Source organism: Enterococcus sp. AZ062, from assembly GCF_051715065.1.
Lineage (GTDB): Bacteria > Bacillota > Bacilli > Lactobacillales > Enterococcaceae > Enterococcus_B > Enterococcus_B mundtii.
Map to the genome: position 1 here is coordinate 173,015 of NZ_JBIOTB010000001.1, position 57,671 is coordinate 230,685.

Sequence of the window (57,671 nt, forward strand, 5' to 3'; positions counted from 1 at the left end):
GATGGCTTCAATGAACAGCTAGACACCTATCGTTCTGCGATGAGAAATGGCAAACAGTGGTTAGCAGAATTAGAAGCGCGCGAACGCCAAAGTACAGGGATCAAAAATTTGAAAGTTGGGTTTAATCGAGTGTTTGGTTATTATATTGAAATCACGAAAGCGAATTTGATGAATGCTGAACTGGAAAAATATGAACGTAAACAAACGTTAGCCAATGCAGAACGATTTATCACACCTGAATTAAAAGAATTAGAAACACAGATTCTAGAAGCGGAAGAAAAATCAGTAGATCTAGAATACCAACTCTTTTTAGCTGTTAGAGAAGAAGTGAAAAAAGCAATCCAGCCATTGCAAACCTTAGCAAAATCATTGAGTACTGTAGATGTCTTACAAAGTTTTGCGACGATCAGTGAACGTTATCAGTACGTTCGTCCAGAATTGACTAACCAAAAGACACTAGTCATCGAAGAAGGACGTCATCCGGTGGTAGAAAAAGTGTTGGGGCATCAAGAATATATTCCGAATAGTGTGATCATGTCGGAAGAAGAGATGATCTTATTGATTACTGGACCAAATATGTCTGGTAAAAGTACGTATATGCGTCAGTTGGCATTGACGGTCTTGATGGCTCAGATGGGCTGTTTTGTTCCTGCACAAAAAGCAGTGTTGCCGATTTTTGATCGAATCTTCACTCGGATCGGTGCGAGTGACGATTTGATTGCGGGACAAAGTACCTTTATGGTGGAAATGATGGAAGCCAATCAAGCATTGCGTCATGCGACACCAAATAGTTTGATATTATTTGATGAACTCGGTCGAGGAACAGCAACTTACGATGGAATGGCATTAGCACAAGCCATCATCGAGTACATTCATCAACACGTCAAAGCCAAGACGTTGTTTTCTACGCACTACCATGAGTTGACGGTGCTTGATACAGAATTGCCGCAATTGAAAAATGTTCATGTTGGCGCAGTCGAAAAAGATGGCGATGTGGTATTTTTACACAAGATGATGGACGGTCCGGCAGATAAAAGCTACGGGATACATGTAGCTAAAATCGCGGGTCTACCAGATGAATTATTGTCACGTGCCTCTGCGATCTTAGCCTTTTTAGAATCAGGAGAAACGACACACCATGTCTCTGCACTTGAAGCATCTGTCACGAAAAAAAGCGACTATCCTAAGTCACAAACCAACCAACCAAGCCATCAGGTCAATGAAGAGAGTCAACAACTATCTTTATTTGGTGAAGTAACGGAAGCTGAAACGCAAATCATTGCTGCATTGAAACAGTTGAACCTACTAGAAATGACGCCAATGGATGCGTTGAATAAATTGTACGAACTGCAAAAACAATTATAGGAAGAAGGTGCTGATCGATGGCGAAGATCCAAGAATTATCCGAACGCTTGGCCAATCAAATCGCCGCAGGAGAAGTCGTTGAACGACCTGCTTCTGTGGTGAAAGAACTTGTTGAAAATGCCATTGATGCCCATAGCTCTCAAATCGATATTCTCGTAGAAGAAGCCGGTTTACGAAAAATCCAAATCATCGATAACGGTGAAGGAATCTTAGCAGAAGACGTTGAAAATGCGTTCAAACGTCACGCAACGAGCAAAATCCATAACCGTGATGACTTGTTCCGCATTCGGACATTAGGGTTCCGAGGGGAAGCTCTTCCTAGTATTGCTTCTGTCTCTGAATTGACGATCGAGACAGCCAATCAAGATGAAACACAAGGGACCTATCTTGAATTAAAAGGTGGGGAAGTGTTGACACATCGTCCTGCTCCATTGAGACAAGGAACGAAAATCACAGTGAGCAATTTGTTTTTCAACACGCCTGCACGGTTAAAATACGTCAAGACATTACAAACGGAATTGGCGAATATAGGCGATATCGTCAATCGACTAGCGTTGAGCCATCCCAACATCGCCTTTCGCTTAGTCCATGATGGCAACAAGATGTTAGCAACAGCTGGTAACGGAGATTTGAAACAAACGATTGCCGGAATCTATGGTTTGGCGACAGCGAAAAAAATGTTGAAGGTTGAAGCAAAAGATCTAGATTTTGAAGTTTCTGGTTACATTTCTTTACCAGAAGTCACTCGTGCGAGTCGTAATTATCTTTCAACGATCATCAACGGTCGTTTTATCAAGAACTTTTCCTTGAACAAAGCAATCGTGGCAGGTTATGGTTCTAAACTGATGGTTGGTCGTTTTCCAATTGCTGTTTTAGAGGTCAAAATGGACCCGTTGCTTGTCGATGTGAATGTCCATCCAACGAAGCAAGAAGTTCGTCTATCGAAGGAAAAAGAATTGACTGAATTGATTGCACAAGCGATTCAACAAGCACTAAGTCAAGAAAATCTGATTCCTAGTGCAGCAGACAATTTACGTTTCAAGAAAAAAATCGCCGATCAACCTAAAACGGAACAAATCGAAATCGATCTTTCTTATGCGTTTGAGGAACCACCAAAGAAACCCCAAAGTTTAAATTTTGATCGCCAGACAGGTACATTTTACGTGGAAGAAAATCCACAAAAATCAGCCTATCCTGTTGATAAGTCTGTGGAAAATGTTGAAAACTCTTCTGTTTTTTCAGAAGATACACTGAATTATCCAGAAAAAGAGGAAAAAACGGTGGATAACTCTGGTGAAAGTGTTGATAACTTTGTAGAAAAACCAGTGGATAACTTTCAGCAAAATCATTTATCCACTGTTGATAACTACTCAGTACAAGAAGAACGAACAGCATCAGTAGAAGAGAAAAGCATAGAGGAAGAACCAAGCTTTGAGCAAGAAGAAAGCAAGTTGCATCCCGAGTTTGACATGAGTCAAGATAGCCGAATTTTGGAGAAAGCAATCAGTAAAGTCGAGCAGGAAGTACCAACACAACGTTTCCCACATCTTGAATATTTTGGCCAAATGCATGGGACCTATCTATTTGCCCAAAGCAATGAAGGCTTATACATCATTGATCAACATGCTGCGCAAGAGCGGATAAAATATGAATATTTCCGTGAAAAAATCGGCGATGTTTCAGATGATTTGCAAGAATTACTCGTTCCTTTTGTTTTAGACTATCCTAATAGTGATGCAATCAAGCTAAAAGAAAAGAAAGAACTATTAGAAGAGGCAGGCATTTATCTGGAAGAATTTGGTCAGAATAGTTTTATCGTAAGAGCGCATCCGACATGGTATCCAAGTGGGGAAGAAGAATCGATCATTCAAGGGATGATCGACATGTTATTGACAACTGGTGAAGTGAGTGTGAAGAAATTCAGAGAAGCCACAGCAATCATGATGAGCTGTAAACGCTCGATCAAAGCGAATCACTACTTGAACGAAGCACAAGCGAGGGTCTTATTAAAAGACTTAGCAAAATGTGAGAATCCGTTCAACTGTCCTCATGGTCGTCCGGTATTGATCCACTTTACGAATTCAGACATGGAACGAATGTTTAAACGAATCCAAGATCCGCATTGATCCGCGAGATTCGGAAAGGAAGTTTTTGATGAAAATAGTATTGGCTTCACAGTCGCCTAGAAGAAAAGAATTGCTCGGAAGATTAGTGCCAGCATTTTCGATCCAACCGGCAGATATCGATGAAACGCCTAAGCCAAATGAGGACCCGCTTGCATACGTCCAACGCATGGCAGTAGAAAAAGCGGAGGCTGTGCAAAAAGAAAGCGAAGAAACGTTAGTTATTGCTAGTGATACTACCGTAGTTCTAGGAAACGAAATCCTTGGCAAACCAGAGGATGATGATGAGGCAAAACGGATGTTACGCAAATTCAGTGGTACGACACACGACGTCTACACAGCCGTCGTAATAACTGATGGGACTCAAAAAGAGTGCATCCTTTCCCATGCATCAGTCACTTTTTATGAATTGACCGATGAAGAGATTGAGCGCTATCTAGCAACTGGCGATCACCGTGATAAAGCTGGGGCGTACGGCATTCAAAGTTACGCAGGGGCTTTCGTAGAGTCGATTTCTGGCGATTACTATAGTATTGTCGGCTTTCCGATCGGCGCAGTCAATCAGGCGTTGAAAAAATGGCCAGATCTTTTGTCCTAAAATCGCGGACATCTGTATCTAGGTGAATAAAATCAAAAACACATGATCCGAGTAGCAAGAAACGGATCATGTGTTTTTTCTAATTATATTAGTTCATGACCTGGATTCAAGCGTATCGGCTAGAAGCTATAAAAAAACATGGTAAACTTAATTTATCTGAAGGGAGTGGACGAGGTGATTACAACGGATAAGTTTTATCATGGTGAAACGAAAAAAGCGCCGTTCTTTGAAGGTTGGTATTTTAAGCATCAAATCGGCGATGAAGTCTACGCATTTATTCCGGGGTACTCCATTGGAGAACAAGGCGAAAAGTGCCCGTTTATCCAAGTGATCAATCATGAGTCCTCGGAAGTCTTTCATTTTGATCGTGAAGTCTTCATGGCAAGCGAAGATCGTTTGTTTGTGAAAATCGGTGAAAATACATTTAGCGAGGAAGGAATCACACTAGCTTTACGTAGCCCCTCGTTGACGATCGAAGGAACGATTTCTTACGGAGAGTTTACTCCGTTAAAAAGGAGTCGCTATGCCCCGAGTATCATGGGACCTTTCTCTTATTTATCTTTTATGGAATGCTACCACGGAATTTTAAGCATGAAGCATTCGTTAGAAGGAACGTTGAGTTGGAACGGCCAACTCATTGATTTTACGAATGGAGTAGGGTATTTAGAAAAGGATTGGGGAAGTTCATTTCCCGCAACCTATTTATGGGTCCAATGCAACCAGTTTACTGATTCAGATGCTCGTTTTTTCTTTTCCGCAGCTGAGATCCCGTTTTTAGGTTTCCGTTTTTTAGGAATCATTTCGGTTTTACAAGTCGGTGAAGAAGAATATCGCTTATCCACCTATGATGGAGCCAAAATTTCGGAGATTTTCCGTGAAGAGGAGCATCTGATCATTCGAATACAGCAAAAAAATATTGAACTAGAAATGCAAGTGCTAGCAAAAGAAGGGCATGCGTTGATGGCGCCACAACAAGGTCAAATGAGTCGGATCATCCGTGAAAAAGCGAGTACAGAGATGACCTTGATTGTCCGAGAAAACAAGCAAGAGATCTTTCATCAAAAGGGGAAGGCTGCTGGTTTTGAAGAAGTGGGCAATCTCCATGGGCACGAGTATTAAGAATCTTGATCATATAAAAGTTCTGTCGCACCTTCAAAAATAAGCCTGAACCTCCAGAAATTAGAACAATTTCCGGAGGTTCAGGCTTATTTTTCGGAGCGATGTGATTTGATCACATTCGACTTATTCGACAATTGATTTATATTCACTGTAACCAGCAGCATCCATTTCTTCATAAGGGATAAACTTCAATGCAGCAGAGTTGATGCAATAGCGTAAGCCACCTTTATCTGCGGGTCCATCATTAAAAACATGTCCAAGATGGGAGTCGGCTTCATTACTTCTTACTTCGACTCGGTGCATCCCATGAGAAAAATCCGCTTTTTCTTTGACGTCTTTTCTGCTGATGGGTTGGCTGAAAGCTGGCCAGCCACAGCCTGCATCATATTTCTCTGCAGAACTGAAAAGCGGTTCGCCGCTAACGATATCGACATAGATCCCTTTTTCATAAAAGTCGTCGTATTCTCCAGTAAATGGACGTTCTGTCGCATTTTCTTGTGTCACTGCATAAGAAATCGGAGATAATGTTTCTTTTAAGTCCTCTTTGTTTGTGTCGGTTGGTTTACTCATTGATACTGCCCCCTTTGTCTCCTAATCATACTGCCATCTGAAATAGAAGCAAACAATCTGCTTTAAGTAGGGAGGATAGCCTAGCGATTTAGCGGAAATTTAACGAACAGGTTTTACTTGCTACCTAATTACGTCGAGCTACTGGGGTTTCTTACAACCTTGATAAACGGTGTTCAAGAAGCAACACTTCGGTCACAAGCCAAAAAAATCAAAAATGAAACAGCCATTTTTGATTTTTCTGTCTTCTGCCTTAGTGCTAACCGCTTCTTTCACAACCTAGATAAACGGTGTTCGAAAGCCAACTCCTTCAATAATAAGTCAAAAATCGAAAAAATATGAAGAGCTATTTTCTCAATTTTCGTCTTACTATTCGGAGCTGAACGGCTTTCTCACAACCTTCTTCTTCGTGCAAATTCCACGAACCGGAATTTGTCGAGGCGGTGGATTGATTCGGTGTATTCGAAGCATTCGGTATTCTCTAAATAGACGAGTCCGCGAACAATTACGACGTAAGGATCGTCGTGGAGGTCCATTGATTCTGAAATACTATCATCGATCGGTTCGACGGTGATTTCTTTTTGGGCATAGGCAATGGAGAGATCTAGCTCATTTTCAAAGTATTCATAAATCGAATTCGCTGCTTGTTCCTTGGTCAAAGTAGGAATGGTTTCTTTTAACAAATAGTCTCGATCTAAAATGACGACTTCGCCATTGATTTTCCGTTGGCGGACTAAATGCCAGACAGGTGTATTGACTGGCCAGCCAGTTACTTTGTGTAATTCGTTGTCGACTACTGTTTCTTGAAGTGTTTGCACGATCGTTTCACTAGGGATATGTTGGTTTTCTTGAAGCTCTTTATAGCTTGTCAATCCAGCAATAGGAAAATCAAAGCGGTTACGGTCTAAAACGATCGATCCTTTTCCTTGTTTCTTTTGGATATATCCTTCTGTTGTCAATAGATTAAGTGCTTTACGAATTGTTTCCCGTGAAACACCATAGATTTTGATCAATTGATTTTCACTAGGTAGTAAAGTATGAGGAGGATACTCTTTGTCTAAGATTTTCTTTTCTAAGTCTAAAAAAATTTCATTGAATTTGTTCATCGTTCCTCTCCTTTGGGCAATCGTTCGTTCTTCGCTTATAAACTATACTACAGCTATATGTAGATTTCAAACTGGACTTGGATAGAAGATAGATGTTTCTACGACAAGGATAATAACGATTACAAATTATTTATCTTTTTGGCATAAAACGCTTGCAATATGCTAAGAAAAACATTATAGTGTGAGTACAAAGTAACTTGTATAAACAAGTCAAATGAAAGGGGTTTATGTTATGGGGAAATATCAAGCAGATGCCGAGAAGCTGTTAAAAGGAGTCGGCGGGAAAGAAAATATCTCTGCGGTTAGCCATTGTGCGACACGAATGCGCTTTGTTTTAAATGATCCTGCAAAAGCAAATGAAGCTGAGATCGAAGAGATTGACAGTGTGAAAGGAATGTTTACCAATGCTGGTCAATTCCAAGTAATCATCGGGAACGATGTCTCAACATTTTATAACGACTTTGTTGCGGTATCAGGAGTTGAAGGCGTTTCAAAAGAACAAAGTAAAGCTGCTGCGAAACAGAATCTTAATCCATTGCAACGAGCAATTGCAGTTCTAGCTGAAATCTTCACACCATTGATTCCAGCAATCATTGTTGGGGGATTGATTTTAGGGTTCCGTAACGTGTTGGAAGGCATTCAGTTCGAGAGTTTAGGTGGAACGATTGCAGAAAGTTCGACATTCTGGAATGGAGTTAATTCATTCTTATGGCTACCTGGGGAAGCGATTTTCCATTTCCTACCTGTAGGGATCACTTGGAGTATTGCAAAGAAAATGGGAACGACACAGATTTTAGGAATTGTTTTAGGGATTACTTTGGTTTCACCGCAATTATTAAATGCCTATAGTGTCGCCTCAACTGCCGCTGCAGATATCCCATTTTGGGACTTTGGCTTTGCACAAGTACAAATGATTGGTTACCAAGCGCAAGTCATTCCAGCGATGCTTGCCGGGTTCTTACTTGCTTATTTAGAGATTTTCTTCCGTAAGTATATCCCACAATCGATCTCAATGATTTTTGTCCCACTGTTCTCACTATTACCAACAGTTATCGCTGCTAATGTAGTGTTAGGTCCAGTCGGTTGGGCAATTGGTAACTGGATTTCATCAATCGTGAATACTGGATTGACTTCATCAATCAGTTGGTTATTCAGTGCGTTATTTGGTTTCTTGTATGCCCCACTGGTTATTACGGGATTACATCATATGACAAATGCAATCGATATGCAGTTGATTGCTGACTTTGGTTCAACCAATTTATGGCCAATGATCGCATTGTCAAATATTGCGCAAGGATCTGCCGTACTTGCAATCATCTTCTTGCATCGCGGCAATAAAAAAGAAGAACAAGTTTCTATTCCAGCGATGATTTCTTGTTATCTAGGAGTAACGGAACCAGCTATGTTTGGGATCAACTTGAAATATGTGTATCCATTTGTAGCTGCAATGATCGGTTCTGGTGTGGCAGGGATGTTTGCGAACTTGATGGATGTTCGAGCAAATGCGATTGGTGTAGGTGGCTTGCCAGGAATCTTAGCGATCCAAGCACAAACGTGGTTACCATTCACGATTGCAATGATCATCGCAATCATCGTACCATTTGGTTTAACTGTAGTGTTTAGACGTAAAGGGATCTTGAACAAATTAGATCCAGTCAATCCAGAAGAAGTAAGTGTTTTACAAACTGCGGAAGGCGTATCTATTCCTACACAAAACTTTGAAGCCGCAGGAACAACTGCTGTAGCCACTGCCAATGAAGAGTTATTCGCCGTTGCAGACGGACAAATTAAAGCAATTACAGAAGTGAATGATCCAGTTTTCTCACAAAAAATGATGGGTGAAGGCTATGCGATCATTCCTGACAATCAAAAAATCTATTCGCCAGTAAATGGTAAAGTAACTAGTGTATTTGAAACAAAACATGCAATCGGTATTCTGAGTGAAGCCGGTGTGGAAGTTCTTGTTCATATGGGACTTGATACTGTTGAATTAAAAGGTGCACCGTTCAATGTTCTTGTGAAAGAGGGCGATCAGGTCTCGCCAACTACGCAACTCGCAGAGATGGATCTCAGTGCCGTTGAACAAGCAGGTAAACAAACAGATGTCTTAGTTGTTCTAACGAATACGGACAAAGTGGCTGATTTCTCATTAAGTAAATCAGGCCAAGTACAACATGAAGAAATGATTGGTCAAGCCTCTATCAATCGCTAATACACAGAGAAAATATGCTACGAGTTTGGGTCTTTATCAAAGACCTAAGCTCGTAGTTCTGTTTTTGGGAACACTTTTTTTAAATCGCAAAGTATGCTACAATGGATAGAAATATGGGAACGTATGTGTGCGAAAGAAAGAGGAAATTTCAATGTATGAATATCTAAGAGGCATGGTGACTTTTATCAGTCCGTATTATATCGTTGTAGAAACGCAAGGGGTGGGCTATCAAATTGCGTTAGGTAACCCTTATCGCTATAGTAGTAAGTTAGATAAAGAAGTAAAAATCTATGTTCATCAAGTCATTCGTGAAGATGCCCATTTACTATATGGGTTTGATTCACTCGAAGAGAAACAATTGTTTTTACGATTAGTCAGTGTTTCAGGGATCGGACCGAAAAGTGCATTAGCGATCATGGCGAGTGATGATCATTCCGGCTTGATCCAAGCGGTGGAAACTGGCGATGTCACTTACTTGACGAAGTTCCCAGGTGTAGGTAAAAAAACAGCACAACAAATGATCTTGGATCTAAAAGGCAAGTTTGGCGAGTTGAGTATCGATACGCCATTTTCTTTATTTGATGAAGCAACGGTGCAAGATGCAAGTGCCTTGTCAGAGGCAATGGAAGCTTTAGCCGCTCTCGGCTACAGTGAGCGTGAAATCAAACGAGTAGAGAAACAACTAAAAGAAATCGACAATCAGACAACGGATGAGTATCTAAGGCAAGCATTGAAATTGATGATGAAAAAGTAAGGAGGATTCTTGATGACAGATGAATATCTTCTCTCACCAGAACCCGGTGAGAATGAATTGAGTTTAGAAAAATCTTTACGCCCTCAATTGCTTGCGCAATATATCGGTCAACATAAAGTAAAACAAGAATTGAGTATCTACATCGAAGCGGCACGTAATCGTGAAGAACCGCTAGATCACGTCTTGTTATACGGTCCTCCAGGTTTGGGGAAAACAACGATGGCTATGGTCATTGCAAATGAGATGCAAGTTAATATCCGTACGACAAGTGGACCAGCCATCGAGCGACCAGGAGATCTGGTAGCAATTTTGAATGAACTAGAAGCAGGGGATGTCTTGTTTATTGATGAGATCCATCGCTTACCTCGCGTGGCAGAAGAAATGCTTTATTCGGCGATGGAAGATTTCTATGTAGATATCATGGTAGGGCAAGGGCCGACCGCTCACCCCGTTCATTTTCCGTTACCACCTTTCACGTTGATCGGTGCAACGACTCGAGCAGGGATGCTGTCTGCACCTTTACGTGACCGTTTTGGAATCATTGCGCACATGGAATACTATGAAGAAGAAGATTTAAGAGAAATCGTTTTACGATCTGCCGATATTTTTCAAACGGAGATCATCACCGATGGGGCTTTAGAAATCGCACGACGTTCTCGTGGTACTCCGCGGATCGCCAATCGTCTATTGAAACGAGTGCGTGACTTTGCCCAAGTACAAGGAGATGGCAAGATCGATCAGTTGATTGCTGACCGCGCATTGACACTCTTACAGGTCGATCAAGCGGGATTGGATTATGTCGATCAGAAATTGCTACGTACGATGATCGAACTGTATGGTGGGGGCCCAGTAGGTCTAAGCACATTATCCGTTAATATTGGAGAAGAGCGAGAAACAGTCGAAGATATGTATGAACCTTTTTTGATCCAAAAAGGCTTTTTGAAACGGACTCCTCGTGGTCGGATCGCTACCGCCTATGCGTATGAACACTTTGGCTATGACTACCAAGTGTGAACACTCTTTTCTATTGAAAGAGCAAATAGTAGAATATTGATTGAAGAGATGGGAGGGATTATTGTGGGAGAGGCGTCACATACGAAACAAATGATCAAAAAAGTCTTGGTGTCGCTTTGCGAAACACAGCCTTTTCGTAAAATCAGTGTGCAACAGATCGCACAAGAAGCAGGCATCAACCGACAAACATTTTATTATCATTTCACCGATAAGTATGATTTATTGCGTTGGGTGTACTATGAAGATTCGTTACATTACCTAAAAACAGAATCACTTTCTCTCGACAATTGGGAAGAGCAAGCCTTGCTGATGTTAAAAGCCATTGCCGAAAATAAACAGTTCTATTCAAGTACCGTTAGTTCAGAACAGGAGATTCTGCAAAAGCAATTTTCTGCGTTGATCCAACCCTCATTTATTAAAATCTTTGAGCAAATGGATGAAGAAAAACAACTAACTTCCAAAGATAAATTATTTTATGCTCGTTTTTTCTCTTATGGCTGTAGTGGAGTCTTAGTCAATTGGATCACACAAGGTTATACAGAAACACCCTTAGAAGTTGCAATGCAGTTCTTTCGTTTAGCCAAAGATACTGAATTGTATTCGTATCGGTTGTACGCATTGGAAGAAGAACAGGAAATAAAAGACGAATGATCTTTTTTCATTGATTCCAAAATAGGAATACAAAAGGAGAGAATGCTATGACGAAAGTATTATTTGTTTGTTTAGGAAACATTTGTCGTTCACCTATGGCAGAAGGGTTATTAAAAAAGAAAGTAGCAGAACAGGATTTGATGGATTCCTTCGTCATTGATTCAGCTGCAACAAGTACCTATGAGGTAGGTAGTGCTCCTCATCCAGGGACACAAGCGATCTTGGCAAAAGAACATGTTGATACGCGAGAAATGATTGCTCGCCAAATACGTCAAGAAGACTTCCAAAAATTTGATTGGATCATCGGTATGGATCAGTCAAATGTGGCTGACTTAAAGCAAATTGCGCCGATTGAAGCGCAAGAGAAAATCCAACTATTTTTGAGTCCAGTCATTGGCAAAAAAGTACAAAATGTACCTGATCCATATTACACGAATAACTTTGAAGAAACCTATCGATTGATCAATGAAGGCTTAGAAAAATGGCTTGAATTATGGATGAAAAACGACTTAAAATAACGCATGTATTGTTTGGTGGTTTTAGGTAAAAGTTGGTATAAAATAAACTATATTCTTGTTTTTTTAAGAAAAATTGGATAAAATAGGAGTAATTAAGTAACATATTCTTGGCTAGGGGAGGGGTACATTCAATGGATGAAGAAACAGTATCACCAATGAAGAAACTGACAAAGTTAGTGACTAATACTTCGTTTCAACTTTTTGATTCATTTGTGAATGACACAGAAGAAAAAGCTGAGAATGTACGGTTACAAGGGGAGTTCATTCTTGAACTCCAAAAAGCTGCAGCTCAGAATAGTTTAGTGATTCTACAAGTGCGCGAGAATCCACTAAGCAATAAGTACGAAACCTTTTCCGGTTGGGTGGCAACGAAAACAGTTGAACATGACCGAGTGATGATTCGCTTGCAAAATCAAGAGCAACAAATCCGAATCGTCCCAATTGAACAAATCGAAAAAATCACTAGTCTTTCACCTACGGGAGACCAAGAGCGATTATCTAAATAAGAATAAAAGCTATGAAAAAGTAGATTGCTTTTTCATAGCTTTTTTATATGTTTTTCTTACTAGAGAGAGAGGATCTAAAGATTCTCAAAGAACTTGATGTGTGGTATATGTATAAATAAAAAAAGGACCTGCTAGCCGGGGAGCTAGCAGGAAAGGAGTTAAAAATGAAAAAGTGTTGTTAGGGTTGTTTGTTGGTATACTTATATATTAAAGGTGAGTTGTGAATATTTTGTGACGAAAGTTTACCAAAGTTGTTAATTTTTTTATACAAAAAGTTAAACATCTCTTTTTTTTGTTAGCTAACGATCAAGTCAGGTTTTTTTTCATTTTTGAAGAAACTCCAGAGTAATCCGATGATAAAGCCAATCAATGCTGGTGTGATCCAGCCCATTCCTAATGAGAAGAATGGGAGATAGGAATCTGCAAATGTTAAAATGCCTTTGACGAAACTTGTTTGCTTAATTGAATCAGGACAAGCATTCAGTCCATCTACGATGGAAGCGAGTAATGTGAAATAAGTGGTCATTCGATAAACAGAAGTACGTTGTTTAAACAATGGGCCAAACAAGACAAGTAAGATCAAGGTCATTGCCAATGGATAAATAAACATCAAGACCGGTAAAGAGATCTGAATAATATTCGTCAAGCCCACGTTTGCAACTAAACATGCCAATAAACTTGTTCCTGTCACAAAGAATAGATAGCTTCTTTTAGGAAACAATTCAGTGAATGTTTCTGCGAATGCAGTAATCAGTCCGATACCTGTTTTTAAACAAGCAAGAATCACGATAAAGGCTAATAGGATACTCCCGTAAGTTCCTAAATAGTGATCAGCGATTTGAGCCAAGGCGATACCACCATTCGCACTCATAGGAAATGTTCCTAGACTCATTGTTCCTGCATAAGAAAGTAGGGTATAGATGATCCCCATCAACACGATGCTGATCGCGCCTGATTTGATCGTATCTCTTGCAATATCAGAAGGCTTTGTGACACCCATGCCACGAATCGTCGTGACGATAATGATCCCAAAAGCTAAGGCAGCTAACGCATCCAACGTGTTGTATCCTTGTGTAAAACCAGTGAAGAATGCTTGGTTTTGGTAGTGAGGTTGTACAGGCGCATCCGCCACTGAGCCAAGTGGGTTGATAAAAGCAAGTAATAGTAAGATACCTAGTAATACTAAAAATGCGGGATTCAAAAATTTACCAACATAATCCAAGATTTTAGTTGGACGTTTGGATAACCACCAAGCAGCTAAAAAGAATAAGAAACTAAAAATAGCTAAAAATAATGTTTGATTTTCTGCTGGAATAAAAGGTGCTAAGCCAATTTCAAAAGAAGTAGTTGCCAAACGTGGTAAGGCAAAAAATGGACCAATGACTAAATAAAGTAAGACAGTAAAAATAAGCGCATAAGTTTTATTGATCCGTTGTGCTAATTCGTAGACACCAGAGGTTTTGGAAACACCGATCGCAATGACACCTAAGAATGGTAAACCGATCCCTGTAACTAAAAAGCCAAGATTTGCCCAGAAGATATCTGCACCAGCTTCTTGCCCCATATGGACAGGAAATATAAGATTACCAGCTCCAAAAAATAGGCCAAATAGCATGGAACCGATGAATAGATTTTCTTTGAATGATAATTTTTTTGACATAGAAAACTCCTTTACTTTTTTGTATTTTGTTAAAAGTAACAAATTATGTGATGAATTGCAACAATTTTCTGAAAATTATCGAATTCTCTAGAATGATGCTACACATTGACGAAACGACTGCTAACCCTGTGAGAGGAATAAGTAGCGTGTTTTCTCTGCCTCGAAAAAATGTTAGTCAAAAGATCACTCCATTACCTAAATCTTCTTAATTGAAGTGGTTTCTCACAACCACATGTTACGTGAGGTTGTGCAAAAGTTCAACCGATAAAGCAATCGGAACAAAAACAATAAATAAAAAGAAGAACCGCAACTTTTTGAGTAGGGTGACCTTGCTCAATCAAGTTGCGGTAGTTTGAATACTAAGGGTGATTTGATACTTTATTAGTTATTCAAAATGCGTGACAAGAACTCTTTCGTACGTGTTTCTTTTGGATGAACGAAGATATCTTCAGGACTTCCTTCTTCCGCGATCACACCTTTATCCATGAAGATCACTCGGTCAGATACCTCTTTCGCAAATTCCATTTCATGGGTTACGATGATCATTGTCAGTCCAGTATGGGCTAGATCTTTGATCGTATTCAATACTTCACCGACCATTTCAGGATCAAGGGCAGAAGTTGGCTCATCGAAGAGCATCACATCAGGGTCCATTGATAGAGCACGAGCGATAGCGACCCGTTGTTTTTGACCACCAGATAGTTGAGAAGGGCGAGCTTCGATGTATTGTCTCATACCGACTTTTTCTAAGTTTTCGATTGCTACTTTACGGGCATGCTCTTTCTCTCGTTTTAAGACAGTGGTTTGTCCAGAAATACAATTTTCTAAAACATTCATATTATTGAAAAGATTGAAGGATTGGAAAACCATACCGACATTTGTCCGATATTTTGGTAAATTATATTTTGGTGCTAAGACGTTTTCGTTGTTGTAAATGATCTCGCCGCCCGATGGTTTTTCTAGTAAATTGATACAACGTAAGAATGTTGATTTACCTGAACCAGAGGAACCGATGATGGTCACGACTTCCCCTTTATTGACGGTCATGCTAATATCTTTCAGGACTTCATTGTCGCCGAATTTTTTACTTAAATGATTGATTTCGATGATATTCTCACTCATAGGACTGCCTCCTTATTCCTGTAGGTTCGCGTTGTTGACTTCTTCAATTTTTGTATACGCAGTAGGTCCGTCGATTTTCTTCTCAATCACACGTAGGATTCTTGTGATCGTGAAGGTCATGATCAAGTAGATGATCCCAACGATCGTGAATGTTTGGAAGAATTGGAAGTTTGCACCAGATGCGGAGTTTCCTTGGAAGAATAAATCTGCTACACCAATGACACTTAATACGGCGGTGTCTTTGATATTGATGACAAACTCATTTCCAGTAGCCGGCAAAATATTTCTCAATACTTGCGGAATCACTACTTTACGCATCGTTTGACTGTGGGTCATGCCGATCGCTTGGGCGGCCTCAAATTGTCCGCCATCTACTGCAAAAATCCCACCACGTACGATCTCAGTCATATACGCACCAGTGTTGATCGAAACGATGAACAACGCAGCAATCGTGCGATCCAGAGAAATACCAAAGGCTAGAGCCAATCCGTAGAAGATGACCATGGCTTGAACCATCATTGGTGTACCACGGAAGACTTCGATATAAACAGATAACAAGAAATTAGCAACTTTTTGGAAGAAGCGTGTCACTTTATTATCAGATTCTGGAATTGAGCGAAAGACGCCAATCAATAAACCTAATGTCGTTCCTACAACTGTACCGATCAATGCGATAAACAGTGTCAAACCAGCTCCGCGTAAGAACATGTTGCCATATTGATCCCAAATCGTCTTGAAATCTTGGAGCAAGCCAGTTTCTTCTGCATCTCCATCCGTTGACGCAGGTTGGTCTTCAATGGCTTGGTCCATGATGGCAATGCGATCATCATGAGAAATGCCGCTTAATATTTGGTTGACTTGTTGGAGATCAGGATCACCTTTGCGCATTCCTACAGCGATTTGGACATCTTCGGGATTTGTTTGAAAGCCATTTGCTTCATCTAGTTCGAGCATTTTCAAGGCTGGGTTGACGCTTGTGGCTGTTACCCCTTCTGGACGTTCGCTGACGTAACCGTCGATCATGCCAGAAGCTAGTGCTGTTCGCATGGCTGAAAAGTTATCCATTGCTTGTTGCTTGTCCACTCCTGGGATCTGATCGATCACGTTATAGTGGAATGTATTCAATTGTGCAGTGATTTTTGCGCCAGAAAGATCTTCTAAGCTAGTCGCATTCGCAAACTTACCATCTTTTTGTACGACGATCACAAGTTCTGATTCATAGTATGGATCAGTAAAGTCGATTTCTTTTTGGCGTTCAGCCGTCGGACTCATGCCGGCAATGATTGCATCGATCTTTCCAGATTGAAGGGCAGGGGGTAAACCGTCCCATTTCGTTTGGACAATGACTAGTTCTTTACCTAAACCTTCGGCTACCTTTTTGGCAATTTGTACATCATATCCGCCAGCAAAGCTATTTTGGCCTTGAATTGGATAGGCATTGTTTGCATCAGTTTGTTGAGACCAGTTAAAGGGCGCATAACCAGCTTCCATTCCGACACGAAATTGATCGCTCGGGGTTTTATCATCTGCATTAACCAAAGTGGTCAAGCTAAAGATCGATAGAATAAACGTAAAAATTAGAGTGAGTGTAACTGAATTTTTTTTCATCTGTCTTCTCCTTTTTGTTTGTTCACGTACGTGGTCCTTCAGGCATATACTGATAAGACCAACGTTCGCTCAGCTTCTTTGGCTGATAACCAAAGCGCCTTGACACGAGTGGTCGAATACATGCATTGCAGTTGCTTATCAAGGAGAAATAAAAAACGACCACTTTGTAGGTACAAAAGGGCCGCTAAATTTCACAGAGTGATAAACCTCTCACAAAACATAGCGCAACTTAGCATCACTGCTAAGACAGTCCGTAAGCTGTTAACTTACGTCCCAACATACTTTTTAAGCAAAAAAAAGTACATTTCGGCGATCCTCCCTAGCCCTGCTTCCACATGTTTGCTTCACTCCACAGGTTTAATGATTCTCGCGACCTCTACCTCATTGATTGAGGCATCTCGTATTCAGTTATTTATACAAAAAATAGTCTACGATAGAGTAGCCACTTTGTCAATGAGAAACTACATTTTTGCAGAAAAAAGTTGATAAATAAAGAAATATACTGTTTATTTAATTTCTTTCATGAAAAAAGGAAAAGAGAATGTTTTCAAAAAAAGAATAATTATACATTTTATGCAAAACTTAAATGATAGTAAAATAACGAAAAACAGACTGCAAAATCACGCAGTCTGTTTCCTTTTTTATCTAATTTTATCTAAAAGTATTTTAAGCTGTAGCTTTCTTAGGTTCACGACCAAGAATGGCTTGTAAAATAACTGTTACTCCATAAATAGCTAAAACGAGATAGATCAAACTAGAGTATTGTGTGATCCCCCAGCCCCATGTGCGATAAACAACTAATGTAATTGCTAGAACAATTGCTGCCAATACATTGAAAAAGGCAAACGCCCATAGATTTCCATTTTCTTTACGTACTAAATAGAAGATAGAGAAATAAATACTTAATGCTAACCAAGCGATACATGCTAAAATAACGCCCCAATAAATTAAGAATGCAACCATATTGATTCACCTCATTTCATACTCAAAATATACAGATCATTGGTATTGTAGCACGTTTTCATTGTTTTGTCAGTGATGTTTGTGAGTATTTTCTCAAAAAAAATCTCTGAATTTTCATTCGATTGAGGGTATGTTTCATTTTATTTCGATTATAATAGAAGAGAGGTGAGTGATAAATGTTGGAACAAACAATTGAAGAAGCAGCGACAGCGATGATTGAAAGTCAAAAACTGACCTTTCTAACAGGGGCAGGTGTGTCCACACCTTCTGGAATACCCGATTACCGTTCACTAACAGGTGTTTACCAAGGGATGGATCGCCCAGAATATTTATTGAGTCATCAAGCGATGGAGGAAGAACCACAAAAATTTTATTCGTTTCTCAAACATCTTTATCATCCCGAAGCACGCCCGAATATCATCCATCGAGAAATCGTAGAGTTGGCTAAAGAAAAAGAGGTATGGGTCGTTTCGCAAAATATCGATGGGTTACATGAGAAAGCTGGAAGTAAAAAACTAGTTAATTTTCATGGGAATCTGTATCATTGTTATTGTCGAAACTGCCATCAAGCTGTTGACTGGCAAGATTATCTCAGCAGTGACAAGCATCAACTATGTGGTGGTCAGATTCGCCCAGATATTGTGTTATATGGAGAAGGGTTCCAAGATGAAGTATTAGAGCAAGCAGCTTTTGCTGTAAGTCAGGCCGACTTGATTGTGATCGTAGGGACAAGTTTTCAAGTCCATCCCTTTTGTGATTTGATCCAGTTTCGCTCACCACAAGCGAAGCTGTTAGTCATCAATCAGACCCCTGTCTATCTATCAGAGGCGTATCGATTTGTCCAAACAGATGGAACGAAGGTGTTCAAAAAAGTACAGGAGAGTGTAAAATGACAGCTAAAACAGAAAAAGAAAAAATGATTGCAGGCGAACTTTATTTTGCGGGTGATCCAGAATTATCAGCCGATAGAAAATTTGCTCGAAGTCAAAGCCAGATCATCAACCAAGCGGAAACAAGTGAACTTCGCAGTCAATTACTTAAAGAAACGTTTGGCGCTACCGGCGAAAAGATTTATATGGAACCGACGATCAATTTTGATTACGGCTATAATATTTACGTAGGTGAGAATTTTTATGCGAACTTTAATTGTACATTCTTAGATGTTAGTACGATCAAAATTGGCGATAACTGTATGTTTGCCCCTAATGTCCAGCTTTATACTGCCACACATCCGCTACATCCAGTGAAACGAAATAGCGGGTTAGAATTCGCTAAACCAATTGAGATCGGCAATAATGTGTGGCTCGGTGGTGGAGTGATCATCACCCCTGGAGTGACTTTAGGAGACAATGTCGTTGTCGGGGCGGGAGCAGTCGTAACCAAATCATTCCCAGATAATGTAGTGATCGCAGGGAATCCGGCACGGATCATCAAACGAATCGATGAACCAATGCCTGAAGAGTCATTGGAGGAGTTGAGACAATCGATTGATCAAATCGATCACCAATTAGTAGAACTACTTGAAAAAAGAATGGCTACGGTCACGAAGATCGGTGACGTCAAACGAACAACTAACCAAGCAGTTTATGATAAAAAAAGAGAACAACAAGTGTTGGATAAAGTTGCTAGTTGGTTGAAAACACCAGAATACAGTGAGACGATCTTAGCTACTTATGCAGATATCATGAAGCACTCACGAAACTATCAAAATAAACGAATGGAGTAGATAAATGATTGAAGGAGAAACTCGCCGAAAAGAAATCATTGAAACGCTAGTTGATGCAGAGAAACCTGTCAGTGCCAGTAAGTTTGCTACTCGTTTTGGTGTCAGTCGCCAAATCATTGTAGGAGACATTGCGTTGCTACGAGCAGCAGGAGAAGCGATCGTGGCGACGGCCAGAGGATATCTTTTGGAAGATGAACAAGATAAAAATGGGTTCATCAGTAAAATCGCTGTACAACATCAGAGAGAACAAACAGAGGAAGAACTACAGTTGATCGTTGCTCATGGTGGCGAGATACTAGACGTCATCGTTGAGCATCCCTTGTATGGCGAACTGACAGGGATGCTTCATATCAAGACAGTAGAAGATGTTCGCTCATTTATGAAACGTTATCGGAAAAGTCAAGCTTCGTTATTGTCTGAATTAACGGATGGGATCCATCTGCATACGATCCGTTACTCACATAAGGAAGTATTGCAGCAAATCAAACAAAGCTTGGCAGAAGCAGGCATCTTGTTCGAAGGGAACCAATAATTTACTTTATGAGATGGAGATAGGAGTGTTTTTACTTCTATCTCCATCTCATTTTTTCTTTATTTATAAAATAATTGATTTATGCTATGGCAAAACTTTAACTATACTGAACAGAAATGCTACAAATACTTTTATTGAAAGAGGGAGAAAAATGCTTCGAGGAACAAATCAAAAAACAATTCTTTGCTTTGGAGCAGCTGAAAGCAATTTGGAACAACAGTTGAATGATAGAGAACTCAGGAAAAAAACAAATCCGTATGACCCATTGGTTTATATGGAAGAGTTAGTCGACTATCTCATTCAACAACCTTTTGAGAATTTCTCTCTTCAACCCAAAGAGTTGATTGACCAAATAAAAGAAGGCAGCAAATATCCACTCTGGGAAGATATTCAAGCCATCATGATGGAGGACCCAAGGTTTCAATTACACAGGATCTACTCGGAGCCGTTTCTTGAGGAGTATCAACAATACAAGGAAACAGGACAATTTGCCAATCACTTAATGAAAGATACTTTAACTTATAGTCTACGAATACAATTGTTAAAAAAAACAGAATTATTAATGATTGAAGTTGCAAAAAAACGAAGTGATCTTATCATCTGGATACCTTTAGATTCTTATGATGGGGATTTTGTAACGACGATCCAAGGGAAGCAAAATAGATATAAAGATTTTACGTTACGCAGTTTATACCATGAAAAAGATAAGCTCAAAGCATCAATTGTCTTTTGGGAGCATGGACAAATCGTCGCAGCTCCTTGGGAAAGAAATGCTAGATTATGGAGAAATTGTGTGGAAAATGATTTGAGAAAATCATCGGCTATTTCCTCGTCAGAGAGCCATCTTCTAATCTACGGATTACGGGTAGCACGTATCCACTTTAACTATGAAGATCAAGTTTTGCTAAAACATTTCCAATATAAGGACATAAATGATTTTAATATCGATAAGTATAATGATATTTTAATGGAAAGTATTTTTGAACATATAAAACATTGTCCTACAGAAAAAAGTAGAGAAGAATTTTTTAGTCATTGGATTGATTACCTCCCCGAAAAGGAACGCTATTTACCATTGTGGGAAACATATTATCATGTCACACAAACGATTGAAAAATTTCAATTGAAAAACATCTTTAAAGAGGTCATTTCAGAAGACGATACCCAATTTGATCGTCCAGAGATCAAGCAACACTTCATAAAAAAAGGCTGTAAAATAGGGATAGAACTCACTTTGTTGTCTCAACATGTCACAATAGTCTTTCTATTAGACGAACTTTGTGACCTAAGAGTAGTAAAAAAAGTCCCCGGCATTACTGGAAGTGAACTACGCTACATGTATCGAAACTGGGAACGGTTTAAGCAGCGAGTCGTTTTTATTGAAAAGAAAAAATTTGTTTCTCCACCTTGGGAATCTGATCCTGAATTTTGGGCAACCTATCAGCCTAAGTCAAAGAGCCTGGCACAACCAGAAGGGTATACGCTTAGTGATAAAAAAGAATTTAAACAGTTGAAAACCTACGCAAAGACGAATAGCCAATCGCAAAGTAAACAAAGAATCAGACAGATGGAACATTGTCGCTGACTGAATCATAAAAATACATACTGACACACCATTGAGACGAATAGATAAAAAATAAGACGATTGGGAGGTCAACTATGATAGATCAAACAATGAACGAATTCAGAAAAAAATTAGATATATTAGCTTTATCTTTATCACTACAAGAAAATATCAATCATTTTGGTTTAAATAAAGACTATCAATTATTATTCTCAACATATATTCAAATGATTCGTGAGGATCAAGACAATTTTTTTATTGAAAAGGAACGAAAAGAAAATATCATGGAATCGCTAAAGCGAACAAAAGATTTTTATGATTTTGAGAAAAAAGAACAAGTGCAAATGATCTTTGAAAAACTGAGAAATGATGATCCAACAGATTTCATGCTTATTCCCTCTTCATTTTATCCAGGAGAGTATGGGGCAGTATCACCTCATACATGTGGATTAACAGTCTATAAAAAAATGATTCTTTTATAATTATGAAGGTGGATAAAGAAAAAAATTTCGATGATCACACGGTTTCTTATTTTGAGATTCCGCCAACAAAAATTTTGGAACTAAGTGAACTGTTTCTTAAAGAGCGATTTCATGAAGTTCGCAAACCATATTTTGTATTGAGAAGGTTAGCAACTCTTTCAACCCAAAACGAATCAATCGGTATACCAGCCATCACGATGAAAGAACAAAAGAGTGGGAATTGTTCAGTTAGCGAAGTTGATGCTTCGCTAAAAACAATTTTATTCAATTGTAGGAAAGATATCTTTTCTTTAGAGATGAATAATCAAGTGACACCTAAATGGCATTCAAAACATGCTGAACCGTCTTTGGAAATGCACAATAGATTTCTTAGTGCTTTGAAAGAAAAGAATCCAGATTGGAATCGGCAGCTCGATTATATCTTTATTTATTATTTATATAAAAAAGGCCAACTTAAAAGTGAGTTTTTAAAAAATATTGATACAAAAAAACGTCGATGGCATCTACAAATCCAGTTTCTTTTTAAGGAAGATCCATATATTTCAGCAATATTCAATCATCCTGGCCAACTTCCAACTATAGATGAAAACTTGATCCAAGAAAAATCCAGCAATATCATTCAATCACTAGGTATTCATACCACAAGTAAGCTTGCAGAAATTTCTTCTGGTGATTTAAAAGAATATCTCTATCAGCAAAAGTCCATAACCGATACAATAAATGGTCGTTTACCATTTATACAAGTTCCAATAGCTAAGGAAATGATCCAGCGAATGTTATCTAGCTTAGAAAAGAAAGAGCAGGAAGTAACGGAGGAATTACACCGACGAAAAGTATTAAAAGAAAAAAGGAAAGAAATAAGGTTGGAGCAGAACTTGAGCAACCCTGCATCTATTCATTATCAACCGGAGACGATTTTTCCAATAGAAAAAAATGTCGAGAAGTTAAAACATGTATTGATTTTTGGTGACGAACAGGATAGAAAAGGCTTAATGGAAAAATTGGATCATTTAGATCCTAGACAAAAAAAGATACCCCATGATTCGAAAGTTTACATAGAATTGATTTTTCACGCCTTAAGAAAACGTTCAATTAATTCCAAGAATTTAGAAAGAGCAATACAGAACAATCCTCTACTTAATGAAATCATTCAAGTAATAAGAGATAGCATAGATTTGAACACAAACGCTGTTTATCCAATGCAATCACTGGGAGAGAGGCAAGAGTGTACACAAACAATAGAATATACTAATCAAGACTTTGAAGAGATTGCAGATGCGGGGAGCCAAAACCCCTTGATCCACCGTTCTGAATTGATCCTGATTGAAGCTGTTAAAAAAAGAGAAGATGTTGAGCTATGGGTACCATTAGATTCGCTTCGCCATCAAATGGATCAAACAATTGACAGTTTTAGAAATGATGTGTTCGATCATGCGCTGCGAGTCTTGTATCTTCAAAGAAATCAACTACAAGGTAGATTTGTTTTTTGGGAAAATGGGCAAAGAGTAGTGGCACCATGGGAGCGTGATCCAGAATTATGGGCAAATCGTGTACCAAAATCAGTTATCAAAAATGAACCCTTTCCTATAGAGGATTCACATACAGCGGCAACTCAAAAAGCAACCATAGATGTGCTTCCACCGTTAAATGAACAGGCAAAGAGATTTGAACGAACATTTACTTCGCTAGATAAGATCGAACCACAAAAAGCTAAGGTAGTAGTCACTGATAACCTTAAAGATTTCAAGAGTGTCGTTACCCACTTAAGCACGGTAGTAAAAGAAGGCCAAGTTATAGTAGCCTCAATGAATGCAAATGAAAAGATAAATGAATTGGCTAGTGTCAAAAGATGTTTATCTGGTAAAGAAACTTCAAAAAACAAGGAAGCTGTTATAAATGCCTCTTTGGATGAGCTTAAGTTGTGTAAAAATGTAAGTGCTCTATTTAGAAGGACAGCATCCAATACAGGAGTGGAAATGGAACTAGATCCACCACACAAACCAATAAAACGATTGGTTGATCAAGCAACCGATCAATTAATTCAAAGAAAAGGTCACTCGTATTACACAAGAATTGCAGGAATGAATGATCGAAGTACGAATACTAGTGAGAACGCTAGAAATAAGACCCATTGCTTTAGTAGTGTTGTGTCTCGGTTCAATAATGTATTTGAAAAAGGGAAAAACACTCCAGCAGAAAATGTGACTACCAAACCAACCAATACAGAAAAAGTTAGGATGACTAAATTGTTAACTGGTTTTCGATCAACAAAATTTGGACAGAATCTCGGAATGCATCAGACAACAAAACACCAGCAAAAAACATTGACGGAACGTTGAGTTATCTTTAAGAGAAGAGTAAAGAGTGTTTCGTACAAGAAACAATCATTTATTGTTGTCAACTTCTATAAAAATGTTAAAACAAGATCGAGATGAGTTTTTACGGTAGAAAAAATGAACAGAGGAAAGCAGATGAAGCTGCCACTCTCTGTTCATTTTTGTCATTATCTATTCTTACTCGATCACCAAGACGCCTTCTTTTAAGGCAAAAGGATTTTGATCATTGATATGGTCATAGAACATTACGCCATTGATATGGTCGATTTCATGTTGTACTACGATGGATTCATAATTTTTTAAACGGATTTTTTGTTTCTCACCGTTTTTGTCATAATACGAAAGCGTGATTTTTGCATGGCGCACAACATACCCAGGGACTTCACGATCGACGGATAAACAGCCTTCACCTTCGCCTAAGCAAGCATTCTGGACGGAATGGCTCAGGATTTTTGGATTATACATGACCGTACTCAACGTCGGTTCTGTGATTTCTGGATCTGGATTTGGTACGTGGACCGCAATGATCCGTTTTGAAATATCAAGCTGAGGCGCAGCTAGGCCGACACCACCACGTAAATTTAATTCTTCTGCTTTGATTGGATCTTGGCTATTTTTAAGAAATTCCAACATTTCTTCTCCTAATAAGAGATCTTCCTCACTGAGTGGAAGAGCGACTTCTTGCGCTACTTCACGTAATGTTGGATTGCCTTCTCGAATAATGTCATCCATTGTGATCATGGAATATGTACCCCTTTCTTATCAAACACTCTCTTTTCGGTTAATAGTTTACCATAAATTTGAAAAAGTAGTAGCCTGATTGTTTAATCAACTAGATTTTCTTAAGGATTCTACACTTGATTTATTAGGAAGATTCAGGTAAAGTATAGCTGTATGTTTAAAGCATATGTCCTGTTACTTGGTTAAACGAATCACCAACGTTTTACTCAGTCACAGGGGAATAATTAAACGAGGTGAAAGAAATGGCAATTTCAAAAGAACGCAAAAACGAAATCATCAAAGATTACGCACGTCATGAAGGAGATACTGGTTCTCCAGAAGTACAAATCGCTGTATTAACTGAAGAAATCAACCACTTGAACGAACATGCACGTGTTCACAAAAAAGATCATCATTCATACCGTGGTTTGATGAAAAAAGTTGGTCATCGTCGTAACTTGTTAGCTTACTTACGTAAAACTGACGTTCAACGTTACCGTGAATTGATCCAACGTCTAGGCTTACGCCGTTAATTTTTAACAGAAAGTGGGGTTCGCGTGAATCTCACTTTTTTACTTTAAACTATCAAACATTTCTGTGAATCAGCTCGATGGACTCCTACTAACCAAATGAAAGGTGCAAAAGATCGCTTTCGCGGTTTTCATTTGTTTAGTAGCGTCTAGCGTTCACGAGAAGGAAAAGGAGTATTTATGTCAGAAAAACAAGTTTTTAAAACGACATGGGGCGGACGTCCCTTAGAGATCGAAGTTGGCCAATTAGCCAAACAAGCCAATGGAGCAGTATTAGTTCGTTATGGGGATACGGTCGTATTAAGTGCGGCAGTTGCTTCAAAAGAAGCCAAAGATACAGATTTCTTCCCATTGACGATCAATTATGAAGAAAAAATGTATGCAGCTGGTAAGATCCCAGGAGGATTTATCAAACGTGAAGGTCGTCCAAGTACGGAAGCAACCTTGACTGCTCGTTTGATCGACCGTCCGATCCGTCCAATGTTTGCGGAAGGTTTCCGTAATGAAGTCCAAGTTACAAATATCGTGATGAGTGTGGAAACAGATTGTTCTCCCGCAATGGCAGCAATGTTAGGTTCTTCACTAGCTTTATCGATTTCAGATATCCCATTCGATGGACCAATCGCAGGTGTTGAAGTTGGCCGTGTCAATGGCGAGTACATCTTGAACCCAACAGTTGAACAAGCAGAGACTACCGATATCGAATTAAGCGTAGCTGGGACAAAACAAGCAATCAACATGGTTGAAAGTGGCGCAAAAGAAGTTTCTGAAGAAGATATGCTGGGTGCATTATTATTTGGATTTGACGCAATCAAAGAATTAGTCGCATTCCAAGAAGAAATCGTTCAAGCTGTCGGCAAAGAAAAAATGGAAGTTTCTTTATTACAAGTCGATGCTGACTTGAAAAAAGAAATTTTTGATGCATCATATGGCACGATGAAAGAAGCGGTCATGACAGAAGAAAAATTAGCGCGTGAAGATAATATCGACCAAGTGAAAATCGATATTCGCGAAGCTTATGCAGAGAAATTTGCGGGTCATGAAGAGGAAGCGCAATTACTAAAAGAAGTGAAACAAATTACGGAAGATCTTGAAAAAGACGTCGTTCGTGAGTTGATCACGATTGACAAAATCCGTCCTGATGGTCGTAAATTAGATGAGATCCGTCCTTTAGCATCAGAAGTTGGCTTGTTGCCACGTGTTCATGGTTCTGGATTATTTACTCGTGGACAAACTCAAGCACTATCATCATGTACATTGGCACCTTTAGGGGAACACCAAATCATTGATGGCTTAGGTGTAGAAGTCAGCAAACGATTCATCCACCATTACAATTTCCCACAATTTTCTGTGGGTTCAACTGGTCGTGCCGGTTCACCAGGTCGTCGTGAAATCGGTCATGGTGCATTAGGTGAACGTGCATTAGCACAAGTGATCCCTTCAGAAGAAGAGTTTCCTTACACGATCCGTCTAGTGGCAGAAGTGCTTGAATCGAATGGTTCATCTTCTCAAGCAAGTATCTGTGCAGGTACCTTAGCATTGATGGACGCAGGTGTGCCAATCAAAGCACCTGTTGCTGGTATTGCTATGGGATTAGTATCTGATGGTGAAAACTACACGATTTTAACAGACATCCAAGGTCTAGAAGACCATTTAGGCGACATGGACTTCAAAGTTGCCGGAACAAAAGATGGAATCACAGCACTACAAATGGATATCAAGATCCAAGGTATCACGGAACAAATCTTAAAAGAAGCACTGGCACAAGCAAAACAAGCACGTATGGAAATCTTAGAAGAATTGACTTCAACGATCGCTACACCACGTGAAGAGCTTAGCCAATATGCACCTAAAATCGAAATGATCCAAATCGATCCTACGAAAATCAAGGATGTCATCGGTAAAGGTGGCGATACGATCAATGGAATCATTGATGAAACAGGCGTGAAGATCGATATCGATCAAGACGGTAAAGTAAGTATTGCTTCTTCTGATAAAGAAATGATCCAAAAAGCAATCAAGATCATCGAAGACTTGACAAAAGAAGTCAAAGTTGGCGAAGTCTACCTTGGTAAAGTTGTTCGTATCGAAAAATTCGGTGCATTTGTCAACTTGATCAAAGGGAAAGACGGCTTAGTCCATATCTCTCAATTAGCGAATGAACGTGTGAACAATGTAGAAGACGTTGTGAAACTAGGCGATGAAGTGTTGGTGAAAGTGACAGAGATCGACAAACAAGGTCGTGTGAATCTTTCAAGAAAAGCAATGTTGAACGAAGAGGACAAGAAGTAATTCCATCGTTTTAAGATAAAAGTTTTTTAATAAGCGTACTACTACGAAAATAATTTTATATTTTCAAAAGTAGTACGCTTATTTTTTTAAAATCGTTAAAGTAAAACGCATAAAGGGTCAATTTATATTTTCTTAATAAACACTTAGTTATTTAAAGTGCAAAAGGAGGAATGGAAATGATCCATTTTTTATTCTCATTGATTGTAGGTGGCGTATTAGGATTCGTTGCTGGAGCTGTTCTTAATGAAGATGTTCCAGGGGGCGTCACTGGAAATATTATCATTGGTTTCTTTGGAAGTTGGTTAGGTGAATTTGTGTTAGGCGATCTAGGTCCATCAATCAGTGGCTTTTATCTTATCCCATCATTGATCGGGGCACTCGTTTGTTTGGCTCTTTACTCCTTTACAGCCGATTATTTAAGAAGACGTCGATGAATCGGTTATTTTTAGCTGATTTATTGACACCGACGTTGAATACTTGGATAATTAGGTGGAATTTAGGTCAATCATAGGATTGGAGAAATGAGGGGGAACAGTGACAACAAAGCATAACACAAAAAAAATCTCGATGGCTGGGTTATTAGTCGCCATGGGGGTTGTTTATGGAGATATCGGTACCAGTCCGCTTTATGTAATGAAAGCAATCGTAGAAGACAATGGCGGCTTGCGGGGGATCAACCCAGATTTTGTTATCGGAGCAGTCTCCTTGATTTTTTGGACTTTGACATTATTAACGACGATCAAATATGTCGTGATTGCTTTAAATGCAGATAACCATGGGGAAGGTGGGATCTTTTCTTTATATACTTTGGTTAGAAAAGGCGGTAAATATCTGATCATACCTGCAATGATCGGTGGCGCAGCATTATTAGCAGATGGGGTACTGACCCCCGCTGTAACGGTTACGACCGCTATTGAAGGATTGCGTGGGATTCCACAATTCTTTGACCGTTTCGGCAATGACCAGAACATCATCGTCATTATTACTTTAGTTATTATTTTTGTTTTATTCATGGTCCAACGATTCGGTACAGAAGTTGTCGGGAAAGCATTTGGACCGATTATGTTTTTATGGTTCACCTTTTTAGGCGCGATGGGCTTGTTTAATTTCAGTCAAGACTGGACAGTGATCCGTGCCTTAAATCCTTATTATGCGATCCAGTTGCTATTTAGTCCTGATAATAAGCTAGGTCTATTTATTCTAGGAAATATCTTTCTGGCTACTACTGGGGCAGAGGCGCTTTATTCTGACTTAGGACATGTCGGAAAACGAAACATTCGTTTAAGCTGGCCATACGTTAAAGTATGTTTGGTATTGAATTATTTTGGGCAGGCAGCATGGCTGTTGAATGTCTATCAAAATCCAGAAACCCAAGCGATCGAAAACTTGAATCCATTTTTCAAAATGATGCCGGCTAGTTTTACCGTCATTGGGGTCATATTTGCAACGATTGCGGCTGTTATCGCTTCGCAAGCGTTAATTACTGGGTCATTTACTCTAGTTTCAGAAGCAATCAAATTGAAATTATTGCCTCGGTTGAAAATCATGTATCCCGGAAGCAGTATCGGGCAAATGTATATTCCAGCAGTAAATTTGATTCTATGGATTGCTTGTTCACTGGTTGTTGTTACCTTTAGAACCTCACACCATATGGAAGCTGCGTACGGGCTGTCCATTACCGTAACGATGTTGATGACGACTGCCTTACTTTATTTCTATTTGCTCCAAACTGGCTATCCGAAGTGGTTAGCTCATACAATTACCTTTTTCTTTGGGGCAATCGAAGTCGTCTTCTTTATTTCAAGTATCGTGAAGTTCTTCCATGGCGGTTTTGTCGCTGTGTTGATTGCTTTAGTCATTCTAGCAGTCATGTTTGTTTGGGAACAAGGAAATATCATTCGTGAATCGGTCGCAGAAGAAGTGGCATTAAAAGAATATATTCCACAACTTCAAGCATTGAAAGAGGACAAATCCTTACCAATGTATCAAACGAATGTAGTTTTCTTAGTGCCAGATATGGCAGATGGGAAGGTTGGTCGTCAGTTCGTGTATTCCATTTTAGATAAACGACCAAAGCGGGCGAAGGCCTATTGGTTTGTCCACGTAGAAGTAACCGATGAACCCTATACGAAAGAATATCAAGTGGATATGATGGGAACCGATTTCGTTGTTCAAGTGAACCTGTTCTTAGGATTCCGCGTACAACAAGAAATCAATGTCTACGTTCGACAAATCATCCACGATTTAATGAAACAAGGACGTCTACCAAAACAACCACAGACGTATTCATTGACTCCAGGAAGAGAAGTCGGCGATTTCCAATTCATCTTGATCGACGAAGTAGTTTCCAATGTAACAACTCTTGGAAAATGGGAACGACAAATCATGCAAGCTAAACTTGCCATAAAGAAAATCGCTACGACGCCAGAAACATGGTTTGGTTTAGAATACAGTGAAGTCAAACATGAAACAGTACCTTTGCTGATTGGTGGAACAAGAAAAACGTGGTTGAAAGAACGAAAAAGTAAGTAGATAAAGAATTAGTTTATGCTATACTAAAACTGGAAAGAGGAGTTGCGATAACAACTCCCCTTTGACAGTACCGCTTAATTAACAGCGGCATATTTCAACTTATTTTTTACAAAATAACCGTCCTATGCCGAGGACGGTTATTTCTTTTTGTCGTTGTTAAGCAATGCTACAACCAACGTAATCAGAGCGATAGTAAACATACCAAAGCTGAGCATCAATTTAGACTAAATGCCCAACTGACAGAGGATCTTCCCTAGAACTTAATCTAGTAAGCATGTCGATAGTATGCTATACTAAATACGAAAAGAGGAGTTGCATCAACAACTCCCCTTTGACAGCGTTGTTTAAAAAACAGCGGCATAGGTTTAGTTAATTGTTATAAAAATAACCGTCCTAAGCCGAGGACGGTTATTTCTTTTTGTCGTCTCTAAGCAATGCTACAACCAACGTGATCAGGGCGATGGTGAACATACCAAAGCTGAGCATCAATTGGATTGTATCGAGTGCCGACAAAAGGCGTCTCCTTTCGTAAGATTTAGAAAGTATGTGCATACGCACCACCTCGCTTTCGAAGGATAGCCACCGTCATTAAACTGTACTGTCACGTAATAGCATAGCACATGCGCACATTTTAAACCTTAATTTATAAATTTTCTTGTTATTGAATAGCTGTTGAATGCTAGTGATACAAGTGAATAAATCCTCCCATTATTTAAAGTGATCTCGTGGGAGAAGCAGAAATCAAAAGCCTCCTAGTTATACTCTTTTTATGAAAAGTTGTACAATTGAAATGAAAAGTGAGGCGAAACAAATGGTATTAAATTTTGTCATATTATTTTTTATGATAGCAATCACTGCTTTTTTTGTTGCGAGTGAATTTGCTTTGGTAAAAATCAGACGTTCCCGTTTAGAGCAATTGGAAAAAGACGACGTGAAGAACGCTAAACTAGCGCTGCATGTGACCCATCATTTAGACGATTATTTATCTGCAAGTCAGTTGGGTATCACATTGACAGGCTTGATCATTGGTTGGGTTGGCGAAGGTTCTGTGGCAGCATTGTTGGAACCTTGGATCGGTCAGCTTCCGATCGGACGGGGAATAAGTGCAACGATCTCTGTCGCATTAGGGTTCATTCTGGTGACGTATGTCGACGTTGTGGTGGGGGAACTTTTGCCGAAAAGTTATAGTATCGTCAATACGGAACAAGTTGTGTTATTCGTAGTCAGACCCTTGCATTATTTTTATCTGGCGATGTTTCCTTTCATCTGGGTATTGAATCATTCGGCAGCAAGCTTAGGTAAATTGCTAGGCGTGAAACTAGTATCAGAAGGTGAAGAAACACTCTCGCAAGAAGAATTGACTTTAGTTGCCCTCAATTCTTACCAGCAAGGTGAGTTGACAAAGGATGAATACCAGTACTTAGAAAATGTCTTTGAATTTGATGACACACTGGCAAAAGACATTCAAGTAGATCGGACATCGATGCAAGTATTTGATGCGTCAGATACAGTCAAACAAGCCATCAAGGAATCGATTGAACGTGGGCATACGAGATATCCTGTCATACTGGAATCCAAAGATAATGTGTTAGGATACGTGACATTACCTGCGTTGATCAAACAATCTTTAGAAGATGACCAGATAACGGTGGAGTCTCTGATTGAAGAACCAATCGTGACAGCAGAAACTATCCCCATCAAGAAACTATTGACGATCATGCGAAGAAAAGGAAAACATATAGCGATCTTAAAGGATGAATATGGTGGGACAAGTGGACTTGTCACGATCGAGGATATTTTAGAAGAGATCGTCGGTGAGATTCGAGATGAAACAGATGTGGACCAAGCATTGATTGCGAAACAAGCAGATGGCAGCTATATTGTTTCAGGTAAATTGACACTTGATGATTTTGAGCGCTACTTCAATGAGGATGTTCCAGAATTTGAAGAAACGAATTTCATCACTCTGGCTGGCTTTATGTCAAGCTATCAAAAAGAGATCGAACCAGGTACAGTGATCACGATTGGACAATTCAAATTTACAGTTTTGGAATATGATCATGCACATATCGACTATTTCAACTTGGTGATTTTACCAACGAATCCATAGAAAAAAAGTGTTCTTCCCGTAGTATAGGAGGAACACTTTTTTTAATCTAATAACTGATTTCAGCATCTTCAATTGAAAATTGCTGTTGTTCGGCGTCTAGCTGTTTCAAATGTTTCACAGCGCGGATATAAGAGTAAAGCAAGACAATGACAGAACCAGCCCAAGCGAGTGGTGAAGCAAGAGCAGCACCTGGATAGCCCCAGATTCCAGTCAGAATGATTGCAGCGAAAGAACGCATGATCAGTTCCATCATCCCTGCAATCGTCGGTACTTTACTTTGACCAAGTCCTTGTAATGTGTAACGTAAGATAAATAGGATAGCTAAGATCCAGTAAAGGGAGCCGTTGATGTTGAAATACGTTTGTGCCAAATCAAAAACGACAGTTTCATTTGGGCTGACAAACAAGCTCACCAATGGTCGACCAAGGAAAATGACAATTGCTCCGGCTAAGAAACTAAAGCCGATACTCATCACTAATGTTTGACGAACGCCTTTTAAGATACGCCCATATTGTTTCGCTCCATAGTTTTGTGCTGCAAAAGTCGCCATCGCAATCCCAAAGGACATCATAGGTTGAACAGCAAATTGATCGATTCGACCAGCTGCGGCTTGGGCAGCTACGACATCTGTACCTAAGCTGTTTAATGCAGATTGCAAGACGATTGCACCAATCGCAATGATCGAAGATTGGAAAGCCATTGGTAAAGCAACATTCAAATGCATACGGATCTCTTGTTTATCGAACGAAAAATCTTTTTTACGTAATTGAAGCATTGGGATCTTTTTCTTGATATAGACGATACATAATAGACTAGAAGCAATTTGCGCAATCACTGTTGCAATAGCAGCACCTTCTACTCCCATACCGAAGTTGATAATAAAGATCAAATCCAAGACAACGTTGATAATTACCGCAACGATCAAAAAGAGTAAAGGCGTTCGACTATCACCAAGTGCGCGAATAACATTTGACAATAAATTGAAGCTGACGGCAGCAAAGATTCCCCATAGGATGATCACGATGAATGTTTGTGCTTCATCAATGATATCTGCAGGTGTTTGCATCAACTGGAGCATCGGACGAATAAATACTAAGCTAAGGACAGTTAAAATCACAGTAACAATGACACTAATCATGACACTTGTAGCAAAACTTTTTTTCAACCCACGGAAGTCTTTCGCACCATATCGTTGTGCTGTAATAATGGCTAAACCAGCGGTTAGACCTTGAGCAAAGCCAATAATCAAGAAAGTTAATCCACCGGTAGCTCCTACAGCCGCTAGTGAGTTTTTCCCTAATGTCTGCCCAACGATGATCATATCGACCATGTTGTAAAACTGCTGAAAAACATTGCCTATCAATAAAGGGACAGTAAATAGCAAAATCAGTTTGGCTGGGCTTCCTTTTGTTAAATCGCGCATCTTGTAAACTCCTTATTTCTTTTAAAATTTAGTTAGTAGTATATAGTGTTTACCCTTGGAATACCAATTAGAATCTGATGATAAATAAATAGCTAAAATGCTTTATGTTTTCTGAAAATTTTCAGAGAAGGTCATCATAAAAGTAGCCAAGAAGTGAGTCTGCGATGAAAATCAAAGAGTCAACTTACTTGGCTATCGTGCAAAACAAAGGGTTTTTTTTAGTATTGTTTAATTTCACTTGGGAGAAGAATGGTTTCTCTGGTCCCATCATCATAGGCAAATACTTGCGCCGGATACTGTGGAGAATAAGGGAATGGTAAATCGATCCCCATCTCGACGGTACTGCCTGCTTGAGAAAAATGCAAGGTTACTTTCCCATGATTGTTGATTAAATCAAAAGCTAAAATATTATCTAATGGAATAACACCCTTAAGGTCTAAATCAATAACGAACCAGATACTATCGATCAGTTCATCTGGTAAACTTGATACCACACCTAGTGATGCGTATCGATTACGGCTATTATCAAAACTTTCAAACATCGGCTTAGCCTCCTTTGTCTAAAAAACCGAAATGACGAGAACAACATATTATTATCAGGATAAACGAGTTATACTTTTTTAACGTTGGTTCATTCTAATAAACATTTATACAAAATGCAACAATATTTGCATACTTTTTTTCAAAGTATAAGAAACTTTTAAGAGGACTTCAAGAAACCTTACTATATAAGGGTTTTTGCGCTTATCAAAAAAACAAATAAGGGTTGATAAATAGGAATATACCATTCTTAAAACAATTTATTTTTAAGTGGGAATTAAAAAAAACGAAGCAATGACACAAGTCACTGCTTCGTTGATCAAAAGACGTTTATTCTTCAGTTGAACCAATCACTTCTGGTTCTGCTGCTTCACCAGTTGATTCTTCTTCTTCTGTTGGTGCAACAACTGCGGCGATTTGTTCTTCTCCATCAGTAATGATCGTGTATGCGTCATTTTTTGGTAGATCCGCTACAGTGATCGAATCACCTAATGCTAAATCAGTGATATCCACTTCGATGTTTTCTGGTAATTGATCTGGCGTAGCAGAAACAATCACAGTATATAGGTTTTGAGCCAATACACCACCAGATTTCACACCAGTAGATTCGCCAACAAGGACAATTTCTGTTTCGACTTCTGTTTCTTCTGTCATATTAACAGATAGGAACTCCACGTGTTCTAATTGGTTGGTAAATGTGTTTGATTGGACTTTATGAACAAGTGTGTTGACTTTTTTTCCTTCAATATTCATTGTGATAACTGTGTTTGCGGCATTCTCACGCAATACTTTACTAAATGTCGCACGATCAAATGAAATTGGCGTGCTTTCTACATTGTAGCCATAAACGATTGCAGGAACTTTTCCTTCATGACGCAATTTGTTTCTCAATGAACGGGGACGTACTTCTCTTTTACTTACTTCTAATGATACTGACATAACCAAAATTCCTCCTTAAAATGTGACTGTCTGCTTTGGTGTCAGACAGATTTTATTTAAGTGAATGTCACATGGTCTCTTGCACATTATCAGGTAGCGCGAAAAAACGCAAAAAGACAGATGCGCGCATCTGCCCTTAAAAAGTCAGGATTCAACTTTTCTCCACCAGGTCATTACGCTGTGTATGAGAAATCCAATTCACTTTACTCTTTAACCGTAACGCGAATTTCTAAGTAAGTCAAGGAAACAACTTAACGTTTCCATTTTGCATGATGTACGATTCAGGTTATAATGCGTATGTAGCTAGGAAAGGAAGCAGTTATGCGGTTAGATAAATTAATAGAAAAAGAATTAGAAACATCACGTAAAGAGATGAAACGACTTTTTGCGATGAAACTCGTACGTATCGATGGTAAAGTGGAACAGAAACAGAATCGTAATGTGGATAGTTTGCTCCACTGTATCGAAGTGGATGGCGTAAATCTACATACAAATGAAGTATACTTTATGCTGAATAAACCCAAAAAAGCTGTAACAGCGGTGACAGACGTTCACAAAACGACCGTTATCGATTTGTTGGCTTCAGCCGACCGCACCCAGCCTTTGTATCCAGTGGGGCGATTAGATCGTGATACAACAGGGTTATCGCTAATCACTTCAAATGGACAATTAGGCTATGAAATGTTACTGCCTGAGAAGAAAGTGAAGAAAACATACGTAGCAGTTGTCAATGAACAAGTGACAGAAGCTGATCAAGTTGCTTTTGAAAAAGGGATCATCTTTGATAGTGGCTATCAGTGTTTGCCAGCCCATCTAGAAGTCTTGGATATCCAACAAGGTCAAAGTATCGTACGCCTGACGATCCAAGAAGGAAAATTCCACCAAGTGAAAAAAATGTTTTTGGCTTGTGGGAAAAAAGTGACAGCATTACAACGCATCAGCATGGGTCCATTACAGTTAGATCCACATTTAGCTGAAGGTTCATATCGTTCATTGACGTTAGACGAACTAAAAAAAATAAAAAAATATTTTAAATAATAAAAGTGAATTGGGTATTTCATTCGATGGATTTGTATTACACTCCTAATAGGAGTAAGAGGTGATGTTCTATGTCTGGAATCGAAGGAAAAGACAAAATTAACGAAAAAAAGAAAGTTCAAGTGAATATCAATAAGAATTTAGCTACTGACGTCGAAAGCATTTTAGATTCATTAAGAGTAAATCCATCTATCGTAATCACTGCTAACAACCTAACAACCCACGAAAATGCAAATAAACGAAACATTAAATATAGAAGAAATAGGAGAATTAGATGAAATATCATACATTATTATTCGACGTAGATGATACGTTATTAGATTTTCAACAAACAGAAGCAGAAGCCTTGCACCAACTCTTTGCGGAACAAGGCATTGAACTGACACCAGAGATCAGAACAAGTTATAAAGCATTGAATCATCATTTATGGCGAGAATTTGAAAAAGGGCAGATGACAAGAGATGAAGTGACAGGCAACCGCTTTGGTCTGTTGTTCCAACAGTTCGGCAAGACAGTAGATAGCCAAGCAATGGATCAACGTTATCGACATTATTTGAATCAGGGCCATCATTGGATTCCTGGAAGCCATGAATTACTGGAAGCAGTGTCAAGTGAAGCTGAACTTTATATAGTGACGAATGGGGTTTCTCAAACCCAACATCGACGATTAACAGATGCTCGGATGATCCATTATTTTCGAGAAATTTTTGTCTCAGAAGCAATTGGCGCACAAAAGCCATTGAAGGCTTTTTTTGATCACGTGTTTGCTAATATTCCTGAGTTGGACAAAGAACGAACGGTGATTATCGGTGATTCACTGACTTCGGATATCAAAGGTGGAAATGAAGCAGGGATCGATACGATCTGGTTCAATAAAAATAAGTTGCCTGAAATACCAGAGATCCAACCAACCTATCGGATTGATTCTTTAGAAGAACTTTACCCGCTCTTGGAAATCTCACCTCATTAATTTTCAGAAAAATAGTGCATTTTCCTTTTTTTTCGCTATAATAGATTAGAATGAAAAAACGGATATGAAAGAGGTTTTAGTCAATGACAAAAAGCAAGCCAATTATCATTGGTGTGACGGGCGGATCGGGAAGCGGAAAGACAAGCGTCAGCCGAGGGATTTTTAGTCACTTTCCAGACCACTCCATCATGATGCTTGAACAAGATTCTTACTATAAAGATCAAAGTCATCTTAGCTTTGAAGAACGGTTGAATACAAACTACGATCATCCTTTTGCCTTTGATAATGAACTGCTGATCCAGCACGTTGAAAAACTACTGAACTATGAAGCCATTGAAAAACCAGTCTATGATTATGTTGCCCATACGAGAAGTCAAGCAACAATCATCCAAGAACCAAAAGAAGTGATTATTTTGGAAGGTATCTTGATTTTAGAAGACGAGCGTTTACGTGATTTGATGGATATCAAGATCTATGTAGATACAGACGATGACATTCGGATCATTCGCCGCATCAAACGTGACATGGAAGAGCGCGGCCGTACCTTAGATTCTGTGATCGAACAATATTTAACAGTCGTTAAGCCGATGTATCATCAGTTTATTGAACCAACAAAACGTTACGCTGATATTATCGTTCCAGAAGGTGGCGAAAATCACGTAGCTATCGACTTGATCACAACGAAAGTTGCTAGTTTTTTGAATCACCAGTAAAAAGATAAGAACAGGTGTTAGAACTGAAGTAGTCGTTATGCCTATCTTCTAAAACCAAATAAACGGCGTTTTATAAGTAACTTCTGCGGGTAATCAGTCATAAAGAAGTGCTCAAATCCGAGAAATAAGCGTGAAAAACCGAAAATTTTTCTTCAAATTTTTGGGATTTCACGCTTATTTCTGAAGGAGCTTCTTCACGTTGTTTATTCGGGCTTAGGAGGCACAAGAGGATCAAGCTTCTGTTGCACGAAGTTGCATACAACGATCTTGTAGTTGTTCGTTACCTGTTCTTTTATGAAATATAGAAAATGAAAAGTGTAGGAGAAGCGTATGGCTGAGAAGAAAACATGGGTACATAGAACCATCCAAGTCGCACCACTCGTTGGATTAAGTATTTTTTTCATATTGATCATGTATGGTTATCGACATGGCATCTTTCAATCGGCAGATTCTTTGCAACAATTCATGCAACAGTTTGGGAGCTATGCGATCATTTTATTTATTCTTATCCAAATCATCCAAGTGATCATTCCGATTCTGCCAGGAGGGATTTCTTCTGTTGCAGGGATGTTGATGTTTGGAAATGTCTTTGGGTTGCTGTATAGTTGTATTGGCTTGATTATTGGTGAAGCAATCGGCTTTTTATTCGTGCGTTATTATGGTACGAGTTTTGTCCGTTTTATCTTATCACCAAAAAAATTCAAAAAATTTGAACAGCTAGTCATTGAAAAAACAAACAATATCAAAAAGGTATTGATCGTTACTTTACTTTTGCCTTTTGCGCCAGATGATTTGATTTGTCTCGTCGCTGGGTTGACGAAGCTTTCATTTAGAGAATACATGCAAATCGTTATTCTTTTAAAACCTTGGTCGGTCGCTGTATATAGTATGATCATGTTGTTTTTATTCCAACAGGCACAAGGGCATTTTTAGTTCATTGAACGGGGGAGAGTAAATGTTGGAGAAAGTAATAGTAACTGAGAAAGAACTCGATGAACTCGTGGCAGTTATCCATGACGTATGGCCAGAAGCCTTTACGCCGATCATCGGTCAAAAGCAAGTCGCTTATATGTTGGAGACATATCAATCAAAAGAACAGATTGAAAAAGAATGTGCAACAGGAGTCAATTATTTCTTATTGAAGCTAGATGGGCGGACGGTTGGCTATACTGCTTATGAAAAGATGGGTTCTTCGATCTATTTAAGTAAACTCTATATTCTTCGAGAAGTACGAGGGAAAGGTTTGACCTCTGAAATTTTTCGTTGGTACGAACAACTAGCAAAAGAAACAGAAGCACAGGAGATTTTCTTGCGTGTCAATCAAGGAAATCAACAAGCAATCGCAGTCTATCAACATCAGGGATTTGTCATTGAGGGAGAGTTGATCAGCGATATCGGCGAAGGATTTCAAATGGTTGATTATAAAATGAAAAAAAGACTCGCATAAAAAGCTTGCTTGTGTTAAAGTATACGTTATGCGACGGGTCGAGAAGATCTCTGAACGTTAGAGGTCTAATTGATTTTGGCGGCACATGATCCACGGATCACCTACCGGATGTAGGCGTGCTGGACAAGACTTTTGTGGAGAAGGGCTTGTCTGTCTGAATCTTTCAGGCACCAGTGAGTGGCGAACAGAAATGTTCAACACTCAAAAATAAGCAGGGATTCCCAAATTTGCTAGTCAAATTTTGTGGAGTTCCTGCTTTTTTTTCTATCGGTTGACTGCGGATCAGTGTGCTGCTTTCACAACCTCTATAGGGTGTTGGCTGCTTTGCTCCTATGGTATAATCAGTTTTGTACCTACAGACATGTGGGTATGTCTATAGAGATGATGCGTTGACATGACAAGTCGCTCATGTTTAACACGTAAGGAGTTTTTATATGATTGATAAAATCAAACGATTTGGGCGGAACTTTACCCAGACGACACCTTTTATTTTGAGTAATACGGTTATCTTGGTGCCGTATCTTTTATTTTTAAGTTTGAGTGATGGGAACCAATGGTTATCGATTTTACCCTTCACTTTGTTCTATACCTTTCGCATGACAGGTCTGTTTTTAGTTAGTAGTATTCGCTTTGGTCTGGATAGCTATACCTTGTTGATGATTTCTTTATTGATGGGTGGTGCAGGTTCGTTGATCGGGATTTTCGGTGTCCTTTATTTCCCGTTGTATTATCTATCAAGTGTACTTTTAGGACTAAGTGCGGCATGGCTGATCCCCACAAATATCACAGTGAATTACCATGAAAAACAACAGGGATTCACGAACATGTCAGCCAATAAATTTCCATTTGCGATTTTGTTGTTGCTTCTTTTGTTTCGGGTGATCGAGCTTCCTGGGTCAACACAAGTCGTCATGACGTTAGCTTTATATACATTGTTCTATATTATGGCATACCATACGGTCAGTCATTATCCACGCTACGAATTAGATTTTAAAGAGATGAAGTCGAATGTGGTAGTTACCAAAGAGTTGCTTTTATTTATCGGCTTTTTCGTTTTGTTGTTTCTTTTGAGAAATGCTCGTTTGTTGATTGACCCTGCGTTATTTGATGTGGCAATCTATGGATTTATGCTGTTGTTTCTATTTGCGGCTTTTTATCTTGGGAGAGCGAGAAAGCATTGGAAATTACCCACTTGGTTGAATAGTTTTACTTTTTTGAATGGCATGTTAGGCAATTTTCTTTTTTTATTCGGGACACTTTATATCGGTCGTATCTATGGTTTCGACTATTTGGGCGTGTATATGTATTTACCTTATGTTGCAGGGATGGTGTTAGCTAAAATCATTGGCAATCAAGTGATCCAGATTCCGACGATCGAACCAGTCCTCATTCAACTAGCCGGAGTATTTAGTTCGTTGATGGTACTGTTACTTCCACAAATCGGTTTTGTGGTTGGCTTATTCTTATTAAGTTTTTGGCATGCGATAATAGGCAGTTGGTTGAATCGTACGTATTATGAGATCGACGCAGAAATACCGATGGATAATCGCGTGATCAAGAAGTTTACGACGCAAAACAAAGGAAGTGTGACCCATCAATTCTTATTGATGTCATTGATGTTGTTGATGGCACAATGGTTGGACAAACCTGTGAGTGTATTGCTCCAACTGACTGGTAGTCTGAGCGTGCCAAACGCGATGATCCAATTGTTAGTTTACGTAAAATGGATAAATGTCAGTGTATTGCTCCTTGGGGTAACTGCTGTTTATCTTTTATGGAGGAAAGAACATGCGAAAAATATTCATTGATGGTGACGGCTCTCCAGTGAAAAATGATGTGATTGAAATTGCGGCATCTTTTCAATTAGAGGTAATGATCGTGACAAGTGTCGATCACTATACTAATAAAGAGTATCCAAGTTATGTACAGTTTGTTTATGTCGATAAAGGGGCAGACAGTGCAGATTATAAAATCGTCGGGCTGATCAAAAATGGTGATTTTTTGATCACTCAAGATTATGGCTTAGCTTCACTGGTCTTACCTAAAGGTGTTAGAGTCTTTCATCAATCGGGGAAAGAGTTTGATACCACGAACATTGACGGATTATTGGAACAACGTTACCAAAGCAGTAAGTTGAGAAAAGCGGGTATCCGGACGAAAGGGCCGAAGCCTTTCACTCACGAAGATCACCAACGGTTCAAAGAAGCGCTGATCCGAGCGCTTAAAGAAAGTTGAATAGAATATAAAACAGGTGAACATTGTTTCTAACTAAACAGAAGCGGTGTTCATCTTTTTTATTGCTAAAATAAGTACGATATCTTTGATTGATTCTATAACAAAAGATATAATTATGAAGATTATTTAATTATATAATCATATATTTTTAACCAAAAAAGAAGGGAGTGCAGAAAATGAAACATGTGAAGGCGTTGGTGGTAAAAGCAATCATGATTTGGGCAATTTTGTGGATCGTTTTAACGGGACTGTATGGTGTTAGTTTCATGGATTCAACGATTGTCGGAGTAATCATTGTTGTCATGATCTATGTATTAGGTGATTTGGTGATTTTACGAAAAGTAGGAAATATCGCGGCTACAATTGCAGATGCTGGTTCAGCTGCAGTCATTCTATGGTTATATCTTTATTTTATGAACGATATGACGGATATTTGGATGAAGGTTTTAATACCTGCGTTATTGATCGGGATCGCTGAATGGTTCTTCCATAAGTGGTTGTTGTCACAAAGAATCGTACCAGATGAACGAAAAATGAAATAATCAAACAAAAAAAGCTGAAATTATCAAATAGATAGCGAGCAAAAGGCTACAGACTAAAAAACAGGAATAGTGTGTATCCTTAACTCTAATCATCAAGCAATGAGGTTGTGTCAAAAGCACACAGCTTAAAAAATAAACGAGAACATCCGAAAATAGTTTCATATTTTGGGATGTTTTCGTTTATTTCCGTCGTTTTTTATAATAGTTGATCAATGTATCGATGGCTAAAAAGAGAATGACTACAGCTGCGATCGTATACGTGAATATACCTAATAGTGTAATAAAATTGATTTGATCGTCTGGTGCAGCTTGGACGAGCAGCGAAGAACCGACGATCAATGCGGCGAGTATCACACCAAATACTAAGCGGTTCACCATACTTTCGATCCGGTTCATCAGTTGGTCTTGTTTCTTTAGTTCCAAATTGATTTTTCCTTGTCCAGAACGCCAAGTTTCTAGAAGATGGTAGACTTGCTGTGGGATTTTCGGTACGGTTTTGATACCATCGAGTATATCTAAGCCCGCTTGCTTCAATGTATCTTCGACAGAGAGATGTGCTAAGAAATATCGTTGTGCAATGGGCGTAGCGACTTCCATCAAAGATACTTCAGGATCAAGGACACGAATCACTCCTTCTAATGTGCTAAACGCTTTAAGCAATAACGTGATATCACGATCGATTTGTAAGTTGTTCTGATGGCAAATCGAGACGATCTGCGCAAAGACTTCTTGCAAGTCGATTTCTTCAAGGGGGAGGTCTAAATATTGTGTCAAAAAGCTAGCGAGTTGTTGATGGAATTCACTTTCATCAAAAGGCCCTTCTTGTTGACATAAGTTGATGACGGCTTTTTCAATACGGTAAATATCTCGTGTATAAATCGCTAAAACGATTTCCATCAGCTTTTGTCTTAGCGAAGCGGAGAGACTACCCATCATACCGAAATCAATATAACTGATTGTATATGGTTGCAACGGTTCAGTGACAGTAGCAGTCGTTTTGAAAGAAATCGCGCCTAGTTGTTTTTGGTGTTCTTTTGTGTCTGTCGTTACATTTTCTGAAAGTTCTTCAACGCTCAAAGGATGGAACAATAAATTCCCAGGATGTGGATCGGCATGAAAAAAACCATCGTCAAAGATTTGCTTCATAAAATGTTCAATCAATCGTTTAGCCACTTGTTGTTTCAATTGAGTATTCGTAAGTGTCTCAATGAGACGTTCATCCGTTTCTTCAAGATTCATCAATTGGTTGAAGTTCTTTCCAGACATTTCTTCCATCACAATGACTTTTTTTGTGCAAAGTGCCTCATAGATTTTAGGGGATCTAATTTCATACCAATGGTTGTTTAGGTCATAGAAACGTGCGCCATTTTGACTTTCTTTGTAGAAGTCCAACTCGTTTGTCAATGAACGTTTGACTTCTTGCAACACGCCTTTTAAATCGATGACGCTTGTTTCAGGAATATATTTGATCAAAGGAATCGCCCGTTCGAATAACTGTAAGTCCATCATGATTTCCTTCGCAATATTTGGATGTTGGACTTTTACAACGACTGCATCGCCATTCTTTAACGTTGCACGATGCGCTTGACCCATAGAGGCAGAAGCGAAAGGTGCTTTATTGAAGCTAGTAAAAATCGTTTCTAAGGATGCGTCTAATTCCTGTTCAATCGTTTTTTTCGTCGTGACAAAGGGATCACTTGGTACATTGTCTTGCAATGTTTTGAATGTCTTAGTAAACTCAGCAGAGAGTAAGTCATCACGTACAGAAAGCATTTGCCCAATTTTTATAAAGGTTGAGCCAAGTTCTTCAAAGGCTTTTTTTACTTGTTCAGGATTTTTTTGTTGGATCAGATTAGGCAGAACATTTTCTTTGATGAATACGTGAATGATTTCTGTTAAGCGGCTTCGAGAAGTAGTTTTGGTCATAACTATGCCTCCTTTCTCTTATCATAACGATAAAGAAAAAAAGCGACAACTATTCCGCTGTTTTTTGAATAAAATGACACGTACCTCACCTTTTTTCAAATAAGCTGTTTGCATCTTTTGTTTTTGTGCTAAAATATGAAGTAAAAATGAATGATATCGAATACAGGAGGAAAATCTTTTGAAGATTACTTTATTATATGGTGGACGCAGTGCGGAACACGAAGTTTCGATTCTTTCAGCGTTTTCCGTTTTAAATGCTATTTATTATGCTTATTATCAAGTACAGCTCGTATTTATTAGTAAAGACGGCCAATGGGTCAAAGGCCCATTGTTGACTGAAAAACCTACAAGTGAAGAAGAATTGCACTTGACGTGGGACCCAAGTGGGAAAATGACAGAAGGATTTACCGGCACTGTCATCAATCCAGGAGAGATCAAAGAAGAAGGAACCATCGTCTTCCCAGTTCTACACGGTCCAAATGGCGAGGATGGCACGATCCAAGGATTCTTGGAAACCTTGAATATGCCTTATGTCGGTGCGGGTGTGTTGACGAGTGCTTGTGCCATGGATAAGATCATGACAAAATATATTTTACAAGCAGCCGGAGTACCGCAAGTACCTTATGTTCCAGTTTTGAAGAATCAATGGAAAGAAAATCCTAAAAAGGTATTTGACCAATGTGAAGGCTCATTGCTTTATCCGATGTTCGTGAAGCCAGCAAATATGGGTTCGAGCGTGGGGATCACTAAAGCTGAAAATCGAGAAGAATTACAGAATGCCTTAGCAACAGCTTACCAATACGATTCACGTGCCATCGTGGAACAAGGAATCGAAGCACGGGAGATCGAAGTCGCTGTTTTAGGAAATGAAGACGTCCGCACGACCTTGCCTGGTGAAGTGGTGAAAGACGTGGCATTTTACGATTATGATGCGAAGTACATCAATAATCGCATCGAGATGCAGATTCCAGCCGAAGTACCAGAAGAAGTCCATCAAAAAGCACAAGAGTATGCAAAATTAGCGTATACGATGTTAGGTGGAAGTGGCTTGAGCCGTTGTGATTTCTTCTTGACGAATAAAAATGAATTATTCCTGAATGAATTAAATTCAATGCCTGGATTTACAGCATTCAGCATGTACCCATTGCTTTGGGAAAATATGGGCTTGAAATACGGTGACTTGATTGAAGAGTTGATCCAATTAGGCTTGAACCGTTATAATCAAAGACAAAGTTTCTTTGACTAATTGAAACGTAATCAGCACAAGTATGTATGTGTCGAAGTAGTATGTATAGCAAAATAAAGGTTGTGGATGATCATCTGGTACTGATTGAAAGCGAAAGATTTTTACTATTCGACGCTATCAGTATTGGCGATTTTCACCACCTTTTTTGTTCCTATTCCTATAGGACTACTGGTCTAAATCGAAAGGACAGAGAATGGATGAACATAACAATACAAGAAATTGCTCAAGCAGTTGGAAGTCACCATGAGTCAACCCAATCAATCACAGGAGTAGAATTTGATAGCCGCAAAATCAAAGAAGGCGATTTGTTCGTTCCTTTAGCTGGCGCAAGAGATGGGCATGAATTTATTGAACAAGCTATCGCAAATGGGGCAGTTGCTTCTTTTTGGAGTTGGGCAGCCGAAAAGGCACCAGAGGGGATCGAGATCATACCAGTTTCTGATCCTTTAAAAGCAATGCAAGAGTTGGCGCAATACTATTTGAAAAAAGTTGGGGCAGATGTGGTGGCTGTTACCGGTAGTAATGGGAAGACGACCACAAAGGATCTAACAGCTTCTGTCTTAGCGCAAGGATATAAAACTTATAAAACACAAGGAAATTACAATAATAATATTGGCATGCCTTATACGATCTTGCATATGCCTCAAGATACTGAAAAAATCGTTTTAGAAATGGGAATGGATCATGCCAATGAAATTACGGAACTCTCGTTGCTGGCACAACCAAAAGTTGCAGCAATCACAATGATCGGTGAGGCTCATATCGAGAATTTAGGGTCACGAGAAGGTATCGCCAAAGCAAAAATGGAAATTGCTGACGGGTTGCTACCAGACGGATTATTGATCGTACCGAATAATGAACCATTGTTAGAACCGTTGATTGCTCCGTTGTCTCAAAAAATCAAGACGTTTGGAATCGAACAAGGCGATATTTCTGCACAACGAATCATCGAAGAAAAGCAACAAACGACATTTATCGTTGAAGGCGAATCATTCACGATCCCTTTACCTGGTAGCTATAATGTGACGAACGCGCTGATTGCTTATGCGATCGGGCAGTTTTTCGAGTTGTCTCTGTCGGAAATCCGACGAGGTCTAGCAACTGTCACAGTGACACAAAACCGAACAGAATGGCTGACTGCTAGAAACGGGGCAGCGATCTTAAGCGATGTTTATAATGCCAATCCTACAGCTATGGGATTAGTCTTAGATACTGTAGCAAGCCTCCCAGCAGCGGGACGAAAACTTGCCGTGTTAGCCGATATGTTGGAGCTAGGGGTAGACTCGCCTCTCATGCATGCTTCCATGAGTGAACATATTTCTTCAGACATCTTTTCGATGATCTTTTTGTATGGAAAAGAAATGCAGGCGTTAAAAGATGCTTTGGCTCAGAAATATCCTGATTTGCCGGTTTATTATACCGAAGAAAATAAAGAGCAATTGATTGCAGCGGTGATTGCTGAGATCCAGCCAGATGACACGATTGTACTAAAAGGTAGTAATAGTATGGGCTTGATTGAAGTGGTCGAACGACTACAAGAAATGAAATAAAAACTGTAAACTTGCAGAAAACAATAAATTATGCTAGAATAACCTATTGCCGAAAGATGAAGAGAAATTGGACTGGCTTGATGATGAAATGCGAAAGCCAGATGTCATAACAATGATAAAGCTGAACGCGACCCGTTTGGCTTTTCTAATGCCTAAACTTCGCAAAGTGATTTTTCGGTGGTGCCACAGGGGCTAAGAATGGATGGGAAACGTGCGTGGCCACTGTCAAAAAAGCAACAGACACTTTGACCGAACAAAAGACGGGGTAGCAAACTATAGCTACATCCTCAGTTAACAACCATATAGGAGGATTCATTTGAAATTTAAAGAACTAGAATTATCACCAGAATTATTAAAATCAGTAGAACGTGCAGGATTTGAAGAAGCGACACCGATCCAATCAGAAACGATCCCACTTGCTTTACAAGGTAAAGATGTGATTGGACAAGCACAAACAGGAACAGGTAAAACTGCTGCGTTTGGCTTACCGATGTTAGAGAAAATCGATGCAAATCGTCAAGAACTACAAGGATTGGTTATTGCACCAACACGTGAATTAGCGATCCAAACACAAGAAGAACTTTATCGTTTAGGACGTGACAAACGTGTCCGTGTCCAAGCTGTCTATGGTGGCGCCGATATCGGTCGCCAAATCCGTGGATTGAAAGACCGTCCACATATCGTCGTTGGTACACCGGGTCGTATGTTAGACCATATCAACCGTCACACATTGAAACTTGGAACAGTTGAAACATTAGTATTAGATGAAGCAGACGAAATGTTGAACATGGGCTTCTTAGAAGATATCGAAAGTATTATCTCTAAAGTACCAGACCAACGTCAAACACTATTGTTCTCAGCAACAATGCCACCAGCAATCAAAAACATCGGTGTGAAATTCATGAAAGATCCAACACACGTGAAAATCAAAACCAAAGAAATGACTGCTGATTTGATCGATCAATACTATGTACGCGCAAAAGAATACGAAAAATTCGATGTGATGACTCGCTTGCTCGATGTACAATCACCAGAATTAACGATCGTCTTCGGACGTACAAAACGTCGTGTAGATGAATTAGCTCGTGGCTTAGAAGCTCGTGGCTATCGTGCAGAAGGTATCCATGGCGACCTTTCCCAACAAAAACGTATGAGCGTATTACGTTCATTCAAGAGTGGTCATTTAGATATTTTAGTTGCTACAGACGTAGCTGCACGTGGTTTAGATATCTCAGGAGTTACTCATGTATACAACTATGATATCCCACAAGACCCAGAAAGCTATGTTCACCGTATCGGTCGTACTGGTCGTGCAGGTAAAGGTGGTATGTCAGTAACTTTCGTTACACCAAACGAAATGGGTTACTTACATGTTATTGAAAACTTAACGAAAAAACGTATGACAACTTTACGTCCACCGACTGAAAAAGAAGCATTCAAAGGACAACTAGGCGCTGCTATTGAACAAATCGAAGAAAAACTTGAAGAGAATGGCTTAGATAAATATCTGCAAACTGCGGATAAATTATTGGAAGAATACTCTGCTCAAGATTTAGTCGCTTTATTGTTGAAAACAACAGCCAAAGATCCATCAGATGCAACACCAGTAAAAATCACACCAGAACGTCCATTGCCAATGCAGAAAAAAGGCTACAACAAAAATGGTAAACGTGGTGGCGGAAGTGGCGGCGGAAACAGCCGTAATCGTCGTGATAATGGCAACTACCGTGGCAACAAAAATTCAAAAGGTAGCGGTAGCTACAGCAAAAACCATAACAAACAAAAAGACAATGGTGGAAAACGCACAAACGACAAAAAACGTGGTTTCGTGATCCGCACGAACAACGACTAATCCACATGTAAAGGGGTGGTCTCAGAAGGACCATCCGAATAAGCCCGTCAGATCCAAAAATAGCTTACCTATTTTTGGCCTTGACGGGCTTATTTTGTATTGTTTATTTGGAATTGATAGATAATAAAAAAACAAACATACTCTCTCTTTCATTACATAAAGAAGTAGAGATCATAGGGTAAAAATCTACTAATAATGGGAAGTCTAAGAGTATTAAGTATAAATTTAACGTAGTTCCTCCTTTTAGCAGGTAATTTAGATAACTTTAACAAAAATGTTATTTAAAAAAATAAAATATTTAGCTTTTTAAGGATATAGCAACAAATTTTTGTTTTTTTTGTTTATTAAGTAAAAATAATTTCTTTTTTTATGCGTGATCCATGGTAAATTAGAATTAATACCAATAAAATGATTTTATAAACAAACAAGGCGGAAAATGATTTATATATCAGCTGTTTTTCGAATTGTACGTCTTATTTTTTTGAAAAACGTTCGTAAAAAAAGCAATGAAGTGACTTGAACTGTTTTCTTTGCGTCAGAGATTTTTAGCAATCAATTCTCAATGGTTTTTTATTGGAGAAAATGAAGAAGTGGTTTTTCACTAGGAAACAACTTTCATTTTTGTTATTTCTAGACTTATTGGTGGTAAATTGTCTAAAATTTGGTAGAATTAGAGTGTTCTAAAATTTTTTGAAAAGAGAATCGTGTATGATAAAAGGGATTGGGATTGATGCAGTTGAACTGTCGAGGATTGCTAAGATTATTAAAGAAAAGCAAAACTTTATTGATCGTGTACTGACACCAAGTGAAATCGAAATGTTTCGTTTGCTGCCATTTCATCGTCAGGTTGAGTTTTTAGGCGGTCGTTATGCATGTAAAGAAGCTTTTTCAAAGGCTTGGGGAACAGGGATCGGTAAAGTTACCTTTCAAGAGATCGAAATTTTAAAAAATGGATCAGGACAACCAATTGTAACGAAATCTCCACATGAAGGAGCAGTCTGGGTCAGCATCACACATACAGACGAGTTAGCTTTTGCACAGATTATTTTAGAAGACTAGAAAGAAGGAAGAACAATGGTTATTGCTTGGCATCGTCCGACAAAAGCAATTGTACATAAACAGGCAATTACAGAAAATGTAGCAAATGAAATAGCACGATTGAATGGGAAAGAATTGTTTGCTGTTGTCAAAGCAGATGGTTATGGTCATGGAGCAATCGAAACAGCAGAAGCTGCAAAAAAAGGTGGAGCTTCTGGTTTTTGCGTAGCTACTTTAGATGAGGGAATCGAGCTGAGAGAGGCAGGTTTCACACAACCTATTCTTGTATTGAATATGGTTCCGATCGATGCGTTGACACTTGCAGTCATCCACGATCTATCTATTACTGCGGGAACAAAAGAATGGTTGGAAGCTGCGGCTACTTATATAGCAGAACGACATCTAGAATATTTATTGAAATTGCATTTGAAAGTCGATACCGGAATGGGAAGAATTGGCTTTCTCAATAGTGCAGAAGTGAATGAGGCTGTGGAAATCATCCAAGATAGTCCCAATTTAGAATGGGAAGGGATCTATACTCATTTTTCTACAGCAGATCAAGCAGATACCACCTATTGGGAACAGCAGAACCAAAAATTCAGTGAGATCATCGAAAGTCTACCTACTTTACCAAGATATATCCACAGCAGTAATAGTGCCACTGCATTATGGCACGAAAAAGCTATAGGCAATATGATCCGCTATGGGGTAGCAATGTATGGCTTGAATCCATCCGGTCACGCGTTAGCGGAAGTGTATCCCCTACAACCAGCGCTTGAACTTGTATCTGAATTGATCCAAGTGAAAGAGTTGTCAGCAGGAGAAGGTGTAGGTTATGGAAAAACCTATACGACTTCAGCTTCAGAATGGATCGGAACTGTACCAATCGGTTACGCAGATGGTTGGTTACGGAAAATGCAAGGTTTCTCATTATTAGTGGAGGGAAATTATTGTGAGATCATTGGTCGTGTATGCATGGATCAATTGATGATCCGTCTGCCCTATCAAATGCCAGTAGGAACTAAAGTTACGTTGATCGGGAAAAATCAACAGGCTAAAATCACAATGCAAGATGTAGCAGATCAATTGGGTACGATCCATTACGAAGTCGCATGTGTGCTAGGGCCCCGTATACCTAGAGAATATCAAGAGTGAGGAGAGGCGTATGGTAAAAAGAGGAGATATTTATTTTGCTGATCTTTCTCCGGTGGTAGGATCAGAACAAGGTGGGACAAGACCGGTCTTAGTGATTCAGAACAATTTAGGTAATCATTTTAGTCCAACGGTCATCGTAGCAGCAATCACTGCGAAAATGGCGAAACCTAAATTGCCCACACATATAGGAATCAAAGCGACCGGAACAGGGATCGAAAGAGACTCAGTCATTTTACTTGAACAAATCAGAACGATTGATAAGTCCAGATTAAAAGAAAAAGTCTGTCATTTAGAACGATCGATCATGTTAGATGTCGATCGTGCATTGAAAATCAGTGTTGGTATCGAAGCGCTTGTCCCAGTGTCAAAATAAAAGACAAAAACAGCACGTTTATACATAAAAAATAGCACCGTGTGTTTAGTCAATCATTGCGCGATTCAGCGCTTGGCAACAACAAAAAAAGAGGAACTTCAACGGTCTGGGACATTCGTCCCATCGCACCACCTAAAACCGAATAAACGGCGGGAATAGAAGTAACCTCTTCGAAAATAAGGCGCCATCCACAAAAATTTGAAAAACAATTTTCGTGGATGGTGCCTTATTTCTCGAAGCTAAACACTTCGATCCCGACCTCTGGCTGTCGTGCCTTTTTTTGTTTGTGTGGTTCAGGTTTACCGGATTTTCCAGTTCTATCAGAAGATTTAGTTTATAAAATAACGATGCATATATATTGAAAATAAGATTATAATTTTATGAGTAACCAATTTAGACATTTTTTTAGAAACTATGGTAAGCTTTTTATAACAGATTTATTTGACTACACATAAAAAATTCTCGGGATGCTACATTTGGTAGTGGACTAGCGAATAAAAGAAGATTAATTATTTGTTAAGCAAAAGATGACAATATTCGGACAGTTTGATTTAACTGTCAAAAAATTAGTTGCTTGATTGAAAATAGGATTGAAAATCGTATGGTTTTCATGATAAAGTGATGCAGCTGAAACAAAAAAAGGTGATGAATATGAAATCAATAAAAAATACAATAAACTTATATTTACTTGATTGGAAACGAATTTTTAAAAATCCTGTTGCGACTCTTTTGATCATCGCAATTATGATCATTCCTTCATTATATGCTTGGTTCAATATCAAAGCATTATGGGACCCTTATGGTAATACAGGGGAATTACCGATTGCTGTTTATAGTGCAGACAAGCCGGCTGAGTTTGAAGGACAAGAAGTCGCTATCGGAAAAGAAGTACTAAAATCATTACATGAAAATAAAGATTTAGGTTGGCAGTTCGTTGACTCTAAAAAAGAATTAGAAGACGGTGTACGGTCTGGGGAATATTATGCTGGTATCTATTTGCCAGAGAATTTCTCGGAGGATTTATTAAGCTTTACGAGTGGTGATATCAAAAAGCCGGAAATTGAATATACAGTCAATGAAAAAATCAATGCCATTGCACCAAAAATTACAGATAAAGGTGCATCTACGATCCAATCACAAATCTCCAGTGAATTTATTCGAACGGCGAGCGAAACTTTACTAAAAGTCTTTAATGAAATTGGGTACGATATTGATACAAACCTAGTAAGTATCAATAAAGTAAAATCAATGATTCTATCAACAGATGAAAACTTGGATACGATCGATGGCTATACCCAACAAGTACTTGATCTACAAAAACAACTTCCAGATATCAAAGACAAATTAGCGAAAGCAAATGAATTTGTTGATTATCTCCCAGAAGTAGATGAGATGGGACAAAAGGTCGTTGAATTGAACGATAAAATGCCAGAATTAAAGGAACAAGCCAAAATCATTCTTGACCTTCAACAAAAAATCCCAGAGATCCAAGATGCTGGACGACAAATTGCTGAAATCGACAACGATTTTTCATCAATCGAAGAAACGATGAATCAAGGAATCGAGGAAGCAAAACAAGGATTGACCATCATCCAACAAGTCCAAGACATCTTACCTGATGTGAAAAATTTAGAATCACAAGCGAAGAATCTCGCAGCGGATACCAAAACGGGCGCTGAACAATTAAAAGAAGCCGTACCAGGTATCACGACAAGCGTGAAGACGACGTTAGATTCGATTGGGCAAGTAGCGACCACAACAGGTTCATTAGCGAAAACAATCGAAAATGCTGTCGAAGATGGGCAATTGACAGCTGAGGAAAAAGAAAATATCAATAACTTGTTAACTAATTTTATCAACGGTATTAATGAGCAACAACAAGCAACTGACAAGTTGATTTCATTTTTGGAAGATTTACAAGCCAACGCTGGTAATACAAAACTACAACCTATTATTGATACATTGAAAAGTGTCAAACCAGTATTAACTGATTTACAAAACCGATTAACACGATTAAATGAAGCTGTTCAGGCAGGAGATATTTCTCAAGTTACTAGCCTTTTAGAAGAAGTACAAACTGCTGCTAATTCTGTCAACGGATTGATCAGTAGTATCAATGTAAATGAAGTCAGCACCACCGTTGAATCGATCTTGACTCAAGTGATCGATACGATCAGTACGGCGCAAGGTGCGTTGAGTAAAGCAGATCAAATCGACTTTGATTCGCTATTAAATTCAACCAAAGCAACCGTAACAAATGCGGTGGCGATCTTAGAGAAATATCAAAAAGAAATGCCTGCAATCGGTCAAGAGGTCCATGATGCAAATACGATGCTAAACGGTAATATGGAAACGATCGTAAATGGAATCAATAAGGGAGCTGACCTATACAATAACGACTTACCTGTATTAGAAGAGAAACTTGGTTTAGCTGCTGATTTTATCCAAAATGATTGGCCAACAATCAAAAATGAAATCAATACCACAATGACCACCGTCAACGATAAAATGCCAGAAGTCGAAACAGCGGTGAATGCTGCGGCAGACTTGATCACGAATGACTGGCCAAACATCAAAGCTGGTATCCAAAAAGCCGCAGATGCGATCCGTAAAGGAGAAGAAGAGGTTGATCTTGGGGAAGTCATCAAACTCTTGAAATTAGATGCGACAAAGGAAAGTGAATTCTTTACGATGCCTGTGGAACTACAAACTAATTCGTTGTATCCAATCCCTAATAATGGATCAGCAAGTACACCGTTCTATACTGCGCTATGTTTGTGGGTAGGTGCGGTCTTACTTTCAAGTGTCGCTACAACAGATTACTATTTAGATAAAAAAGCGCGTAAAAACTATACAAAACGGGAACAGTTTGGCGCCCGCATGTTGACCTTCTTGACGATGGCGATCGCTCAAAGCTTGATCGTTACTTTAGGGAACATGTTCTTGCTTGGTGTGTATGTAGTGAATCCAGTCTACAGTGTACTGTTTGCTGTTTTGATTGCTTTGTCATTTATGATGATCGTCTATGTTTTAGCAGCGCTGTTTGACAATGTCGGCAAAGGGATAGCCATCATTATTCTTGTCTTGTCCATATCTGGTGGTGGTGGGAACTATCCAATTCAAGTTTCAGGGAAATTTTTCCAAATGATCAATCCTTTCTTGCCATTTACTCATGCAGTCAACCTCTTACGTGAATCAGCTGGTGGTATCTATTGGCCAAATGCCCTACATGCGATTTTGATATTAGTCGGCATATTTATTGTCGTAGGGATCGTTGGTACAGTGTCGTATCCATTTGTGAGTGAAAAAATGAAGAAATTCAAAGAAGCTGCGCATGAAAGTCGAATCTTCCACTAGAAACGTGATACCATCTATTCGTTTCTCGTAAAGATTTTAAGACTCTGTTTTTAAGTGAAGACGAGCTTAGGATAACGTTATTTTCCTAAGCTCGTCTTTTTTCTGTACCAGAGAAAGCAAGTGGTTTAATCATGGAAATCACTCTAAAAATGAATTAAAAAAATATGGGGATTTTCTATCGATATTTTTCCCGAATTTTGTTGACATTTAAAGGTCAAGGGCGTACTATAACATCTTGTTTACTATAAAAAATGACACCTGTAATTCGTAGGGGAAAAGGTGTGTAAAGGAGCATAGAAATTGGATTACTTAAAAAGGTTGTTAGTAGGGAAGCCGTTGAAGTCGGCGGAAAACGACGAGCATAAATTAACAAGGTTTGCTGCGTTAGCACTACTATCTTCCGATGCGTTGTCATCGATTGCGTACGGAACAGAACAAATTGTTGTGGTATTAGTGGCGTTGTCTGCTGCTGCGATCTGGTATTCATTGCCAATTGCTGCATTTGTTATTATTTTATTGATTTCATTAACTCTTTCTTATCGGCAGATCATCCACGCTTATCCACACGGGGGTGGGGCTTACGTTGTTAGTAGTGAGAACCTCGGTAAAAATGCTGGACTGATTTCGGGCGGGTCTTTATTGATCGATTATATGCTGACTGTTGCGGTTTCCGTCTCAGCCGGTGCAGAGGCGATTACTTCTGCTATACCAGCTCTATATGGGCATCAAGTAGCGATTTCAGTGACTATCGTCCTCTTGTTGATGATGTTGAACTTACGTGGACTGAGAGAGTCAGCTTCGTTTTTACTATTCCCAGTCTATACATTTATTCTCGTCATCTCCTTATTGATTGTCGTTGGTTTGTTTAATATCGTGACTGGGGCAGTACCATTACAAGCAACAGCACTGCCTGGTGCAGTTGTCCCTGGGGTTTCCGTCGCATTGATCTTACGGGCTTTTTCTTCTGGTTCTTCTTCATTGACTGGTGTAGAGGCAATCAGTAATGCGGTACCGTTCTTCAAAAAGCCACGGGCGAAAAACGCAGCGATGACCTTGACGATGATGGCATTGATCTTAGGGTTCTTTTTTGTAGGGATCACGTTTATCAACTATTGGTATGGAATTGTTCCTGAAAAAGAAGTAACTGTTCTTTCCCAAATCGGACAAGCTGTTTTTGGACATGGGATCTTGTATTATATCTTGCAATTTGCGACAGCCTTGATTTTGGCAGTGGCAGCAAATACAGGGTTTTCTGCCTTTCCAGTATTAGCGTATAACTTAGCAAAAGATAAATTCATGCCTCATATGTACCAAGATCGTGGTGATCGTTTAGGGTACTCAAATGGGATCATCACGCTTGCATTAGGGTCGATTGTGCTATTGTTTATTTTCAATGGCTCTACTGAACGATTGATTCCACTGTATTCCATTGGTGTATTTATCCCCTTTGCATTATCGCAAACAGGAATGGTCATCAAATGGAAAAAAGAAGGCAAAAAGTGGTGGACGAAATCAATTGCGAATATTACGGGTGCATTTATCTCTTATGCCATCATCGCAATTTTATTTGTTTACCGCTTAGGTGATATTTGGCCGTTCTTCATCATCATGCCAATCGTCATGTTCGTCTTCTATAAAATCCATGATCATTATAAAAAAGTAGCAGAACAACTTCGATTAGAAGACGAAGTAAACTTACACGAGTATGAAGGAAATACGGTTTTGGTACTTGTAGGGAACGTTACGCGGGTAAATACCGGAGCGTTGAATTATGCGCGTTCGATCGGTGATTATGTTGTTGCTATGCACGTTTCATTAGATGAGGATATCGAAAAGGAAAAAGAGATCCAAGCAGAATTTAAAAAGCATTTTCCAGATGTGCGTCTTTCAATCGTCCATTCTTCTTATCGGTCGATCCAAAATCCGATTTTGCGTTATGTGGATATAGTCAGCAAGAATGCTGCAAAACAAAATTATACGACGACCGTATTGATTCCACAGTTTGTACCAAATCGCAGATGGCAGAATATCTTGCATAATCAGACGAGTCTGAGATTGCGTTTACGTCTTTCTTGGCGTGAAAATATCGTCGTAAGTACGTATAGTTATCATTTGAAAAAATAATTACATGATAGTGAGTATCAATTTTAGAGGTCGGGACAGAAGTGTTCAGCCTCGAGAAATAAGGCGCCATCCACGAAAATTGTTCTTCAAATTTTTGTGGATGGCGCCTTATTTCCGAAGAGGTTACTTCTGTTCCCGCCGTTTATTCGATTTTAGGCGGGGGTAGAGAATTGATGTTCCACTCCCTTTTTTATAGTTATGTGAAATTGGGTTGGGTATTCAATTTTACGAAAAATGTATTCACGTTGTATTTATATTATGATGATAATAGATAGAATGGAGGGCGAAGATTATGAAGACTAGGAAACAAGGTAATGCGATTGTTTTAACTGTACCTACTAAATTTGGCATAGAAGAAAATGTTGAGTATATTGCTGTTAAGGGAGAAGACGATACAATCACGTTTATAAAAAAGAAAAAAAATATTTTTGATGAAGCATTTGAAAATGATGAAACAATTAATGCAAGTGCTGGATTTCCTGAGGATTCACTT

Annotated in this window: 51 protein-coding genes, 1 pseudogene and 1 riboswitch (2 of these 53 running past the window's edge); of the genes and pseudogenes, 39 read left to right on the forward strand and 13 right to left on the reverse strand. The window is 39.0% G+C overall.

Translation table 11 applies throughout. The features are described from left to right. The 4 genes from mutS to IGJ00_RS00860 form a co-directional block, all read left to right on the forward strand. Nucleotides 1-1,365 carry the 3' portion of a DNA mismatch repair protein MutS gene (mutS, locus tag IGJ00_RS00845; protein ID WP_373865789.1) on the forward strand. The gene continues 1,224 nt to the left of window position 1, outside the view, so 1,365 of the gene's 2,589 nt are visible here — the last part of the coding sequence; the start codon falls outside the window, past its left edge; its stop codon occupies nucleotides 1,363-1,365. A 17-nt stretch (nucleotides 1,366-1,382) separates the two neighbouring features. After that, the gene (gene mutL / locus IGJ00_RS00850; protein ID WP_074800056.1) at nucleotides 1,383-3,491 is read left to right on the forward strand and encodes a DNA mismatch repair endonuclease MutL; all 2,109 of its coding nucleotides are present in this window, start codon (nucleotides 1,383-1,385) and stop codon (nucleotides 3,489-3,491) included. Nucleotides 3,492-3,519: 28 nt separating this feature from the next. After that, nucleotides 3,520-4,086 (forward strand): Maf family protein, encoded by a 567-nt coding sequence (locus IGJ00_RS00855; protein WP_115357106.1) that lies wholly within the window; start codon nucleotides 3,520-3,522, stop codon nucleotides 4,084-4,086. Between the two features lie 174 nt (nucleotides 4,087-4,260). Then, on the forward strand, nucleotides 4,261-5,205 hold the full coding sequence (locus IGJ00_RS00860) for a tocopherol cyclase family protein (RefSeq protein WP_074800062.1): 945 nt from the start codon (nucleotides 4,261-4,263) through the stop codon (nucleotides 5,203-5,205). Between the two features lie 123 nt (nucleotides 5,206-5,328). On the opposite strand, the gene msrB is transcribed toward IGJ00_RS00860, so the two are convergent. Together msrB and treR are read right to left on the reverse strand one after the other, a co-directional pair. Then, nucleotides 5,329-5,775, reverse strand: coding sequence for a peptide-methionine (R)-S-oxide reductase MsrB (msrB, locus tag IGJ00_RS00865; RefSeq protein WP_010734395.1), 447 nt, complete (start codon nucleotides 5,773-5,775; stop codon nucleotides 5,329-5,331). 389 nt (nucleotides 5,776-6,164) lie between these two features. After that, the gene (gene treR / locus IGJ00_RS00870; RefSeq protein WP_142433578.1) at nucleotides 6,165-6,878 is read right to left on the reverse strand and encodes a trehalose operon repressor; all 714 of its coding nucleotides are present in this window, start codon (nucleotides 6,876-6,878) and stop codon (nucleotides 6,165-6,167) included. A gap of 232 nt (nucleotides 6,879-7,110) precedes the next feature. On the opposite strand from treR, the gene treP reads away from it, so the two are divergent. From treP to IGJ00_RS00900, 6 genes are all read left to right on the forward strand, one after another. After that, a complete protein-coding gene (gene treP, locus IGJ00_RS00875) occupies nucleotides 7,111-9,090 on the forward strand; it encodes a PTS system trehalose-specific EIIBC component (RefSeq protein ID WP_071866092.1) in 1,980 nt (659 codons plus the stop codon). Between the two features lie 151 nt (nucleotides 9,091-9,241). Continuing rightward, entirely contained in the window at nucleotides 9,242-9,844 is a 603-nt protein-coding gene (ruvA, locus tag IGJ00_RS00880; RefSeq protein ID WP_071866093.1) for a Holliday junction branch migration protein RuvA, read from the forward strand. 12 nt (nucleotides 9,845-9,856) lie between these two features. Further along, on the forward strand, nucleotides 9,857-10,858 hold the full coding sequence (gene ruvB, locus IGJ00_RS00885) for a Holliday junction branch migration DNA helicase RuvB (RefSeq protein ID WP_071866094.1): 1,002 nt from the start codon (nucleotides 9,857-9,859) through the stop codon (nucleotides 10,856-10,858). 48 nt (nucleotides 10,859-10,906) lie between these two features. Next, nucleotides 10,907-11,509 carry a TetR/AcrR family transcriptional regulator gene (locus IGJ00_RS00890; RefSeq protein ID WP_192923821.1) on the forward strand — a complete coding sequence of 201 codons (603 nt, stop codon included), beginning with the start codon at nucleotides 10,907-10,909 and terminating at the stop codon, nucleotides 11,507-11,509. A 47-nt stretch (nucleotides 11,510-11,556) separates the two neighbouring features. After that, nucleotides 11,557-12,027, forward strand: coding sequence for a low molecular weight protein-tyrosine-phosphatase (locus IGJ00_RS00895; RefSeq protein ID WP_071866096.1), 471 nt, complete (start codon nucleotides 11,557-11,559; stop codon nucleotides 12,025-12,027). Between the two features lie 131 nt (nucleotides 12,028-12,158). Next, entirely contained in the window at nucleotides 12,159-12,533 is a 375-nt protein-coding gene (locus IGJ00_RS00900; protein WP_019724219.1) for a hypothetical protein, read from the forward strand. Between the two features lie 295 nt (nucleotides 12,534-12,828). Here IGJ00_RS00900 and brnQ read toward each other — a convergent pair whose 3' ends face one another. The 4 genes from brnQ to IGJ00_RS00920 form a co-directional block, all read right to left on the reverse strand. After that, nucleotides 12,829-14,193 carry a branched-chain amino acid transport system II carrier protein gene (gene brnQ, locus IGJ00_RS00905; RefSeq protein WP_142433577.1) on the reverse strand — a complete coding sequence of 455 codons (1,365 nt, stop codon included), beginning with the start codon at nucleotides 14,191-14,193 and terminating at the stop codon, nucleotides 12,829-12,831. Between the two features lie 381 nt (nucleotides 14,194-14,574). Beyond that, nucleotides 14,575-15,315, reverse strand: coding sequence for an amino acid ABC transporter ATP-binding protein (locus IGJ00_RS00910; protein WP_071866098.1), 741 nt, complete (start codon nucleotides 15,313-15,315; stop codon nucleotides 14,575-14,577). Between the two features lie 12 nt (nucleotides 15,316-15,327). Then, entirely contained in the window at nucleotides 15,328-16,923 is a 1,596-nt protein-coding gene (locus IGJ00_RS00915; protein WP_074800068.1) for an ABC transporter permease subunit, read from the reverse strand. A gap of 212 nt (nucleotides 16,924-17,135) precedes the next feature. Next, a riboswitch (Lysine riboswitch) is annotated at nucleotides 17,136-17,310 on the reverse strand. A gap of 279 nt (nucleotides 17,311-17,589) precedes the next feature. Continuing rightward, nucleotides 17,590-17,886, reverse strand: a complete 297-nt coding sequence (locus IGJ00_RS00920) for a hypothetical protein (protein WP_010734383.1) — start codon at nucleotides 17,884-17,886, stop codon at nucleotides 17,590-17,592. Between the two features lie 176 nt (nucleotides 17,887-18,062). Here IGJ00_RS00920 and IGJ00_RS00925 point away from each other — a divergent pair, with 176 nt between their 5' ends. The 6 genes from IGJ00_RS00925 (at nucleotide 18,063) to IGJ00_RS00950 (ending at nucleotide 24,529) form a co-directional block, all read left to right on the forward strand. Beyond that, the gene (locus tag IGJ00_RS00925; RefSeq protein ID WP_071866102.1) at nucleotides 18,063-18,779 is read left to right on the forward strand and encodes an NAD-dependent protein deacylase; all 717 of its coding nucleotides are present in this window, start codon (nucleotides 18,063-18,065) and stop codon (nucleotides 18,777-18,779) included. Then, a complete protein-coding gene (locus tag IGJ00_RS00930) occupies nucleotides 18,776-19,612 on the forward strand; it encodes a chorismate mutase (RefSeq protein ID WP_086335322.1) in 837 nt (278 codons plus the stop codon). Before IGJ00_RS00925 ends, IGJ00_RS00930 begins: the two co-directional genes overlap by 4 nt. A gap of 4 nt (nucleotides 19,613-19,616) precedes the next feature. Continuing rightward, a complete protein-coding gene (locus tag IGJ00_RS00935) occupies nucleotides 19,617-20,144 on the forward strand; it encodes a transcription repressor NadR (protein WP_071866104.1) in 528 nt (175 codons plus the stop codon). A gap of 151 nt (nucleotides 20,145-20,295) precedes the next feature. After that, on the forward strand, nucleotides 20,296-21,729 hold the full coding sequence (locus IGJ00_RS00940) for a hypothetical protein (protein WP_086335323.1): 1,434 nt from the start codon (nucleotides 20,296-20,298) through the stop codon (nucleotides 21,727-21,729). A 74-nt stretch (nucleotides 21,730-21,803) separates the two neighbouring features. After that, nucleotides 21,804-22,190, forward strand: a complete 387-nt coding sequence (locus IGJ00_RS00945) for a hypothetical protein (RefSeq protein ID WP_074800070.1) — start codon at nucleotides 21,804-21,806, stop codon at nucleotides 22,188-22,190. A gap of 8 nt (nucleotides 22,191-22,198) precedes the next feature. Further along, entirely contained in the window at nucleotides 22,199-24,529 is a 2,331-nt protein-coding gene (locus IGJ00_RS00950) for a hypothetical protein (protein WP_375152001.1), read from the forward strand. Nucleotides 24,530-24,703: 174 nt separating this feature from the next. Here the strand turns inward: IGJ00_RS00950 and def are convergent, their stop codons facing one another. Next, nucleotides 24,704-25,267, reverse strand: a complete 564-nt coding sequence (gene def / locus IGJ00_RS00955; protein WP_010734376.1) for a peptide deformylase — start codon at nucleotides 25,265-25,267, stop codon at nucleotides 24,704-24,706. Nucleotides 25,268-25,509: 242 nt separating this feature from the next. On the opposite strand from def, the gene rpsO reads away from it, so the two are divergent. The 4 genes from rpsO to IGJ00_RS00975 all read left to right on the forward strand — a co-directional run bounded on the left by rpsO (nucleotide 25,510) and on the right by IGJ00_RS00975 (nucleotide 30,600). Beyond that, nucleotides 25,510-25,779, forward strand: a complete 270-nt coding sequence (rpsO, locus tag IGJ00_RS00960) for a 30S ribosomal protein S15 (protein WP_010734375.1) — start codon at nucleotides 25,510-25,512, stop codon at nucleotides 25,777-25,779. A gap of 177 nt (nucleotides 25,780-25,956) precedes the next feature. Then, nucleotides 25,957-28,068, forward strand: a complete 2,112-nt coding sequence (gene pnp, locus IGJ00_RS00965) for a polyribonucleotide nucleotidyltransferase (RefSeq protein WP_071866107.1) — start codon at nucleotides 25,957-25,959, stop codon at nucleotides 28,066-28,068. A gap of 176 nt (nucleotides 28,069-28,244) precedes the next feature. Then, entirely contained in the window at nucleotides 28,245-28,502 is a 258-nt protein-coding gene (locus tag IGJ00_RS00970; RefSeq protein WP_065096493.1) for a GlsB/YeaQ/YmgE family stress response membrane protein, read from the forward strand. A 100-nt stretch (nucleotides 28,503-28,602) separates the two neighbouring features. Beyond that, entirely contained in the window at nucleotides 28,603-30,600 is a 1,998-nt protein-coding gene (locus IGJ00_RS00975) for a KUP/HAK/KT family potassium transporter (RefSeq protein WP_071866108.1), read from the forward strand. Between the two features lie 137 nt (nucleotides 30,601-30,737). Here the strand turns inward: IGJ00_RS00975 and IGJ00_RS00980 are convergent. After that, nucleotides 30,738-30,815, reverse strand: a pseudogene (locus IGJ00_RS00980) (putative holin-like toxin); the annotation flags it as partial. A gap of 193 nt (nucleotides 30,816-31,008) precedes the next feature. After that, nucleotides 31,009-31,152, reverse strand: a complete 144-nt coding sequence (gene pepG1 / locus IGJ00_RS00985) for a type I toxin-antitoxin system toxin PepG1 (protein WP_086335327.1) — start codon at nucleotides 31,150-31,152, stop codon at nucleotides 31,009-31,011. A gap of 259 nt (nucleotides 31,153-31,411) precedes the next feature. Here pepG1 and IGJ00_RS00990 point away from each other — a divergent pair, with 259 nt between their 5' ends. Further along, nucleotides 31,412-32,710, forward strand: coding sequence for a hemolysin family protein (locus IGJ00_RS00990; RefSeq protein WP_071866222.1), 1,299 nt, complete (start codon nucleotides 31,412-31,414; stop codon nucleotides 32,708-32,710). 46 nt (nucleotides 32,711-32,756) lie between these two features. Here IGJ00_RS00990 and IGJ00_RS00995 read toward each other — a convergent pair whose 3' ends face one another. From IGJ00_RS00995 to IGJ00_RS01005, 3 genes are all read right to left on the reverse strand, one after another. After that, nucleotides 32,757-34,133 carry an MATE family efflux transporter gene (locus IGJ00_RS00995; protein WP_071866111.1) on the reverse strand — a complete coding sequence of 459 codons (1,377 nt, stop codon included), beginning with the start codon at nucleotides 34,131-34,133 and terminating at the stop codon, nucleotides 32,757-32,759. A gap of 218 nt (nucleotides 34,134-34,351) precedes the next feature. After that, the gene (locus IGJ00_RS01000) at nucleotides 34,352-34,675 is read right to left on the reverse strand and encodes a DUF960 domain-containing protein (RefSeq protein WP_071866112.1); all 324 of its coding nucleotides are present in this window, start codon (nucleotides 34,673-34,675) and stop codon (nucleotides 34,352-34,354) included. A 328-nt stretch (nucleotides 34,676-35,003) separates the two neighbouring features. Beyond that, nucleotides 35,004-35,612, reverse strand: coding sequence for a 50S ribosomal protein L25/general stress protein Ctc (locus IGJ00_RS01005; protein WP_071866113.1), 609 nt, complete (start codon nucleotides 35,610-35,612; stop codon nucleotides 35,004-35,006). Between the two features lie 321 nt (nucleotides 35,613-35,933). On the opposite strand from IGJ00_RS01005, the gene IGJ00_RS01010 reads away from it, so the two are divergent. From IGJ00_RS01010 to IGJ00_RS01050, 9 genes are all read left to right on the forward strand, one after another. Continuing rightward, the gene (locus IGJ00_RS01010) at nucleotides 35,934-36,650 is read left to right on the forward strand and encodes a 16S rRNA pseudouridine(516) synthase (RefSeq protein ID WP_074799584.1); all 717 of its coding nucleotides are present in this window, start codon (nucleotides 35,934-35,936) and stop codon (nucleotides 36,648-36,650) included. A gap of 71 nt (nucleotides 36,651-36,721) precedes the next feature. Continuing rightward, nucleotides 36,722-36,928, forward strand: coding sequence for a hypothetical protein (locus tag IGJ00_RS01015; RefSeq protein WP_254905454.1), 207 nt, complete (start codon nucleotides 36,722-36,724; stop codon nucleotides 36,926-36,928). Continuing rightward, complete coding sequence (locus IGJ00_RS01020; protein WP_438844014.1) at nucleotides 36,925-37,620, forward strand: YjjG family noncanonical pyrimidine nucleotidase; 696 nt, start codon at nucleotides 36,925-36,927, stop codon at nucleotides 37,618-37,620. Before IGJ00_RS01015 ends, IGJ00_RS01020 begins: the two co-directional genes overlap by 4 nt. Nucleotides 37,621-37,703: 83 nt before the next feature. Next, nucleotides 37,704-38,333 (forward strand): uridine kinase, encoded by a 630-nt coding sequence (gene udk, locus IGJ00_RS01025; RefSeq protein ID WP_010734363.1) that lies wholly within the window; start codon nucleotides 37,704-37,706, stop codon nucleotides 38,331-38,333. A gap of 330 nt (nucleotides 38,334-38,663) precedes the next feature. After that, the gene (locus IGJ00_RS01030; RefSeq protein ID WP_074799588.1) at nucleotides 38,664-39,266 is read left to right on the forward strand and encodes a TVP38/TMEM64 family protein; all 603 of its coding nucleotides are present in this window, start codon (nucleotides 38,664-38,666) and stop codon (nucleotides 39,264-39,266) included. Nucleotides 39,267-39,291: 25 nt separating this feature from the next. Next, on the forward strand, nucleotides 39,292-39,780 hold the full coding sequence (locus IGJ00_RS01035) for a GNAT family N-acetyltransferase (protein WP_177187663.1): 489 nt from the start codon (nucleotides 39,292-39,294) through the stop codon (nucleotides 39,778-39,780). A 434-nt stretch (nucleotides 39,781-40,214) separates the two neighbouring features. Beyond that, nucleotides 40,215-41,588 (forward strand): hypothetical protein, encoded by a 1,374-nt coding sequence (locus tag IGJ00_RS01040; RefSeq protein ID WP_074799589.1) that lies wholly within the window; start codon nucleotides 40,215-40,217, stop codon nucleotides 41,586-41,588. Further along, nucleotides 41,569-42,015 (forward strand): YaiI/YqxD family protein, encoded by a 447-nt coding sequence (locus tag IGJ00_RS01045; protein WP_071866118.1) that lies wholly within the window; start codon nucleotides 41,569-41,571, stop codon nucleotides 42,013-42,015. The genes IGJ00_RS01040 and IGJ00_RS01045 overlap by 20 nt, the downstream gene beginning before the upstream one ends. 176 nt (nucleotides 42,016-42,191) lie before the next feature. Then, on the forward strand, nucleotides 42,192-42,557 hold the full coding sequence (locus IGJ00_RS01050; RefSeq protein ID WP_071866119.1) for a DUF2512 family protein: 366 nt from the start codon (nucleotides 42,192-42,194) through the stop codon (nucleotides 42,555-42,557). Nucleotides 42,558-42,737: 180 nt separating this feature from the next. On the opposite strand, the gene IGJ00_RS01055 is transcribed toward IGJ00_RS01050, so the two are convergent. Continuing rightward, nucleotides 42,738-44,483 carry an ABC1 kinase family protein gene (locus tag IGJ00_RS01055; protein ID WP_438844015.1) on the reverse strand — a complete coding sequence of 582 codons (1,746 nt, stop codon included), beginning with the start codon at nucleotides 44,481-44,483 and terminating at the stop codon, nucleotides 42,738-42,740. Between the two features lie 178 nt (nucleotides 44,484-44,661). Here IGJ00_RS01055 and IGJ00_RS01060 point away from each other — a divergent pair, with 178 nt between their 5' ends. The 9 genes from IGJ00_RS01060 to mazE form a co-directional block, all read left to right on the forward strand. Next, nucleotides 44,662-45,729 (forward strand): D-alanine--D-alanine ligase, encoded by a 1,068-nt coding sequence (locus IGJ00_RS01060; protein WP_019722696.1) that lies wholly within the window; start codon nucleotides 44,662-44,664, stop codon nucleotides 45,727-45,729. A 197-nt stretch (nucleotides 45,730-45,926) separates the two neighbouring features. Then, on the forward strand, nucleotides 45,927-47,279 hold the full coding sequence (locus tag IGJ00_RS01065) for a UDP-N-acetylmuramoyl-tripeptide--D-alanyl-D-alanine ligase (RefSeq protein WP_438844016.1): 1,353 nt from the start codon (nucleotides 45,927-45,929) through the stop codon (nucleotides 47,277-47,279). A gap of 316 nt (nucleotides 47,280-47,595) precedes the next feature. Continuing rightward, the gene (gene cshA / locus IGJ00_RS01070; protein WP_074799594.1) at nucleotides 47,596-49,131 is read left to right on the forward strand and encodes a degradosome RNA helicase CshA; all 1,536 of its coding nucleotides are present in this window, start codon (nucleotides 47,596-47,598) and stop codon (nucleotides 49,129-49,131) included. 708 nt (nucleotides 49,132-49,839) lie between these two features. Continuing rightward, nucleotides 49,840-50,190, forward strand: a complete 351-nt coding sequence (acpS, locus tag IGJ00_RS01075; RefSeq protein WP_010736606.1) for a holo-ACP synthase — start codon at nucleotides 49,840-49,842, stop codon at nucleotides 50,188-50,190. A gap of 15 nt (nucleotides 50,191-50,205) precedes the next feature. Then, a complete protein-coding gene (gene alr, locus IGJ00_RS01080) occupies nucleotides 50,206-51,324 on the forward strand; it encodes an alanine racemase (RefSeq protein ID WP_071866123.1) in 1,119 nt (372 codons plus the stop codon). A 10-nt stretch (nucleotides 51,325-51,334) separates the two neighbouring features. After that, complete coding sequence (locus IGJ00_RS01085) at nucleotides 51,335-51,697, forward strand: type II toxin-antitoxin system PemK/MazF family toxin (protein WP_019722700.1); 363 nt, start codon at nucleotides 51,335-51,337, stop codon at nucleotides 51,695-51,697. A 651-nt stretch (nucleotides 51,698-52,348) separates the two neighbouring features. Then, the gene (locus IGJ00_RS01090) at nucleotides 52,349-55,054 is read left to right on the forward strand and encodes a YhgE/Pip family protein (protein WP_438844017.1); all 2,706 of its coding nucleotides are present in this window, start codon (nucleotides 52,349-52,351) and stop codon (nucleotides 55,052-55,054) included. A 300-nt stretch (nucleotides 55,055-55,354) separates the two neighbouring features. Then, on the forward strand, nucleotides 55,355-57,178 hold the full coding sequence (locus IGJ00_RS01095) for an APC family permease (RefSeq protein WP_010736602.1): 1,824 nt from the start codon (nucleotides 55,355-55,357) through the stop codon (nucleotides 57,176-57,178). A 292-nt stretch (nucleotides 57,179-57,470) separates the two neighbouring features. Next, nucleotides 57,471-57,671 carry the 5' portion of a type II toxin-antitoxin system PemI/MazE family antitoxin gene (gene mazE, locus IGJ00_RS01100; protein WP_019722427.1) on the forward strand. Its footprint extends 21 nt past the window's final position, so 201 of the gene's 222 nt are visible here — the first part of the coding sequence; it begins with the start codon at nucleotides 57,471-57,473; the stop codon falls past the right edge of the window.

What these genes read in the sequence shown, in the direction of transcription:
- mutL (WP_074800056.1), top strand. Translation starts at nt 1,383, where the DNA reads ATGGCGAAGATCCAAGAATTATCCGAACGCTTGGCCAATCAAATCGCC.
- IGJ00_RS00855 (WP_115357106.1), top strand. Translation starts at nt 3,520, where the DNA reads ATGAAAATAGTATTGGCTTCACAGTCGCCTAGAAGAAAAGAATTGCTC.
- msrB (WP_010734395.1), bottom strand. Translation starts at nt 5,775, where the DNA reads ATGAGTAAACCAACCGACACAAACAAAGAGGACTTAAAAGAAACATTA.
- treR (WP_142433578.1), bottom strand. Translation starts at nt 6,878, where the DNA reads ATGAACAAATTCAATGAAATTTTTTTAGACTTAGAAAAGAAAATCTTA.
- treP (WP_071866092.1), top strand. Translation starts at nt 7,111, where the DNA reads ATGGGGAAATATCAAGCAGATGCCGAGAAGCTGTTAAAAGGAGTCGGC.
- ruvA (WP_071866093.1), top strand. Translation starts at nt 9,242, where the DNA reads ATGTATGAATATCTAAGAGGCATGGTGACTTTTATCAGTCCGTATTAT.
- ruvB (WP_071866094.1), top strand. Translation starts at nt 9,857, where the DNA reads ATGACAGATGAATATCTTCTCTCACCAGAACCCGGTGAGAATGAATTG.
- IGJ00_RS00890 (WP_192923821.1), top strand. Translation starts at nt 10,907, where the DNA reads ATGGGAGGGATTATTGTGGGAGAGGCGTCACATACGAAACAAATGATC.
- IGJ00_RS00895 (WP_071866096.1), top strand. Translation starts at nt 11,557, where the DNA reads ATGACGAAAGTATTATTTGTTTGTTTAGGAAACATTTGTCGTTCACCT.
- IGJ00_RS00900 (WP_019724219.1), top strand. Translation starts at nt 12,159, where the DNA reads ATGGATGAAGAAACAGTATCACCAATGAAGAAACTGACAAAGTTAGTG.
- brnQ (WP_142433577.1), bottom strand. Translation starts at nt 14,193, where the DNA reads ATGTCAAAAAAATTATCATTCAAAGAAAATCTATTCATCGGTTCCATG.
- IGJ00_RS00910 (WP_071866098.1), bottom strand. Translation starts at nt 15,315, where the DNA reads ATGAGTGAGAATATCATCGAAATCAATCATTTAAGTAAAAAATTCGGC.
- IGJ00_RS00915 (WP_074800068.1), bottom strand. Translation starts at nt 16,923, where the DNA reads ATGAAAAAAAATTCAGTTACACTCACTCTAATTTTTACGTTTATTCTA.
- IGJ00_RS00920 (WP_010734383.1), bottom strand. Translation starts at nt 17,886, where the DNA reads ATGGTTGCATTCTTAATTTATTGGGGCGTTATTTTAGCATGTATCGCT.
- IGJ00_RS00925 (WP_071866102.1), top strand. Translation starts at nt 18,063, where the DNA reads ATGTTGGAACAAACAATTGAAGAAGCAGCGACAGCGATGATTGAAAGT.
- IGJ00_RS00930 (WP_086335322.1), top strand. Translation starts at nt 18,776, where the DNA reads ATGACAGCTAAAACAGAAAAAGAAAAAATGATTGCAGGCGAACTTTAT.
- IGJ00_RS00935 (WP_071866104.1), top strand. Translation starts at nt 19,617, where the DNA reads ATGATTGAAGGAGAAACTCGCCGAAAAGAAATCATTGAAACGCTAGTT.
- IGJ00_RS00940 (WP_086335323.1), top strand. Translation starts at nt 20,296, where the DNA reads ATGCTTCGAGGAACAAATCAAAAAACAATTCTTTGCTTTGGAGCAGCT.
- IGJ00_RS00945 (WP_074800070.1), top strand. Translation starts at nt 21,804, where the DNA reads ATGATAGATCAAACAATGAACGAATTCAGAAAAAAATTAGATATATTA.
- def (WP_010734376.1), bottom strand. Translation starts at nt 25,267, where the DNA reads ATGATCACAATGGATGACATTATTCGAGAAGGCAATCCAACATTACGT.
- rpsO (WP_010734375.1), top strand. Translation starts at nt 25,510, where the DNA reads ATGGCAATTTCAAAAGAACGCAAAAACGAAATCATCAAAGATTACGCA.
- pnp (WP_071866107.1), top strand. Translation starts at nt 25,957, where the DNA reads ATGTCAGAAAAACAAGTTTTTAAAACGACATGGGGCGGACGTCCCTTA.
- IGJ00_RS00970 (WP_065096493.1), top strand. Translation starts at nt 28,245, where the DNA reads ATGATCCATTTTTTATTCTCATTGATTGTAGGTGGCGTATTAGGATTC.
- pepG1 (WP_086335327.1), bottom strand. Translation starts at nt 31,152, where the DNA reads ATGCACATACTTTCTAAATCTTACGAAAGGAGACGCCTTTTGTCGGCA.
- IGJ00_RS00990 (WP_071866222.1), top strand. Translation starts at nt 31,412, where the DNA reads ATGGTATTAAATTTTGTCATATTATTTTTTATGATAGCAATCACTGCT.
- IGJ00_RS00995 (WP_071866111.1), bottom strand. Translation starts at nt 34,133, where the DNA reads ATGCGCGATTTAACAAAAGGAAGCCCAGCCAAACTGATTTTGCTATTT.
- IGJ00_RS01000 (WP_071866112.1), bottom strand. Translation starts at nt 34,675, where the DNA reads ATGTTTGAAAGTTTTGATAATAGCCGTAATCGATACGCATCACTAGGT.
- IGJ00_RS01005 (WP_071866113.1), bottom strand. Translation starts at nt 35,612, where the DNA reads ATGTCAGTATCATTAGAAGTAAGTAAAAGAGAAGTACGTCCCCGTTCA.
- IGJ00_RS01010 (WP_074799584.1), top strand. Translation starts at nt 35,934, where the DNA reads ATGCGGTTAGATAAATTAATAGAAAAAGAATTAGAAACATCACGTAAA.
- IGJ00_RS01015 (WP_254905454.1), top strand. Translation starts at nt 36,722, where the DNA reads ATGTCTGGAATCGAAGGAAAAGACAAAATTAACGAAAAAAAGAAAGTT.
- IGJ00_RS01020 (WP_438844014.1), top strand. Translation starts at nt 36,925, where the DNA reads ATGAAATATCATACATTATTATTCGACGTAGATGATACGTTATTAGAT.
- udk (WP_010734363.1), top strand. Translation starts at nt 37,704, where the DNA reads ATGACAAAAAGCAAGCCAATTATCATTGGTGTGACGGGCGGATCGGGA.
- IGJ00_RS01030 (WP_074799588.1), top strand. Translation starts at nt 38,664, where the DNA reads ATGGCTGAGAAGAAAACATGGGTACATAGAACCATCCAAGTCGCACCA.
- IGJ00_RS01040 (WP_074799589.1), top strand. Translation starts at nt 40,215, where the DNA reads ATGATTGATAAAATCAAACGATTTGGGCGGAACTTTACCCAGACGACA.
- IGJ00_RS01045 (WP_071866118.1), top strand. Translation starts at nt 41,569, where the DNA reads ATGCGAAAAATATTCATTGATGGTGACGGCTCTCCAGTGAAAAATGAT.
- IGJ00_RS01050 (WP_071866119.1), top strand. Translation starts at nt 42,192, where the DNA reads ATGAAACATGTGAAGGCGTTGGTGGTAAAAGCAATCATGATTTGGGCA.
- IGJ00_RS01055 (WP_438844015.1), bottom strand. Translation starts at nt 44,483, where the DNA reads ATGACCAAAACTACTTCTCGAAGCCGCTTAACAGAAATCATTCACGTA.
- IGJ00_RS01065 (WP_438844016.1), top strand. Translation starts at nt 45,927, where the DNA reads ATGAACATAACAATACAAGAAATTGCTCAAGCAGTTGGAAGTCACCAT.
- acpS (WP_010736606.1), top strand. Translation starts at nt 49,840, where the DNA reads ATGATAAAAGGGATTGGGATTGATGCAGTTGAACTGTCGAGGATTGCT.
- alr (WP_071866123.1), top strand. Translation starts at nt 50,206, where the DNA reads ATGGTTATTGCTTGGCATCGTCCGACAAAAGCAATTGTACATAAACAG.
- IGJ00_RS01085 (WP_019722700.1), top strand. Translation starts at nt 51,335, where the DNA reads ATGGTAAAAAGAGGAGATATTTATTTTGCTGATCTTTCTCCGGTGGTA.
- IGJ00_RS01090 (WP_438844017.1), top strand. Translation starts at nt 52,349, where the DNA reads ATGAAATCAATAAAAAATACAATAAACTTATATTTACTTGATTGGAAA.